54 protein-coding genes and 2 tRNA genes (1 of these 56 running past the window's edge) are annotated in these 55264 nt (G+C 60.9%); 33 read left to right on the forward strand and 23 right to left on the reverse strand.

From position 1 onward, the window contains the following. Positions 1-79 precede the first annotated feature (79 nt). Both I5L03_RS03775 and I5L03_RS03780 read left to right on the forward strand, forming a co-directional pair. A tRNA-Lys gene (locus I5L03_RS03775) sits at positions 80-155 on the forward strand. A gap of 77 nt (positions 156-232) precedes the next feature. Beyond that, positions 233-1765, forward strand: a complete 1533-nt coding sequence (locus I5L03_RS03780) for an acyl-CoA carboxylase subunit beta (protein WP_197920341.1) — start codon at positions 233-235, stop codon at positions 1763-1765. A gap of 185 nt (positions 1766-1950) precedes the next feature. Here the strand turns inward: I5L03_RS03780 and I5L03_RS13400 are convergent, their stop codons facing one another. Continuing rightward, a complete protein-coding gene (locus I5L03_RS13400; protein WP_234035008.1) occupies positions 1951-2328 on the reverse strand; it encodes a hypothetical protein in 378 nt (125 codons plus the stop codon). Positions 2329-2363: 35 nt separating this feature from the next. Between I5L03_RS13400 and mce the strand changes: the two genes are divergently transcribed. The 10 genes from mce (at position 2364) to I5L03_RS03835 (ending at position 11945) form a co-directional block, all read left to right on the forward strand. After that, the gene (gene mce / locus I5L03_RS03790; protein ID WP_197920345.1) at positions 2364-2813 is read left to right on the forward strand and encodes a methylmalonyl-CoA epimerase; all 450 of its coding nucleotides are present in this window, start codon (positions 2364-2366) and stop codon (positions 2811-2813) included. A 117-nt stretch (positions 2814-2930) separates the two neighbouring features. Continuing rightward, a complete protein-coding gene (gene scpA / locus I5L03_RS03795) occupies positions 2931-5081 on the forward strand; it encodes a methylmalonyl-CoA mutase (protein WP_197920347.1) in 2151 nt (716 codons plus the stop codon). Then, positions 5078-5296, forward strand: coding sequence for a hypothetical protein (locus tag I5L03_RS03800; protein ID WP_197920349.1), 219 nt, complete (start codon positions 5078-5080; stop codon positions 5294-5296). Before scpA ends, I5L03_RS03800 begins: the two co-directional genes overlap by 4 nt. Continuing rightward, a complete protein-coding gene (locus tag I5L03_RS13520; protein ID WP_197920351.1) occupies positions 5293-5715 on the forward strand; it encodes a lysozyme inhibitor LprI family protein in 423 nt (140 codons plus the stop codon). Before I5L03_RS03800 ends, I5L03_RS13520 begins: the two co-directional genes overlap by 4 nt. Continuing rightward, the gene (locus I5L03_RS03810) at positions 5716-7749 is read left to right on the forward strand and encodes an acetyl-CoA carboxylase biotin carboxylase subunit (RefSeq protein WP_197920353.1); all 2034 of its coding nucleotides are present in this window, start codon (positions 5716-5718) and stop codon (positions 7747-7749) included. It abuts the gene before it with no gap. A 57-nt stretch (positions 7750-7806) separates the two neighbouring features. Beyond that, positions 7807-8586: an enoyl-CoA hydratase-related protein gene (locus I5L03_RS03815; RefSeq protein ID WP_197920354.1), complete on the forward strand. Its 780-nt coding sequence runs from the start codon at positions 7807-7809 to the stop codon at positions 8584-8586. A gap of 88 nt (positions 8587-8674) precedes the next feature. Further along, positions 8675-10174 carry a CoA-acylating methylmalonate-semialdehyde dehydrogenase gene (locus I5L03_RS03820; RefSeq protein ID WP_197920356.1) on the forward strand — a complete coding sequence of 500 codons (1500 nt, stop codon included), beginning with the start codon at positions 8675-8677 and terminating at the stop codon, positions 10172-10174. 37 nt (positions 10175-10211) lie between these two features. Beyond that, complete coding sequence (locus I5L03_RS03825; RefSeq protein ID WP_197920357.1) at positions 10212-10679, forward strand: hypothetical protein; 468 nt, start codon at positions 10212-10214, stop codon at positions 10677-10679. 19 nt (positions 10680-10698) lie between these two features. Beyond that, positions 10699-11085, forward strand: a complete 387-nt coding sequence (locus I5L03_RS03830; RefSeq protein ID WP_197920358.1) for a RidA family protein — start codon at positions 10699-10701, stop codon at positions 11083-11085. 77 nt (positions 11086-11162) lie between these two features. After that, positions 11163-11945: a hypothetical protein gene (locus I5L03_RS03835; RefSeq protein WP_197920360.1), complete on the forward strand. Its 783-nt coding sequence runs from the start codon at positions 11163-11165 to the stop codon at positions 11943-11945. Between the two features lie 57 nt (positions 11946-12002). Here I5L03_RS03835 and I5L03_RS03840 read toward each other — a convergent pair whose 3' ends face one another. Genes I5L03_RS03840 through I5L03_RS03865 form a run of 6 tightly spaced genes read right to left on the reverse strand, consistent with a single transcriptional unit; the run spans position 12003 to position 18720 of the window. Then, positions 12003-12428, reverse strand: coding sequence for a TIGR01244 family sulfur transferase (locus I5L03_RS03840; RefSeq protein WP_197920362.1), 426 nt, complete (start codon positions 12426-12428; stop codon positions 12003-12005). Next, positions 12428-12847, reverse strand: coding sequence for a DUF6691 family protein (locus I5L03_RS03845; RefSeq protein ID WP_197920363.1), 420 nt, complete (start codon positions 12845-12847; stop codon positions 12428-12430). The genes I5L03_RS03840 and I5L03_RS03845 overlap by 1 nt, the downstream gene beginning before the upstream one ends. Further along, the gene (locus I5L03_RS03850) at positions 12844-13308 is read right to left on the reverse strand and encodes a YeeE/YedE family protein (RefSeq protein ID WP_197920366.1); all 465 of its coding nucleotides are present in this window, start codon (positions 13306-13308) and stop codon (positions 12844-12846) included. Before I5L03_RS03850 ends, I5L03_RS03845 begins: the two co-directional genes overlap by 4 nt. Next, complete coding sequence (locus I5L03_RS03855; protein WP_197920368.1) at positions 13305-14237, reverse strand: MBL fold metallo-hydrolase; 933 nt, start codon at positions 14235-14237, stop codon at positions 13305-13307. The genes I5L03_RS03850 and I5L03_RS03855 overlap by 4 nt, the downstream gene beginning before the upstream one ends. A gap of 2 nt (positions 14238-14239) precedes the next feature. Further along, on the reverse strand, positions 14240-15232 hold the full coding sequence (locus I5L03_RS03860; RefSeq protein WP_197920370.1) for a DUF2891 domain-containing protein: 993 nt from the start codon (positions 15230-15232) through the stop codon (positions 14240-14242). Continuing rightward, a complete protein-coding gene (locus tag I5L03_RS03865) occupies positions 15229-18720 on the reverse strand; it encodes a hydantoinase B/oxoprolinase family protein (protein WP_197920371.1) in 3492 nt (1163 codons plus the stop codon). Before I5L03_RS03865 ends, I5L03_RS03860 begins: the two co-directional genes overlap by 4 nt. Before the next feature lie 89 nt (positions 18721-18809). Between I5L03_RS03865 and I5L03_RS03870 the strand changes: the two genes are divergently transcribed. Both I5L03_RS03870 and I5L03_RS03875 read left to right on the forward strand, forming a co-directional pair. Beyond that, complete coding sequence (locus I5L03_RS03870) at positions 18810-19538, forward strand: TonB family protein (protein WP_197920373.1); 729 nt, start codon at positions 18810-18812, stop codon at positions 19536-19538. 46 nt (positions 19539-19584) lie between these two features. Next, a complete protein-coding gene (locus I5L03_RS03875) occupies positions 19585-20616 on the forward strand; it encodes a mannose-1-phosphate guanylyltransferase (protein WP_197920375.1) in 1032 nt (343 codons plus the stop codon). A 6-nt stretch (positions 20617-20622) separates the two neighbouring features. Here I5L03_RS03875 and I5L03_RS03880 read toward each other — a convergent pair whose 3' ends face one another. Both I5L03_RS03880 and I5L03_RS03885 read right to left on the reverse strand, forming a co-directional pair. Next, positions 20623-23184 (reverse strand): HWE histidine kinase domain-containing protein, encoded by a 2562-nt coding sequence (locus tag I5L03_RS03880; RefSeq protein WP_197920381.1) that lies wholly within the window; start codon positions 23182-23184, stop codon positions 20623-20625. After that, positions 23181-23816, reverse strand: a complete 636-nt coding sequence (locus tag I5L03_RS03885; protein WP_197920383.1) for a biliverdin-producing heme oxygenase — start codon at positions 23814-23816, stop codon at positions 23181-23183. The genes I5L03_RS03880 and I5L03_RS03885 overlap by 4 nt, the downstream gene beginning before the upstream one ends. A gap of 56 nt (positions 23817-23872) precedes the next feature. Here I5L03_RS03885 and I5L03_RS03890 point away from each other — a divergent pair, with 56 nt between their 5' ends. Next, positions 23873-24340 carry a DUF2721 domain-containing protein gene (locus tag I5L03_RS03890; protein ID WP_234035009.1) on the forward strand — a complete coding sequence of 156 codons (468 nt, stop codon included), beginning with the start codon at positions 23873-23875 and terminating at the stop codon, positions 24338-24340. A gap of 4 nt (positions 24341-24344) precedes the next feature. Here I5L03_RS03890 and I5L03_RS03895 read toward each other — a convergent pair whose 3' ends face one another. The 3 genes from I5L03_RS03895 to I5L03_RS03905 are packed head-to-tail and all read right to left on the reverse strand — an operon-like array spanning position 24345 to position 26732. Further along, positions 24345-24653: a polyhydroxyalkanoic acid system family protein gene (locus I5L03_RS03895; RefSeq protein WP_197920385.1), complete on the reverse strand. Its 309-nt coding sequence runs from the start codon at positions 24651-24653 to the stop codon at positions 24345-24347. Then, positions 24653-25513 (reverse strand): hypothetical protein, encoded by an 861-nt coding sequence (locus I5L03_RS03900; protein ID WP_197920387.1) that lies wholly within the window; start codon positions 25511-25513, stop codon positions 24653-24655. The genes I5L03_RS03895 and I5L03_RS03900 overlap by 1 nt, the downstream gene beginning before the upstream one ends. A gap of 10 nt (positions 25514-25523) precedes the next feature. Next, on the reverse strand, positions 25524-26732 hold the full coding sequence (locus I5L03_RS03905) for a toxic anion resistance protein (RefSeq protein WP_197920389.1): 1209 nt from the start codon (positions 26730-26732) through the stop codon (positions 25524-25526). Positions 26733-26832: 100 nt separating this feature from the next. On the opposite strand from I5L03_RS03905, the gene I5L03_RS03910 reads away from it, so the two are divergent. Both I5L03_RS03910 and I5L03_RS03915 read left to right on the forward strand, forming a co-directional pair. Continuing rightward, entirely contained in the window at positions 26833-28413 is a 1581-nt protein-coding gene (locus I5L03_RS03910; RefSeq protein ID WP_197920391.1) for a TIGR00341 family protein, read from the forward strand. A 2-nt stretch (positions 28414-28415) separates the two neighbouring features. Continuing rightward, positions 28416-28811, forward strand: a complete 396-nt coding sequence (locus I5L03_RS03915; RefSeq protein WP_197920392.1) for an MAPEG family protein — start codon at positions 28416-28418, stop codon at positions 28809-28811. On the opposite strand, the gene I5L03_RS03920 is transcribed toward I5L03_RS03915, so the two are convergent. After that, entirely contained in the window at positions 28808-30535 is a 1728-nt protein-coding gene (locus tag I5L03_RS03920; RefSeq protein ID WP_197920393.1) for a fatty acyl-AMP ligase, read from the reverse strand. The two genes, I5L03_RS03915 and I5L03_RS03920, sit on opposite strands and share 4 nt — an antisense overlap. 197 nt (positions 30536-30732) lie before the next feature. On the opposite strand from I5L03_RS03920, the gene I5L03_RS03925 reads away from it, so the two are divergent. From I5L03_RS03925 to I5L03_RS03940, 4 genes are read left to right on the forward strand one after another with little or no spacing between them, the layout of a single operon-like run. Then, positions 30733-31263, forward strand: a complete 531-nt coding sequence (locus I5L03_RS03925; protein WP_234035010.1) for a regulatory protein RecX — start codon at positions 30733-30735, stop codon at positions 31261-31263. After that, complete coding sequence (locus tag I5L03_RS03930) at positions 31238-31744, forward strand: DUF192 domain-containing protein (protein WP_197920395.1); 507 nt, start codon at positions 31238-31240, stop codon at positions 31742-31744. The genes I5L03_RS03925 and I5L03_RS03930 overlap by 26 nt, the downstream gene beginning before the upstream one ends. A gap of 43 nt (positions 31745-31787) precedes the next feature. After that, on the forward strand, positions 31788-32186 hold the full coding sequence (locus tag I5L03_RS03935) for an NADH:ubiquinone oxidoreductase subunit NDUFA12 (protein WP_197920396.1): 399 nt from the start codon (positions 31788-31790) through the stop codon (positions 32184-32186). After that, positions 32168-32710 (forward strand): DUF2155 domain-containing protein, encoded by a 543-nt coding sequence (locus tag I5L03_RS03940; protein ID WP_197920397.1) that lies wholly within the window; start codon positions 32168-32170, stop codon positions 32708-32710. Before I5L03_RS03935 ends, I5L03_RS03940 begins: the two co-directional genes overlap by 19 nt. Here the strand turns inward: I5L03_RS03940 and aat are convergent. Continuing rightward, a complete protein-coding gene (gene aat / locus I5L03_RS03945; RefSeq protein WP_197920721.1) occupies positions 32641-33354 on the reverse strand; it encodes a leucyl/phenylalanyl-tRNA--protein transferase in 714 nt (237 codons plus the stop codon). The two genes, I5L03_RS03940 and aat, sit on opposite strands and share 70 nt — an antisense overlap. 80 nt (positions 33355-33434) lie before the next feature. On the opposite strand from aat, the gene I5L03_RS03950 reads away from it, so the two are divergent. The 3 genes from I5L03_RS03950 to I5L03_RS03960 all read left to right on the forward strand — a co-directional run bounded on the left by I5L03_RS03950 (position 33435) and on the right by I5L03_RS03960 (position 35224). Further along, positions 33435-33510 (forward strand) — tRNA-Trp (locus tag I5L03_RS03950). A gap of 338 nt (positions 33511-33848) precedes the next feature. Continuing rightward, complete coding sequence (locus I5L03_RS03955; RefSeq protein ID WP_197920398.1) at positions 33849-35033, forward strand: glycosyltransferase family 87 protein; 1185 nt, start codon at positions 33849-33851, stop codon at positions 35031-35033. 44 nt (positions 35034-35077) lie between these two features. Next, the gene (locus I5L03_RS03960) at positions 35078-35224 is read left to right on the forward strand and encodes a hypothetical protein (protein WP_197920399.1); all 147 of its coding nucleotides are present in this window, start codon (positions 35078-35080) and stop codon (positions 35222-35224) included. Between the two features lie 99 nt (positions 35225-35323). Here the strand turns inward: I5L03_RS03960 and I5L03_RS03965 are convergent, their stop codons facing one another. Next, entirely contained in the window at positions 35324-36847 is a 1524-nt protein-coding gene (locus tag I5L03_RS03965) for an alanine/glycine:cation symporter family protein (RefSeq protein ID WP_197920400.1), read from the reverse strand. Positions 36848-37127: 280 nt separating this feature from the next. On the opposite strand from I5L03_RS03965, the gene secE reads away from it, so the two are divergent. Together secE and nusG are read left to right on the forward strand one after the other, a co-directional pair. Continuing rightward, positions 37128-37340: a preprotein translocase subunit SecE gene (secE, locus tag I5L03_RS03970; protein WP_197920401.1), complete on the forward strand. Its 213-nt coding sequence runs from the start codon at positions 37128-37130 to the stop codon at positions 37338-37340. A 45-nt stretch (positions 37341-37385) separates the two neighbouring features. After that, positions 37386-37925 carry a transcription termination/antitermination protein NusG gene (gene nusG / locus I5L03_RS03975; RefSeq protein ID WP_197920402.1) on the forward strand — a complete coding sequence of 180 codons (540 nt, stop codon included), beginning with the start codon at positions 37386-37388 and terminating at the stop codon, positions 37923-37925. A 24-nt stretch (positions 37926-37949) separates the two neighbouring features. Here the strand turns inward: nusG and I5L03_RS03980 are convergent, their stop codons facing one another. Further along, positions 37950-39317: a TrkH family potassium uptake protein gene (locus I5L03_RS03980; protein ID WP_197920403.1), complete on the reverse strand. Its 1368-nt coding sequence runs from the start codon at positions 39315-39317 to the stop codon at positions 37950-37952. Between the two features lie 208 nt (positions 39318-39525). On the opposite strand from I5L03_RS03980, the gene I5L03_RS03985 reads away from it, so the two are divergent. Then, positions 39526-40425, forward strand: coding sequence for a bacteriorhodopsin (locus tag I5L03_RS03985; RefSeq protein ID WP_197920404.1), 900 nt, complete (start codon positions 39526-39528; stop codon positions 40423-40425). Positions 40426-40467: 42 nt separating this feature from the next. Here the strand turns inward: I5L03_RS03985 and I5L03_RS03990 are convergent, their stop codons facing one another. Next, positions 40468-41292: a CPBP family intramembrane glutamic endopeptidase gene (locus I5L03_RS03990; protein ID WP_197920405.1), complete on the reverse strand. Its 825-nt coding sequence runs from the start codon at positions 41290-41292 to the stop codon at positions 40468-40470. A 425-nt stretch (positions 41293-41717) separates the two neighbouring features. Here I5L03_RS03990 and rplK point away from each other — a divergent pair, with 425 nt between their 5' ends. From rplK to I5L03_RS04005, 3 genes are all read left to right on the forward strand, one after another. Beyond that, complete coding sequence (gene rplK / locus I5L03_RS03995; protein WP_197920406.1) at positions 41718-42149, forward strand: 50S ribosomal protein L11; 432 nt, start codon at positions 41718-41720, stop codon at positions 42147-42149. Positions 42150-42153: 4 nt separating this feature from the next. After that, positions 42154-42843, forward strand: coding sequence for a 50S ribosomal protein L1 (rplA, locus tag I5L03_RS04000; RefSeq protein WP_197920407.1), 690 nt, complete (start codon positions 42154-42156; stop codon positions 42841-42843). A gap of 147 nt (positions 42844-42990) precedes the next feature. Further along, positions 42991-43194 carry a hypothetical protein gene (locus I5L03_RS04005; protein WP_197920751.1) on the forward strand — a complete coding sequence of 68 codons (204 nt, stop codon included), beginning with the start codon at positions 42991-42993 and terminating at the stop codon, positions 43192-43194. A 40-nt stretch (positions 43195-43234) separates the two neighbouring features. Here I5L03_RS04005 and I5L03_RS04010 read toward each other — a convergent pair whose 3' ends face one another. The 4 genes from I5L03_RS04010 to folD form a co-directional block, all read right to left on the reverse strand. Continuing rightward, positions 43235-46141 (reverse strand): DUF2339 domain-containing protein, encoded by a 2907-nt coding sequence (locus I5L03_RS04010; protein WP_197920408.1) that lies wholly within the window; start codon positions 46139-46141, stop codon positions 43235-43237. A 62-nt stretch (positions 46142-46203) separates the two neighbouring features. Beyond that, complete coding sequence (locus I5L03_RS04015) at positions 46204-46968, reverse strand: competence/damage-inducible protein A (protein WP_197920409.1); 765 nt, start codon at positions 46966-46968, stop codon at positions 46204-46206. 12 nt (positions 46969-46980) lie between these two features. Continuing rightward, positions 46981-48510 carry a flavin-containing monooxygenase gene (locus tag I5L03_RS04020; RefSeq protein WP_197920410.1) on the reverse strand — a complete coding sequence of 510 codons (1530 nt, stop codon included), beginning with the start codon at positions 48508-48510 and terminating at the stop codon, positions 46981-46983. Between the two features lie 39 nt (positions 48511-48549). After that, positions 48550-49488 (reverse strand): bifunctional methylenetetrahydrofolate dehydrogenase/methenyltetrahydrofolate cyclohydrolase FolD, encoded by a 939-nt coding sequence (folD, locus tag I5L03_RS04025; protein ID WP_197920411.1) that lies wholly within the window; start codon positions 49486-49488, stop codon positions 48550-48552. Positions 49489-49733: 245 nt separating this feature from the next. On the opposite strand from folD, the gene I5L03_RS04030 reads away from it, so the two are divergent. The 3 genes from I5L03_RS04030 (at position 49734) to I5L03_RS04040 (ending at position 53399) form a co-directional block, all read left to right on the forward strand. Continuing rightward, positions 49734-50342: an alpha/beta fold hydrolase gene (locus I5L03_RS04030; protein ID WP_197920412.1), complete on the forward strand. Its 609-nt coding sequence runs from the start codon at positions 49734-49736 to the stop codon at positions 50340-50342. A 56-nt stretch (positions 50343-50398) separates the two neighbouring features. Next, positions 50399-51217, forward strand: coding sequence for a hypothetical protein (locus I5L03_RS04035; RefSeq protein WP_197920413.1), 819 nt, complete (start codon positions 50399-50401; stop codon positions 51215-51217). Between the two features lie 100 nt (positions 51218-51317). Next, positions 51318-53399 (forward strand): TonB-dependent receptor plug domain-containing protein, encoded by a 2082-nt coding sequence (locus I5L03_RS04040; protein WP_234035011.1) that lies wholly within the window; start codon positions 51318-51320, stop codon positions 53397-53399. 6 nt (positions 53400-53405) lie between these two features. Here the strand turns inward: I5L03_RS04040 and I5L03_RS04045 are convergent, their stop codons facing one another. Beyond that, positions 53406-54902, reverse strand: a complete 1497-nt coding sequence (locus I5L03_RS04045) for a Ppx/GppA family phosphatase (RefSeq protein ID WP_197920414.1) — start codon at positions 54900-54902, stop codon at positions 53406-53408. After that, positions 54899-55264, reverse strand: the end of a protein-coding gene (locus I5L03_RS04050) for an RNA degradosome polyphosphate kinase (protein WP_407647599.1). It continues 1809 nt past the right edge of the window; only the last 366 of its 2175 coding nucleotides appear in the window; its start codon lies beyond the right edge, outside the window; its stop codon occupies positions 54899-54901. Before I5L03_RS04050 ends, I5L03_RS04045 begins: the two co-directional genes overlap by 4 nt.

Raw genomic sequence — 55264 nt, forward strand, 5'->3', positions numbered from 1 at the left:
TCTGAGCCGATTGCAGACATTTACAAACCAAGCCGCTTGACCCGCTCGCCACCTGCCCCTAGGTGCAGCGCCCGTGGTCGGGCCGTTAGCTCAGTCGGTAGAGCAACTGACTTTTAATCAGTAGGTCGCTGGTTCGAACCCAGCACGGCTCACCACCAAATTCCATCCATCGCTTGCGTTGACCTTAACCGGTTTCCCGTGCAACGGCTTTTGCACGAGGAGAGCCACAGATATGTCCGCGAATATCGCCGAAATGGAACGCCGCCGTGAAGCCGCCCGCATGGGTGGCGGACAGAAGCGGATTGATGCTCAACACGCCAAAGGCAAGCTGACTGCGAGAGAACGGCTCGATGTCCTGCTGGATGAGGATTCCTTCGAAGAGCTGGACACTTATGTCGAGCACGATTGCGTCGATTTCGGTATGGAAAGTCAAAAGATCCCGGGTGACGGCGTCGTCACCGGATCGGGCACGATCAATGGGCGGCTGGTTTACGTATTCAGCCAAGATTTCACCGTGTTCGGCGGCTCGCTGTCGAAGCGGCACGCGGAGAAGATCTGCAAGGTCATGGACATGGCGATGCGCGTCGGCGCGCCCGTCATCGGCCTAAACGATTCCGGCGGTGCGCGCATTCAGGAAGGCGTGGCATCTCTCGGCGGCTATGCCGAAGTATTCCAGGCGAATGTGCTCGCATCCGGCGTGGTGCCGCAGCTCTCGCTGATCATGGGGCCGTGCGCGGGCGGCGCGGTGTATTCGCCTGCCATGACCGACTTCATCTTCATGGTGAAGGACAGCTCCTACATGTTCGTCACCGGCCCCGAGGTGGTGAAGACGGTCACCAACGAAGAGGTCACGCAGGAAGAGCTCGGCGGCGCGGTGGTGCACACCACCAAGACTTCGGTCGCGGACCTCGCGCTCGAAAACGATATCGAGGCGCTGCTCGCCGCGCGCGATCTGATGGGCTTTCTGCCCGCCAGCAACCAGTCCGAATTGCCCGAACTGCCGACCACCGACCCGTGGGACCGGATGGAGGACAGCCTCGACACGATCATCCCCGCCAATGCCAACATGCCCTACGACATGCATGAGGTGATTGCGAAGGTGGTGGACGAAGGCACCTTCTTTGAAATCCAGCCTGAACACGGCGCAAACATCATCACCGGCTTTGGCCGCATCGAAGGCCGCCCGGTGGGCTTCGTTGCCAATCAGCCGATGGTGCTGGCGGGCGTGCTCGACATCAATGCCAGCCGCAAGGCCGCGCGCTTCGTGCGTTTCTGCGATGCCTTCAGCATCCCGATCGTGACTCTGGTGGACGTGCCCGGCTTCCTCCCCGGCACCGCGCAGGAGCACAACGGCATCATCAAGCACGGCGCGAAGCTGCTGTTCGCCTATGCCGAGGCGACCGTGCCCAAGATTACCGTCATCACCCGCAAGGCATATGGCGGCGCCTATGACGTGATGGCATCGAAGCACCTGCGCGGCGATTTGAACTACGCCTGGCCAACCGCCGAAATCGCCGTGATGGGCGCAAAAGGCGCGGTGGAAATCATCTTCCGTAAAGACCGCGACGATCCCGAAAAGATCGCCGAGAAAACGAAGGAATACGAAGACCGCTTCGCCAACCCCTTCGTGGCCGCCTCACGCGGTTATATCGACGAGGTGATCTACCCGCACTCGACGAGGAAGCGCATCGCGCTGGGACTGCGGAAGCTGGCAAACAAGCAGCTCGAGAACCCGTGGAAGAAGCATGATAATTTGCCGTTGTGAAGAGCTCCGTCCATCCGTTTGTGCGAGGCTGGCGCATTTTCTTCGCGGGCATCGGTATGCCAATCTTAGTTTTGGCAGCTTGGTATAAAGCTTGGTCTTTCGATCCTTACTCGGAAATTTTCTTCACTCGATTTTTCGTCCAGCCGACACCTGAGATGCCGGGTGAAATACGGATAGCCGGTTGGCTATTTCTCGGCCTTGGAATACTGCTTGCCGCCGAACCTGCGATTGCTGCTTTGGTCCGCCGCATGAATTGGAAACAAGCGGCGTTGATGGCTTGGCTCGGCGGATTGACCGCAGCATTTGGCGGAGCTTTCTTCGTTGCTGCGGATGCAGCGGAAAGCAAAATCGAGCAGCGCATCGCACACGGCGCGCACGCCGCTTAGGGCAGTTGAAGCAAGGAAGTGGAGGCTCAGCAAGGAATGAGCGGGAAATTTAGAATCTGCGGCTGTCTTGTCCTGATCCTGCTTGTAGTGCTGTTCGTTATGTCGCGCGAAGGACAAGGTCTTCTCGGCTTCTTCGGCGTTATTTTCGAGCTTCTGCTTGAGATTGTAGGTAGGCATCTAGGTTTGGAGTGATCTCTATTGGGAACCCATCAATGAAACTCGGCCGTCTGAACCATATTGGCGTTGCCACGCCCTCCATCGCGGACTCGATCGTACATTATCGCGAGACGATGGGCGCGACAAAGATCCATGAGTCATTCGATCTAGAGGCGCAGGGGGTGAAGGTCTGCTTTGTCGACACGCCCGGCCAGAATGGCACCGAGGGCACGCAGATCGAGTTGATCGAACCGCTCGGGCCGGGCAGTCCGCTCGCCAATTTTCTCGAGAAAAACCCGGCGGGTGGTCAGCACCACATTTGCTTCGAGGTCGAGGATATCGAGGACGCGCGCAAGTGGTTCGAGGAGCAGGGCAAGCGCATTCTCGGCACCACGCGGATCGGGGCGCATGGCACGCCGATCTTCTTCCTCCACCCCAAGGACATGATGGGCCAGCTGACCGAAATCATGGAAACGCCCAAGGAAGGCGCGCATTGGTCCAATTGAGGGCATCAACCCCACACCCGATTGTCCTGAGCTTGTCGAAGGACTGCTTTTTTTGAAGCGCGGGACTACAGAAGAAAGTGCAGCCCTTCGACAAGCTCAGGGCATCCGGATTGTTTTATGACTGACAAACCCACCAAGGCCGACTGGCACGAGAAAGCCGCGAAGGAAGTGAAGGGTCGCGACCTGACCTGGCACACGCCCGAAGGCATCGCCGTGCAGCCGCTCTACACGGCGGAGGATGCGCCGGAGGAAGGTCCCGGCCTGCCCGGTTTCGAGCCGTTCACCCGCGGGCCCTATGCCAGCATGTACACCGGCCGCCCGTGGACGATCCGGCAATATGCGGGCTTCTCCACCGCCGAGGAATCGAACGCCTTTTATCGCCGCAACTTGGCCGCCGGACAGAAGGGCCTCTCGGTCGCTTTCGACCTCGCCACCCACCGTGGCTATGACAGCGATCATCCGCGCGTCGTCGGCGATGTCGGCAAGGCAGGCGTTGCCATCGACACCGTGCGCGACATGGAGATCCTGTTCGATCAGATCCCGCTCCACGAGATGAGCGTCTCCATGACGATGAACGGCGCGGTGATCCCCGTGATGGCGTTCTATATCGCCGCGGCGGAGCGGGCGGGTGTCAGCCAGGAGAAGCTCAGCGGGACCATCCAGAACGACATCCTGAAGGAGTTCATGGTCCGCAACACCTACATCTATCCGCCCGAGCCATCGATGCGGATCGTGTCGGACATCATCGCCTACACCAGCGCAAACATGCCGCGCTTCAACTCCATTTCGATCTCCGGCTATCACATGCACGAAGCCGGCGCGACGGCGGTGCAGGAGCTCGCCTTCACCATTGCCGACGGCAAGGAATATGCGAAGCGCGCGATGGAAACCGGCCTCGATATCGATGCCTTCGCGCCGCGCCTCAGCTTCTTCTGGGGCATCGGCATGAACTTCTTCATGGAAATCGCCAAGATGCGCGCCGCGCGCACGCTGTGGCACGAAGTGATGACCGGGCTGGGCGCGCAGAACCCCAAGTCGAAAATGCTGCGCACCCACTGCCAGACTTCGGGTGTCAGCCTGCAGGAGCAGGACCCCTACAACAACGTCATCCGCACCACGCTGGAGGCGCTTTCGGCAGTGCTCGGCGGCACGCAGTCGCTGCACACCAATGCGCTCGATGAAGCCATCGCGCTCCCCACCGATTTCTCCGCGCGCATCGCCCGCAACACCCAGTTGGTGCTGCAGGAAGAGACCGGCATCACCAATGTCGCCGATCCGCTGGGAGGCTCATATTACATCGAAGCGCTGACTGCGGAGATTGCGGACAAGGCGCGAGATCTCTTGGCCGAAGTCGAGCAGGCAGGCGGGATGACCGCCTATGTCGCATCCGGCGCGCCCAAGGCAGCGATCGAAAGCGCTGCGGCGGAAAAGCAGGCGAGGGTCGACAAGGGCGAAACAGTGATCGTCGGCGTCAACAAATACCGCAAGGCCGAGGAAGACCCGATCGACACGCTCGATATCGACAATCACGCGGTGCGCCAAAGCCAGATTGCGCGGCTGGAGAAAGTGCGCGCCGGGCGCGATGAGGCGGCCTGCCAAGCCGCTTTGAAGGCACTGGAAGACGGTTCGCGCGGCGAGGGCAATCTCCTTGCGCTGGCCGTAGAGGCCGCACGCCACGATGCGACGCTGGGCGAAATCTCCACCGCGATGGAAAACGCCTTTGGCCGCTATGACACGCTGCCCAAGCCGGTGAAGGGCGTTTACGCCGCTGCCTATGAGGATGATGAGCGTTACGCGCAGGTTGTTGCGGGTGTCGAAGCCGTCGCGCGCCGCCTCGATCACAAGCCCCGCATCCTCGTCGCCAAAATGGGGCAGGATGGCCACGATCGCGGCGCGAATGTGATCGCCAGTGCTTTTGCCGACATGGGCTTCGATGTGCTGTCCGGCCCGTTGTTCCAGACCCCTGAAGAAACCGCCAAGATGGCGCTCGATAGCGATGTGGATGCGGTGGGCGCAAGCTCGCTCGCAGCAGGCCACAAGACCCTGATCCCCGAACTGATCCAGCACCTACGCGATGCAGGCCGCGCCGATATCAAGGTGGTGGCGGGCGGCGTGATCCCGCAGCCCGACTATGAGTTTCTCAAAAAGGCCGGTGTGCAGGGAATCTACGGTCCGGGCACCAATGTAGTCGAAGCCGCCGCAGATGTTCTCCGTCTGCTCGGGCACAATATGCCGCCTGCCGACGAAGCACTTGAGGGGGGCGAGTGAACAAGCGCCTCATCCTTCGCTCGGTCGTCATCACATTGGTCCTGCTGCCGACATCCTGCCTCGCGGGCAGATCGGCTTCGGAAAAGCAGGATGCGCGCATCTCCGGCTTTCCCGACGCGCCATACTGGTATGAAAATGTGCTGTGGCTGGTCGCCATCGCGCTGATGCTGGTATGGGCGTGGGCGATCAAGCGGCTGTGGGAGGGCGCGGAGTGAGAAGTACTCTTACCATTGCTTTGCCATTGTTGATCCTCAGTGGTTGTTCGGGAGAAAAACCCGATCCCGGTGAGGTCGTAGATAGCTCCGCCATTGAATGCGGCGACTTGGAGTTTTGTCAGCAAGCGGTAACGGAACTCGCTGCGGCTGAGGACGAAATGCTGGTCCAGTTTGAAGCAGCGATAGACCGTATCAGAAACTGCGCCCCAGAAAATTCCACGCGCTGCTACAATATGCCTCGGGCTGAGGAGCTAATTATTACCGAACAGGAAGCATGGGTCGCGTGGCGCAATGCTTATTGCGATACATTCTGGTTTGGGCAGGAAGGAGTGTCCAATCATGGCGAGATGTTAGCAGTTTGCCGAGCCGAATTGACCTCAGAACGCACGAATGAAATCAGACAAATCAGGGCGGAATAGATGTTCTCCAAAATCCTCATCGCCAATCGCGGCGAAATCGCGTGCCGGGTCATCAAGACTGCGCGGCGCATGGGTATTGCCACGGTCGCGGTCTATTCGGATGCCGATGCGCGCGCGCCGTTCGTGGCGATGGCGGACGAAGCCGTGCATATCGGCCCGCCGCCTGCTGCCGAAAGCTATCTGCTAGCGGACAAGATCATCGCGGCTTGCAAAGAGACCGGTGCAGAGGCGGTGCATCCCGGTTATGGCTTTTTGTCCGAGCGTGCCAGTTTCGTAGAAGCGCTGGAGAAGGAAGGCATCGCCTTTATCGGCCCGCCAGCGAGCGCGATTGCGGCGATGGGCGACAAGATCGAGTCCAAGAAGCTCGCCAAGGAAGCGGGCGTCAACACCGTTCCCGGCTCAGAAGATGCCATCGACACGACGGAAGAGGCGCTGAGCGTTTCCAACGACATCGGCTACCCGGTGATGATGAAGGCCAGTGCGGGCGGCGGCGGCAAGGGCATGCGGCTCGCGTGGGACGATCAGGATGTGAAAGACGGGTTCGAGGCGACCAAGCGCGAGGGTCTCAACTCGTTCGGCGACGACCGCGTCTTCATCGAGAAGTTCATCGAAGACCCGCGCCATATCGAGATACAGGTTCTGGGCGACAAGCACGGCACGGTGCTCTATCTGAACGAGCGCGAATGCAGCATCCAGCGCCGCCACCAGAAGGTGGTCGAGGAAGCGCCTTCGCCTTTCGTCACGCCCGAAATGCGCAAGAAGATGGGCGAGCAGGCAGTCGCACTGTCGCAGGCCGTTGGATACCACTCGGCGGGCACAGTCGAGCTGATCGTCAGCGGCGCGGACCCGACGGGCGAGAGCTTCTACTTCCTCGAAATGAATACCCGCCTGCAGGTGGAACATCCGGTCACCGAAGCGATCACCGGCATCGACCTAGTCGAGCAGATGATCCGCGTGGCGGCAGGCGAAAAGCTCGCAATGTCGCAGGACGATATCGGGATCGATGGCTGGGCAATCGAGAACCGCATCTACGCCGAAGACCCCTATCGCGGCTTCCTTCCCTCAACCGGTCGCTTGGTGCGCTATCGCACCCCCGTGGAGCCATGGGCAGGCGATTTGCGCGGGGTGGACGGCACGCGCTTCGACAGCGGCGTTCAGGAAGGCGGCGAAGTCTCGATCTTCTACGATCCGATGATCGCCAAGCTGGTGACATGGGCCCCGACGCGCGAGGAAGCGGCGGACTTGCAGATTGCGGCGCTGGATCGCATCGAGCTCGACGGGCTTGGTCACAATGTCGATTTTCTCTCCGCGCTGATGCAACATCCGCGCTTCCGCAGTGGCGAACTCACCACCGGCTTCATCGCTGAGGAATACCCTGACGGCTTCGAAGGCGCAGCTGTCAGCGACCAGGCAAGGCGCGTCTTGGCCGCCGTCGCAGGCGTCATAGCCACAGCCGATGCCGATCGCGCACGGCGGATTTCGGGCCAGCTCAACGGTCCGTTGCTTCCGCCCGGCGACTGGATCGTCCGCAATGGAGAGAGTGACAACGAGGTTAGGCTGGGCGAGGAAGGCCTTCTTGTCGACGGCGAGCAGGTCGTGCTCGAATTCACCTATACGCCGGGCGACAAGATGGTCGATGTCTCGGTATTCGACAGCACCGATGAGGATGCGGAAGCGGTGGCCAGCTACGGCATCGGTATTGAGCGCACACGCACCGGCTATGTCATGACCACGCACGGCGCGAGCCATGAGCTGCGCGTGCTGGAAGCGCGGCTGGCCGAACATGCCGGTCACATGATCGAGAAAGAACCGCCCGACACGTCCAAGATGCTGCTCTGCCCGATGCCCGGCTTGCTGGTAAAACTGCATGTCGAGGAAGGCGAGGAAGTCCAGCCCGGACAGCCGCTTGCCACGGTCGAGGCGATGAAGATGGAAAACATCCTTCGCGCCGAAAAGGCGGGCACGATCGCCACCATTAATGCCGAAGAAGGCGAGACGCTGGTTGTCGATGCGGTGATTCTGGAACTCGAATAGCCCCTCACGCGCTTTCACTGCAGAAGCGAAAAACACAGATTCTCAGGACCAAGAATTATGGCATACGAAACCATCACCACCGAACAGCGCGGTTCGGTTACGCTGATCACGATCAACCGCCCCGATGCGCTGAATGCTCTCAACACAACTGTAGAGCGTGAACTTGGCGAGGCCCTCGCCGCCTTTGACGCGGATGATAGCCAGGGCTGCGCTGTCCTGACCGGGAGTGGAGACAAGGCTTTTGCCGCCGGGGCGGATATCAAGGAAATGGTAGACAAGCCGTCCGCTGAATTCTTCCAGGAGGATTTCTTCTCCGGCTGGAATGAAATGACGGCGAAAACCCGCAAACCGTGGATCGCCGCGGTCAACGGGTTTGCGCTGGGCGGCGGGTGCGAGGTCGCCATGATGGCGGATTTCATCATCGCTTCCGAAAATGCGAAATTCGGCCAGCCCGAAATCAAACTGGGCGTTGCCCCCGGCATGGGCGGCAGCCAGCGCCTCACCCGCGCGGTTGGCAAGTCGAAAGCCATGGATCTGTGCTTGACGGGCCGGATGATGGATGCCGAAGAAGCCGAGCGCGCTGGCCTCGTCGCCCGCGTCGTGCCGCATGATCAGCTGATGGATGAGGCCATGAAAGCAGCCGAAGTCATCGCATCGATGGCGCCGATGGCGGTCAAGGTGAATAAGGAACTGGTCGATGCAGCCTATGAGACGACGCTCAGCCAAGGCATGGTGCACGAACGGCGCCTGTTCCAGATCCTCACCGCGACTGAGGACAAGAAAGAAGGCATGAAAGCCTTTGTCGAGAAGCGTCCGCCGGAATGGAAGGGCCGCTAAGCCAGATTTGCCGCGCCAGAGTTGGACTCGCGCGCGGCAAGGGCCTAGGGCTTTAGGCAACAAGTTTCATTTGTAACGGAATATACCCATGCGTCAGATCGATCACTTCATCCAGGGCTTCGAAGGCAGCGACGCCTCCGCTCGCAAACACCAGATCTGGAACCCTTCGACAGGCGAAGTGCAGGCCGAAGTGTCGCTGGGCGATGCGGCTTTGCTCGATCGCGCGATTGCCAATGCGAAGAAAGTCCAACCCGAATGGGCGGCGACCAATCCGCAGAAGCGTGCCCGCGTGATGTTCGAATTCAAGCGACTGGTCGAAGAGCACAAGCAGGAGCTCGCCGAGCTTCTCTCCAGCGAGCATGGCAAGGTCGTCGACGATGCGCATGGCGATGTGCAGCGCGGGCTCGAGGTGATCGAATATGCCTGCGGTATCCCGCAGGTGCAGAAAGGCGAATACACCAATGGCGCGGGGCCGGGCATCGACGTTTATTCGATGCGCCAGCCGCTCGGTATTGGCGCGGGTATCACGCCGTTCAACTTCCCTGCGATGATTCCGATGTGGATGTTCGGCATGGCCGTGGCGGCGGGTAACGCCTTCATCCTGAAGCCTTCGGAACGCGATCCCTCGGTGCCAGTGCGCCTCGCGGAACTGTTCGTCGAAGCGGGCGCGCCGGAAGGTCTGTTGCAGGTCGTCAATGGTGACAAGGAAATGGTCGATGCAATCCTCGACCATGAGGATATTGCCGCGGTCAGCTTCGTCGGTTCGTCCGACATTGCGCACTACGTTTACAAGCGCGGTGTTGCAGCGGGTAAGCGTGTGCAGGCCATGGGCGGCGCGAAGAACCACGGCATTGTGATGCCCGACGCCGATCTCGACCAGGTGGTGAATGACCTGTCCGGCGCGGCTTTCGGCTCTGCCGGAGAACGCTGCATGGCGCTGCCGGTGGTGGTCCCGGTGGGCGAGGACACGGCAGAGCGGCTCAAGGAAAAGTTGATCCCTGCCATCAACGCGCTACGCGTCGGCGTCTCGACCGACAAGGATGCGCATTACGGCCCGGTCGTCACGCCAGAGCACAAGCAGCGCGTTGAGGACTGGATCACCACGGCAGAGAACGAAGGCGGCGAAATCGTGATCGACGGTCGCGACTTCACGCTGCAAGGTCATGAGGATGGCTTCTTCGTCGGCCCGACACTGATCGACCATGTCACGCCCGATATGGAAAGCTACAAGGAAGAGATCTTCGGCCCCGTCCTCCAGATCGTGCGCGCCACGGATTTCGAACACGCGCTCAAGCTGCCGAGCGATCACCAATACGGTAATGGTGTCGCCATCTTCACCCGCAATGGCCAGGCCGCGCGCGAATTCGCGCACCGGGTGAATGTCGGCATGGTCGGCATCAACGTGCCGATCCCCGTGCCGGTCAGCTATCACAGCTTTGGCGGTTGGAAGCGTTCGGGCTTTGGCGATGCGGATCAATATGGCATGGAAGGCATGCGCTTTTGGACGAAGGCCAAGAAAGTCACACAGCGCTGGCCCGATGGCGGCGGCGATGGATCGAATGCCTTCGTCATTCCAACGATGGGTTAATTTTCAACTGGGGGGAAATATGCGAATTCAATTTTCTGTGACTGCTGTCGCTGCGGCGCTGGCGTTATCCGCGTGCTCCGGCGAGGCGGAGATTGATCCGGAGGCGAGCGAAGAGGCTGCGGGCGAAGCCGAAATGGCGACGCCGCAGGTTTATGAATCGCCAAAAATGGAAAGCGCGGAGCCGCCGCAGCTTGCGACGGCCGACACGCTCGATCCGACTTATCACGGCGTGTGGGACTATGTCGAAGGCATGTGTGATCCGATGTCCGACATGCGGCTGGAAATTTCCGGCGATCGTCTGGAATTCTACGAATCCGGCGGAGACATCGTGAATATCGAGCGCGAAAGCAATGGTGACAGGCTCGTCACCGTCGCGATGAGCGGCGAAGGTGAGACCTGGGACACGACTTTCCGGTTTGAGATGGATTCCAGCGGCCAATTCCTGATCGTATCGGGCACGGAGGAAGATGGCTTCGACGGAGTGCCGCGCAAACGCTGCTCTTGATAGCGAGGGGAAAGATAGCATGCGTCGCCACGCCACATCAGGATCACCTTACGAACAGCAATTCGGCTTCACCCGCGCGGTGAAGGACGGCAATCGGATCGTGGTCGCGGGCACAGGTCCGATCGAGGAGGATGGTTCAACCACTCCGGGTGATGCCGCCGCGCAGGCGGATCGCTGCTGCCGCCTCATCGTGAAAGCGATCGAAGACCTCGGCGGCAGCGCGGTCGATGTCGTGCGCACACGCATGTTCCTTGTGTCGCCAAGCGACCAGGCAGCTGTGGGCGAAGTCCACAAGCAGCATTTTGGCGATGCGCGGCCTGCTGCGACCATGGTGGGCGTGGCGTGGCTTTGCCGTGAAGATTGGCTGGTGGAGATCGAGGCCGAAGCGCTGATTTCGGATGACTAAGCGATGCATTTCGCGTCCACTGGACAAAACCCTCCTACCTATCTCAGAATATGCAAAGGGCAATCAGGGGGTGTTCCATGTGCAAAGTGAAATTCCTGCCACTCGGCATTGCAGCAGCACTGGCCGTGGCGGCCTGCGGTGAGGCCGATATCAGCGCGGCGGACGAAACAGCCGACGGCATGGCTGGCGCGATGGCCGCAGCGGAGCAGCAGGCTGCAACGGAGGCGCCCGCTGTTACCATCCCTGCAGAGTTTCACGGTTCCTGGGGTTTCTATGGCGATTGCTCTAGCCCACTTATCATTAACGCGACCGAAGTCGGCGTGGGCGATGACCAACCGCCATTGTCCAAAATGGAAGTGCTGGATGATGGCGTGGTCGAATTCGATCGTGTCAGCAATCCGCAAATGCCGGAGGCAGATTACCGCTTCGGCCTGAGCGTTGCCGGCCCGGACATGCTGGTTATGAGTTCGCCCGATGCGTCCAGCATGTGGATGGAACGCTGCGGCGCCGTACCGGCACAGCCAGCGACCGAAGTCGTGCAACAGGGCGGCGGCTTGCCTGCTGCTTTCCACGGCGAATGGGACGATACGATTGAGGGTGGCAACGAGTTTCCTTGCGAACCCGGAATGGGCGACATTTCGATAATTACGGCCAATACGCGTGAATTCAGCTATGGCATCACACGGTTCACCAATGTTCGCCGGATAGACGCGAATACCTACGAAATGACCGGCCAGCATACGCGCTCAAATGGCGAAGCTCTGCCAGCTGTTACGACTCGCTATGAGCTGAGCGCCGATGGGAACTTCATTACCGAAAGGATCGAGGGATACGACCCTTTCTATTACGAGCGCTGCTAACTCGGCGCCGCGCCGCCAAATGTCTGTTAAATTGCCACGCCTGTAAGGCGCTCCGACTTACGACGCATCGCCTTTGCTCAGATAGAAGCGCAGGGAGGACAGGTCATATCCCGCCTCCGCCGCGCGGGTCAGGCGCTCATCGACTGACAGGCCCATCGGGTTTGAAATCGTCTCCATCGTCATGCAGCGCGTTCCGCTCCGGCAATAGGCGAGGAGCGGGCCATCGGCTTCGCGGCGAATACGGGCGAATTCTTCGAGCGCCTCTTCGGGGAAATGGCCTCCTGATACGGGCACGTGGTGGAAGGTGAGGCCGGCTGCTTCGGCTGCGGCTTTCAGCTCGTCAAGCGGCGGCTGGCCGGGTTCTTCGCCATCGGGGCGATTGCACATCACGTCGGTGTAACCCGCATCGGCGAGCGCCTGCATGTCTTCTGCCTGCACCTGCGGCGCGACCGCGAAACGATCATCGACTTTGCGAATATCCATCAGCTTTTCCTTTCGGTGAAACGCACCAGCAGCATGCCTGCCATCATCGCGGCTACAAAGATTGCGGCATCGGCAGGGGCGATGGCGAGCGCGGCAAAGCCGGGACCAGGGCACAGGCCTGCAACGCCCCAGCCAATACCGAACAGCGCTGCGCCGCCAATCAGCTTTACGTCCAGGTCGCTGCGGGTGGGGACGTGGAAGCCGTCTTCGAACAGCGGCCGCGCCATGCCGGGAACGATACGCCACGCAATCGCCATGACGATCAGCGCGCCGCCCATGACGAAGGCAAGGGTCGGGTCCCAATCGCCGAAGAGATCGAGAAAACCGCGCACACGTGCCGGATCGGTCATTCCGCCAAGGGCAAGGCCAGCGCCGAACACCGTCCCACCGATCAATGCCGTGATGGCCCGCGCGCTCATGACAGCACCTCCAGCCCCGTGGTGTTCATTATCGCCACCGTGGCGATCCCCGTCGCCATGAAAGTAAGCGTTGCGACGATCGAGCGAACCGACAGGCGGCTCATCCCGCATACGCCGTGCCCGCTGGTGCAACCGCTGCCAATGCGCGTGCCCACGCCCACCAGCAATCCGGCGATGATCAGCGGGATGGGGCCGGCAAAGCTTGGCTCAAGCCCGCCGCTCGCCAGCGCGATGATGAGTGCGCCAAGCGGCAGGCCGATCACGAAGGCCCATGCGCTCATCCGGTCCATGCCGCTGCCGCCGAGCCCCGCAGCTTTCGCAGCGATGCCGGAGACACCGGCGATCCGGCCAAGGCCCAGCAGCATGATGGCCGCCGCAATGCCGATCAGCGCGCCACCAGCGAAACCCGCCAGCGGTGCTGCGTCGGGAAAGCCGGGCAGGGTGAAGGCGAGCAGCGTCATACCGCGTTCACGGGAATCTTGATGTAGCTCACCCCGTTCTCCTCCGGCTCGGGAAGGCGACCCCCGCGAATATTGACCTGCACGCTGGGCAGGATGAGCGTCGGCATATCGAGCGTCGCATCGCGCGCGGCGCGCATGGCGACAAACTCATCCTCGGTAGTGCCGTCCTTCACATGGACATTGTTCTCGCGCTGCAATTTGACCGTGCTTTCCCACGCATATTCATCGCGCCCGGGCGCCTTGTAATCATGGCAAAGGAACAGCCGCGTATCGTCTGGAAGCTTCAGCAGGCGGCGGATCGACCGGAACAGCTGGCGCGCATCGCCGCCGGGAAAATCCGCGCGCGCGGTGCCAAAGTCGGGCATGAACAGCGTGTCACCCACGAATGCCGCATCGCCGATGATGAAGGCCATGTCTGCTGGCGTGTGTCCGGGCACATGCAGGACTATGCCTTCGAGTTCGCCAATGCTGAAATGCTCGCCATCGGTGAACAGGTGATCGAATTGCGATCCGTCCCGCTCGAAATCTGTCCCGGCGTTGAAGAGCTTGCCGAAAACATCCTGCACGCGGATGATTTCCTTGCCGATGCCAAGCTTTCCGCCGAGCTTTTCCTGCAAATAGGGCGCGGCCGAAATGTGATCGGCATGGGCGTGCGTTTCGATATGCCAGATGACGGTGAGGCGGTTCGCCTCGACATATTCGATGATCCGGTCAGCCGAGCCGTAGGACGTGCGCCCCGATGCGGCCTGATAATCGAGCACGGAATCGATCACCGCCGCTTCTTTCGTGGCGGGATCGCTGACGACATAGCTGATGGTATTGGTCGCTTCGTCGAAGAAACCGGCGATGGTGGGGCGCTTTGCCGCATCGGCCGATGCTGCCTCTACCTGCGTCGTGGCTTGCTGGAGAGCGATGTCTGTATCGGTCATGATCAATGCCTTTCCTCATAAGCCAATATGGTGAGCAACGCGAAGCTCGCCAGCCAATGGGACGACATGTAATCCTGATCAATCTGATCGATGGAGGCATTATACAGCGCGATTTCAGGGGGGCCGTCGCGGGGCGGCAAATTGGCGGCCTTGCCGATTTCAATCCAGCTCCAAGCGCGCGAAATGTTGAACCCGTCGAGATGGGCCATCTTGCCATCGCTGCGGTCGCGCGGAACCACGGGATCGAACAGGCAGGCGGGGTGGCCCTGCGCGAGATCGGGCAGGTAGCCATCCAGCCATTCGGCGAACGGCACGCGGCCCACTTTGCGCATCAGCTGCGCCACGGTGAGCGTGCCGGACAGGAAATCATCACCCGAAGGTTCGATCGGGCGGACATCGCGCTGCCCCTCGAACCAGCTCATGGCGCTATCGCCGATCAGTCGGGCGAGCGCTGGATCGAACACCTCCGCCCAATCGAGTGACAGGCGCATGGCGAAAGCCGTGTTGAAATGCGCACCGGTGCGGATCGGATAGGCGAGGGCTTTCAGGTAATCGCGCCACCCGGTGGCGAATTGGCGTGCGAGCGGCTCCATATGCTGCGCCCACGGCTTCGCCTGATCCTGCGATGCTTCCAGATGCAGCTTGAGATACCATGCCCAGCCATAAGGCCGCTCGAACCCGCGCGATTCCGGGCGCTTGGCATAGGCGGTTTCGACAGCGAAATTTTTAGCCGTAAAAAGCTCGTCCGCAAGCGCGGTAATCTGCGGGACTTCGGGCAAATCGGGATAAATCCGCCGGATCGTCAGCAGCAGCCACCAGCTGTGAACGCAGCTGTGCCAGTCGAAGCTGCCGAAAAATACCGGGTGCAGCGCCCGCGGGCTTTGCGCATCGGCATCGCTCGCCATCACATGGTCAAGCTTGTTGGGATATTCCTGTGTGACATGGCCAAGCGCCGTGCGCGCGAAACGTCCGGCCATGGATGGATCGATGCTCATTGCGCTTTCCCATACCCGCCGCCGCCCGGCGTGCGGATAACCACCACATCGCCCGGTTCGACTCCGGCAGATCCCTGCGCGCCAAGCTGAGTCACGCGGCCATCGGCATGTTCCACAAAGGTCTCTCCCGGCTTTGCATCCTCGCCGCCTTTGATGCCGCGCGGAGCGATCTTCCGGCGATTGGCGAGCATTTGCACCTGCATGGCTTCGCGGAAGGCAAGCCGGCGTTCAACCCCCTCTCCCCCGCGCTGAGCCCCTTTTCCGCCCGAGCCGCTGCGAATGGCAAAGGCATCGACCCGCACCGGCAACCGCGCTTCGAGCACTTCGGGATCGGTGAGGCGCGAATTGGTCATATGCGTCTGCACGGCATCGGTGCCCGGATGATCCGGCCCCGCACCCGATCCGCCGCAGATCGTCTCGTAATACTGATGCTCGGCATTGCCGAAGGTGAGATTGTTCATCGTGCCCTGCGCCGGGGCAAGCGCGCCGCACGCCGCCAGCACCGCATCGGTGACGACCTGGCTCGTCTCGACATTCCCGGCGACGATGGCAGCGGGCGGATTGGGGGACAGCATGGAGCCTTCGGGAATGCGCAGGGTTACAGGCCGCAGGCACCCGTCATTGAGCGGCACATCGTCATCGACAAGGCAGCGCAGCGCATAGAGCACGGCGGCGCGGGTGATGGAGGCGGGGGCATTGAAATTGTCGCCTAGCTGCGCGCTGGTGCCGGCAAAGTCGAAGATTGCGGAGCGGTTTTCACGGTCGATGGAGACGCCCATGCGCACCTCAGCGCCATTGTCCATCGCGTATGCGAACTCGCCTTCGGGCAGGCTTTCCAGCAAAGTGCGCACCGCCGCTTCGCCATTATCCATGACATGGCCCATATAGGCGGTGATGACCTCGCCGCCGTGCTCGCTCGCGGCATTGCTCAGGAGATCGCTCCCCCGTGCGCAGGCGGCAAGCTGGGCTTTCAGGTCCGAGATATTGCGATCGGGATTGCGAGCCGGATGCTCGCCTGCCCCCAGCAATGCGCGCATCTCCGCTTCGCAGAACCGCCCTTCATCGACCAGCAGCACGTCGTCGAGGCGAATGCCTTCATCATCAATCGTCCGGCTGTTCGGCGGCATGGAGCCGGGCGCTATCCCGCCGATATCGGCATGATGCCCGCGCGCGGCGACGAAGGCCTGCGGATTGGGCGAGCTCTCGCTCCAGAACACCGGGACGATGACCGTTACATCGGGCAGATGGGTGCCCCCTTTGTAGGGATCATTCACCGCATAGGCGTCGCCGCGCCGAATGCCGCGCGGGCTGTTTGCGCGATTGGCGATGACCGTGCGGATGCTTGCCGACATGCTGCCCAGATGCACAGGTATATGCGGCGCATTGGCGATCAGCGATCCTTCCGCATCGAAAAGCGCGCAGGAAAAATCGAGCCGCTCCTTGATGTTTACCGAGCTGGCCGTGGCTTCCAGCACCACACCCATTTCTTCGGCAATCGCCATGAAGGCGTTGTTGAATATGGCGAGGCGGACGGGGTCCACCTGCGTTCCGGCAGCGGGAGCGCGCGTCTGCTCTGCGGTGCGGGTGAGGATGATCGAGCCGTCTTCGGCCAGCTTTGCGCTCCACCCTTCTTCGACGATTGTCGTGGCGCTGGGATCGGCGATCAGCGAGGGGCCTGACAGGGTCTCACCGCGCGCAAGCTGACCGCGGTTCTCGCATTCAGCACGTGCGGCGAGCCCGCCGCTGCTCCCTTGCGCCTCAACGCTCAGCGCTTCGAGGATGATCGGTGCGTCCTCGTCGGACCAGCCGAAGCGCTTGCGATGCTCTTCGCGGAAAGTGCTGTCCGCATCGTCACTCAGCGGCAGATCGAGCGTCGTATCGCTGCCATCGAAACGCAGCCGCAGACGGGTGATGAGCGCGATGTTCTCGTCTGCGATCCCCTGTGCCTGCAAGTCACCGCGTGCGACATCCTGCAAACCGGCGAGCGCGGCTGAGAAATCCTCCGCCAGCGGTTTCACCACGCCCGCTTCGCGCATGGCGATCACCGGGGCGAGGCCGATGCCGTAGGCGCTCAAAATGCCGGAGAAGGGGTGCACCAGCACCGTTTCCATCCCCAGCTCATCCGCCACGCGGCAGGCGAATTGCCCTCCCGCTCCACCGAAGCACGCGAGGGCGTGGGTGGTCACGTCATGCCCGCGGGCGGTTGAGATCTTGCGGATGGCATTCGCCATTTCATCGACGGCGAGGGTGAGGAAACCTTCTGCCAGTTCGCCCAGCGCCATCGGCTCCGGCAGCGTTTCCGCGACCTCCGCCAAGCGCGCGCGCGATGCTTCGGGATCGATCGGCTGGTCACCATCCGGCCCGAAGACGTGTGGGAATTCTTCGGGGTCGATCCGGCCGAGAACCAGATTGCAATCGGTCACCGTCAGCGGGCCGCCTTTGCGATAGCAGGCGGGGCCGGGGTCAGCGCCTGCGCTTTCCGGGCCGACGCGCAGGCGTTGACCGTCGAAGCGGCAGATGGAACCTCCACCCGCCGCCACAGTGTGCACCTGCATCATCGGCGCGGCGATGCGCACGCCTGCGACAACGCTGTCTCCGGTGCGCTCATATTCGCCCGAATAATGGCAGACATCGGTGCTCGTCCCGCCCATGTCGAAGCCGATCAACTTTGTGTAGCCGAGCGCCTCTGCCGTCCGGGCCATGCCCACAACGCCGCCTGCCGGGCCGGAGAGCACCGCATCCTTGCCGCGAAAGGCGTGGGCATCGGCGAGGCCGCCATTGGATTGCATGAAGCGCAAACTGCCGTGATCTGGTAAACGCTCTGCCAATTGTTCGACATAATCGCGGATCACGGGCGAGAGATAAGCGTCGGCAACGCTGGTATCGCCACGCGGGACGAGGCGGATCAGCGGGGACACCTCATGACTGGCGCTGACCTGCGTAAAGCCCAGCTCGCGCGCAATCGCTGCGACGCGTTTCTCATGATCGGTGTAGGTCCAGCCGTGCATCAGCACGATAGCAAGCGCATCGAAACCTTCATCGCGCAGTGCCTGCAAGTCGCGCCTTGCTGCCGCTTCATCGAGAGGCGTCAGCACTTCGCCGTCAGCGCCTAGGCGCTCGGTAATTTCGATCGTGCGCTGCTCCAGCCGCTCGGGCTTCACGATGTGCCGCGCGAAAATGTCCGGGCGCGACTGGTTGCCGATCCGCAGCGCATCGCGGTGGCCCTGCGTAATGGCGAGAGCAACGCGCGCACCCTGACGTTCCAGCAGGGCATTGGTGGCAATCGTTGTGCCGATGCGCAGCTCTGCAATCGGAGCCTCTCCATAGTCCTCCATCACGCGTCGCACCGCTTCGCTCGCGGCGTCGGGATATTGCTGCGGATTGCTGGACAGCAGCTTGGTTGTCACCAGCCGCCCATCGGGCAGCTGCGCCACCACATCGGTAAAGGTGCCGCCGCGATCTATGGCGAAGCGATAGGATGCCGTCATGCGCCGATGTCTAGGCAAAGCGGAACACAATTGCCACGCTTGCGTCAGGCAAGGGAGCGCGCGAAAAGGTGCGTGAGGAGACAAGGGCAATGGCGGAAACCGGATTTCTCGGCAAACGCAAGAAGCTGGACTGGAAGCTGGTGGTCGGCATCGTGCTGTTCCACCTGCTGGTGCTGTACGGTCTCGCCCGCGCGCTGGTGCCTGAATTCACCGCCAATGTGATCGAGCAGGCGACCTCTATCGTCACCGTCACCGTACGCACAGCGGAGCCCGAAGCCGAACCCAGCATTGCGCCGCCCCAGCCCGATGAAGGCGCTGCCGGAGAAGAAGGCCGCGAAGCGACGGCACGGGAAGTCACCGCGCCCGAGCAGCCCCTCCCGCGCCCCAGCCCGGCCCCTCGCGCATCCTCCACCGGCACCGCCAATGCCTCGGGCGCACGGCGCGAAGGCGAGGGCACCGGCGCTGGCGGCAATGGCGATGGCACGGGCAGCGGCAGGCGCGGATCGGGAAGCGGCGGTGCAGTCGCCGTGGGGCCGTCGGTGCGTTCCGGCGAGCTCAATGAAGCGCGCGATTTCCCCGTGCCCGAAGGTGGCAGGCAGGCGCGCTTCGGCGGATCGGTGACCGTGCATTTCACCGTCACCACCGATGGCCGCGCGCGCAATTGCTCAGTCGCGTCCAGCAGTGTCGATGCCGCGACCACTGCACAGGTCTGCCCGCTGGTGGTCGAGCGCATCCGCTTCAATCCGGCGACGACGGCAGAGGGCACTCCGGTTGAAGCGCGATACGGGTACCGCGTGGATTTCCGCGCACGATCCTAGAGTTCGCACTTGCAGTCTTGGCCGCGTTTCCACACAGGATAGCGGCATGAGCCTGATCCATCCCGTTATCATGTGCGGGGGCAGCGGAACGCGCCTCTGGCCGCGCAGTCGCAAGTCCAAGCCCAAGCCTTTCCTGCCGCTGGTAGGAGAGACGACTTTGTTCGAGCAGACGCTCGCCCGCGCGAGCGATCCTGCCCAATTCGCGCCGCCTGTGGTTGTTACCGGCAAAGCACATCTGCCGCACGTCGAGGCGCAGCTGTCTGCTGACGATGCGCAAATCATCGTCGAGCCGGAGGCTAAGAACACTGCCGCCGCGATTGCGCTCGCCGCGCTCCGACTGCCGGAAGATGCGGTGATGCTGGTGTGCCCCAGCGACCATCACATCGCCGATGTGCCCGCTTTCCAGGCCGCAGCGCAGGCCGCGGCAAAGCTGGCGCGAGACGATCACATGGTAGCTTTCGGCATCACGCCGACGCATCCTGAAACGGGCTATGGCTACATCCTTCAAGGTGATGCGCTGGAGGGCGGCTTCGCTGTCCGGCGATTCGTCGAAAAGCCCGATCTTGAACGCGCCACGCAGTTTCTCGCCGATGGCGGATATAGCTGGAACGGCGGGATTTTCGCCTTCCGAGCTGGCGCTTTCATCGCCGAGCTTGAAGCGCATCGTCCTGAGCTGGCGGCAGCGGTCAGGGCGTCCGTGTATGAGGGCAAGCAGGATGGCGCGCGATTCCATCCGGCGGCCGATGCCTTCGCCCAGATCCAGTCTGAATCGGTCGATTATGCAGTGATGGAAGAGACATCCCGCGCGGCCATGGTGCCTGTTTCCATGGGCTGGTCCGATATCGGCAGCTGGCATTCGCTGCGCGATGCGCGCGAGGCTGATGAACAGGGCAACCGGGTGCGCGGCAAGGCCGATCTGGTCGATTGCAGCAATGTGCTGGTCGATAGCGACGGGCCGCGCGTTTCCGTGATAGGCCTCAGCGATGTGGCCATCGTGGTCGATGGCGATGATGTGCTCGTCACCACCATGGCTGGCGCACAGAAAGTTGGCTCGCTTCCGGGCGCGAAAAACCAGTAATCGCGCCTAGCTTTTCAGGTCCGCGACGATTTTTTCGAGATCGGATTTGGCGTAAGGTTTCTGGATGACGCCGCGCGCTTCCGTGCGGGAAAGCTTCTCCATCGCTTCGCCATACCCGGTGACAAACCAGAACGGGATGCCGCGCTCGCTCAGAGCCTGCGCGACAGGCTCACTGGTTTCGTCTCCCAGATTGAAGTCGAGCATGGCAAAAGCGGGAGAGCTGCTTCCCAGCACATCGAGGGCCGAAGCGCAGCTGGCGGCGACATTGATATTGGCAAAGCCCATGTCGGACAGCATTTCTTCTGCGTCCATGGCGATGATCATGCTGTCTTCCACGACCAGCACGCCGTCTCGCCGATCCGATTTGCTCACCCGATAGGCTCCCTTATTATCATTGGCAGCATCGTCTGCATCTTCCTCTGCTTCATTTTCCGAAGGTTCAACCAGATTGGATGGGATGATGAAATCGGCCTCTACACCTGACAATTCGTAACGAACATCCGCGCTCCCTTTGAGCTCAAAGGGAATCGATTTCTGGATTATCGTAGTGCCAAAACCGCGCCGCTCTGGGGCCTTGACCGGAGGCCCGCCAATTTCGCGCCAGTGGATTTCCAAATCGGTATGGCGATTAAATTCCAGCCCGATTTCCAAATGCCCCTTGCGATCGCACAGGCAGCCATATTTGGCCGAATTGGTCATCATCTCGTGGATCACGAGGGCCATCACGGTGAAGGCTTCGGGCGAAATCAGCGCGTCCGGCCCGGTGATAATCACCCGGTCGACCTTTCCTGACAGATAGGCTTCGGCCTCCGCCAGAATAAGCTCTTTCAGCGAAGCGGGAGACCATTGCTTGCGGGTAATCTGATCGTGCGCCAGTGCCAACGCGCGAATGCGCCCGCCGACCATGTCTGCGAACTGGCCAATGTCGTTCGCTTCGCTCTTGCTTTGCCCAATCAGGCTGCGGATCAGCGTCAGAATATTGCGCACGCGGTGATTGAGCTCGGCGATCAGCAGTTCCTGTCGCTCCTGCGCGCGGGTGCGTTCCTGCATCTGCTCGTCAGTGATGCGCAGGATGACTTCGAGCAGCGTAACGCGCAGGTTTTCTGCAATCAGCAGTTCTTCTTCGGTCCAGGGTGAGGATTTTCCGCTGACTTCTTCCTTCCACGCCGCAAAGCTTTCGCGCGGGGTCAGCCGGTCGCCATCTGGGCCCGTTTGCACAGGCTTTTGCGGATTTCCGGCCCATGTCACTACCCGCGCCATTTCCCGCCGCCACAGCACGACATAATCGCGGGGCCGACGGGAGACAGGAATGATCAGCGCGCCCGTTGCCTTATCGGCAAAAGCTGCCGCGGCTGGAATGATCCCGGCAAGCGCATCATTGTGAACAAGACTGCCGGTAGAGGACGTGTTGAGCGAAGGAATGATGGCCGCAAATTCGCTCTCGCTCGGCGCATGGCCGCGCGAGGTATATTCGCCATCGACATAGGCGCTCATCCCGTCATGCGGAATGATCTTCTCGATCGAATCTTCGATCAAGCCGAGATTCTTCGACAGCGAACCACCGCCAACCAGCACGCTCATCAGCTTTTCGTGCAGGCTGTGGGCTTGATCGCGCACCTTGTGCCCTGCCGAAGCGATGGCGAGATCAAGCTGCATGGAGAACAGCTGTGAAAACAATTCGGCCATGGTGCGAACCGGGAAAGGCAGGACTTTCGCCGAGTAATTGTGACAGGCAAACAGGCCCCACAATTTGCCACGCACGACAATGGATACGCTCACGCTCGCTTTCACACCCATGTTGTGCAGATATTGGATGTGGATCGGTGACACCGAGCGCAGCGTGCTCATGGACAGATCGATCGGCGCGCCGTCTAGCGTTGTTGCGGGCTCGATCGGAACAGGCGTTGCATCGACATCGCTGATGATGCGGAACAGGTTGCGCAGATAGAGCTGGCGGGCCTGTTTGGGAATGTCGCTCGCCGGATAGCGCAGGCCGTGGAAGGCATCGAGTTCGCGTTCTTTCGCTTCGGCAATCACTTCACCGCTTTCATCGGGATGGAAGCGGTAGACCATGACGCGATCGAAGCCGAGCAGGGTCTTGAGCTCCTTCGCGGCGGCCTCGCACAGCTCTGGGATGGTCGACATGCGCTCAAGCCGGCTCATGACAGGACGCAGCGTGCTTGTTTGCTGGCTCGCGCCGTCACGTGTCGTCGGCTCCAGCTCGATCACGATATAGGTGCCGGTGACATGCACCGCGACATCGAAAATGCGATTATCGTGGAGCAGATCCACACCGAAGATGCGCTCGACCTCGTCCATTTCACGGGCGTGCGCAACGCGTTCACGAAGTGTGGCGAGCGCATCGGCGCTCAGATGGTCGGAGAGCCGATCTCCGATGGCGATGGAGCTGCGCGGACTCAGCAGTTCATCTAGATTGGCCGAACGAAAGGCGACATTCCAATCGGCGGTAACAGCGATCAGAGCACCGAAGTCCTGAATATGGCCGAGCTGGTGGATCGGCTCCCGATCGCAGCTGGTCAGATCGACTGGTTGCGAGTGAACATTCATGCGGCCGCTTTGCTTTCTGCCTGCTCGGCAAAGATGGTCAAAAAGTGAGCAAAAACCGATGAAGCAGCGGTGATCGCAGGTTGCGCATGGACTTTGGACATCGGGCGGTCAAGCTGCGGGCGTAGGCTGCGCCAGAATTGTCGCATTGTTTCATCCGCGAGGAAGCTGTCCGGCAGTCCTGATGACGCATCTTTGAGTGTTTTCAGCATCATGCGATTGCCCAGGTGCGACCCGGCGATGGCCCATGCCAAGCCGATCGGATCGCTGCTTTTCGGCAGCTCGAACCGCAGGGAGGGTGCCGGGACCGACCGACCCATGGCGCTGAGATCAGCAGCGATCAGAAGGGCGACCTGAGGAGGAGAAAAGTCGGACGGACAGTCCCGCGCGACCCACTCCTCTATCGGCAGGCGCGCACAATATTGACGCGTCAGAAAGCGGGCATAGCTCTCTGCATCGGTCAGTTCATCAGCGTCGGTCGTCGCATCAAGGGCGGCGTGGTGCTTTGCCGTTTCCTGTCGCAACAAAAGCCGCAAAGTGGTGGTATGGTCCGTGCCGGACAACTCTTCTCTCTCCTGCACGGCACACTTGCACTGGAAACCTGAATTAGCGACCTTATACGCAAATATGCCCAAGCATGGGACACAAGCTGACTGCACCGGAAAAGTCCAGCAAAATTCGGAACTTCCATATGATTCAGACAATCGAATCCGGCGGAATGATCGCCCAGACAATCCAGTTGGCGTTGGCGCCCGTCTTCGTGCTTGTCGCTATCGGAACGATCATCGCCACGTTGACCCAGCGGCTTGGCCGTGTCGTCGATCGCAGCCGCGAGCTGCAGGCGCTACATGCAAAGACCGAGGGCGCGGAGCATGACATGGTCGTGCGCGAAATTCGCCAGCTTGACCGCCGGATCGATCTCATCAGCAGCGCGCTGAGGGTCCTTGTGCAATCGGCGCTGGCTATCGGGGTCACCGTGGTGCTGCTATTTGCAGAGGAGTTCGCGCATATCGGGCTCAATCCGATAGCGGCAGGCACTTTCATTCTCGCGATCGGACTGCTGATGTGGGCGCTGGTACTGTTTTTGCGCGAAACACGCGAAGCGACCGAAGCCCTTCGCATTCCGGAAAGCTATCTGGAGAAAGAGCGCAAGCTCTGAGCGCTCAGTCTTTCGGCGGTTCAAGCAAGCGAGGACCCTGATCGGCAATCGCGCCTTCGACAATCGGCTTCAAAAAGCCGAGGGCTGGCGGCAGCGTCATTTCGAACAGCACCTGTTCGTCCTCAATATCGATGGTGCCGCTCAGCACTTGACCAATGGCGCTGACAGAGAGAGCGAGGCGGTCTTGCGTCGGCCAGCTGGTCGTCACCTCGGCCATGCCACCCGGTATATTGTCGGCAATCTTGTGGCTGTTGGCCTGCAAGCGGCGGCGCACTTCTTCCCGACCCAGATTATGCGGTATCGCAACGCGCATCAGCGCTTCGCCTTGGATCGGTCAAGCTCGGGAAGCGGAACGCCCGATCCTTCATTAAGCGGCACGCCATTTTCCAGCGGATTGCCATCGGCATCGCCATAGCGATAGTCGAGGTAGCGATCCTTGATGGCAAGTGCGTCGAGCGACCCTTCGGCAAGTTGGCGGGTAACGCTGTCGATTTCCTTGCTAATCTTTCCAAGGCTGCTGACGAGCTGCCTGTCCGGCGTCGATCCGGCGCGCTCCTCACCGCGCAAATGGGCCGGGATGCGGGTGTAGCTTTCGATCGTTTCGGGCAGGATCTCTCCCACCAGCTTACGCACTTCGCCCGCCGCCGGATGATCGGGATCGACATGTACCAGCTGTTTGCCGAGCGCATCCAATTGCTGTCCCATGGTCCCGACGATATTTTGCGCAGGGGCAGGCAAGTTTGCTCGCTGGCTTTCCAGCCAAATCTCTGTCTGGGCGACAAGACGCTTTGCGTCCTGCGTCCGGCGTAGATCGACGCGCTGCGGTGTCTTCATCCTTGGGAAAGCCAAAAACAGCGTAAAGAGCGTCATGGCGAGAAGACCGGCAATCATCACGCCGATGACATCAATCCCGCCCATCAGCAGGCCGACCACGACGGCGCCTACGATCACAACGCCCACGCTACCAAAAGCCCGGATCAATTTCTTGATCCAGTGCTTGGCTTTCATCCGCACGGAATGGCTGCCGATCGATTTTTTGAAGGCGTGCCCTGCCAGATCGATGGCCAGGTCCTTGCCATCGCGCCGGTGCCGACCACCCTTGCGATTGTCATCAAGCACACGGCGGGCATCGTCCATGATGCGTTCGCTGAACCGGATAAGGTCCTTGTCCATCGTCTTCTCTTTACGACTCCAGCGTCAGCAGGCCGCTATCCTGCACTTGCTGCGCAGCCTGCGCCTGCCCCTCGGCACGGGCGATATAGCCCTTGGATTTCTCGACTTCGGTCGAAAGCACATCCACGGTCTGCTTCATGCTGTCGAGCGCGCGGATCTTGAAGCTGTCGACTTCGTCCATCGTGTCGTAAATGTTCTGGAAGGCGCGTTGCAGCGTTTCCATCGGGATGGTGCTGCTGGCGGCCTGCTCGTGGATCTTGGCGGTGTTCTCGCGCAGCATTTCGCCGGTGGAATCGATGATGCCCGCCGTCGTCTGGTTGAGCGCGGTAATCTGGCCCAGCACCAGTTTCTGGTTCGTCATCGCCTGTGCCACCGTAACCGCCGTGCGCAGCGCACCGACAGTCGTCGTGCTGGCGCGGTCCACGCCCTTCACCAGTTCGACATTGTTCTTTTTGACGAGGTCGAGCGCGAGATAGCCCTGCACCGACACTGCCATCTGGGTGAGCAGATCCTGCGTGCGTTGGCGAACGTAGAACAGCGCGGTTTCACGGATAGCCTTGGCCTTTTCCGGATCGGTCGCGTCGAGTTCTGCGGCCTTTTCCTCAAGCTCTCCATCCAGCGTCTTGGCGATATGGATCATCTGCTCAAGCTTGCCCATGGCTTCCCAAAGCTTCTGGCGCTCCACATCGATGGCGGCATTGTCCATTATCAGCTCATCCTTGCCGCTGGAAAGCCGGGCGAGGATCGACTGGATATGGCCCTGCGCAGATGTGTAGCCGTCGAAATAGTTTTTCAGCTTGTTGCCGAACGGGATGATGCCGAAGAGCTTGCGACCGGTCATCTTGCCCTTGCGACCCGGATCGAGATCTTCGACCGTGCGGCGCAGTTCGGCAAGGTCTGCGCCAACGCCCGAATCCTGATCCATCGCGCGCACCGGGCGGTCGAGGAAGCGATTGGACATCTGGCTCGCCGCCATGATTTCCTTGCGCCCCATATTGGTGATCTGATCGACCTTCTTGCCGAAATCGGGAGAATTGGCATCGAGCGCGATCAGTTCGTCGACAAAGCCATCGACCTTTTGCTGCAGCTTGCTCTTCTGCTCTTCATCCACGGGGACGAGGCCGGCAGCCCGTTCGGGCGCGACATGCGGCACCGGATCGGGCGGCGTCAGGTCAAAATCGTTTTCGGTTTTGGTCGTCGTCTGGTTCGTCGTGGCCATCGCGGCAAAAATCCCTCTCTGCTCCTACTTCACTGTATTAATGATGCAAGACACGTGTTTCAACCTTTGTCACAGGGAGTTTCCGCGATAATAGGCTGCAATGCAAACACCAAACGCACCTGAGGCGGAGAAGGCGAACGCGGCCGAGCAGCCGCTGCAAAAAGCCAAGGCCAATCTCGCCGAGATATTGACCCATTTCAACAGCTGGTGGCGCAAGGATGTCAGCGGCTCGGTAGATCAGATTGCGGTGATCGAAAAGCGCCGCGCGGAATGTGCACTGTCGGCCCGCTATTTGCTGATGACCTGTATGAGCGCTGGCATCGCTGTGCTCGGCCTGTTGCAAGGCTCCACTGCCGTCGTGATCGGCGCGATGTTGCTGAGCCCCTTGATGGACCCCATCATGGGCGTTGGCTTTGCGCTTGCTATCGGCGATTTCCAATGGCTGCGGCAATCGGCCAAGTCCTTGGCGGTCGGGGTGCTGTTCGCCATCCTGTTCTGCGCGCTCATCGTGTTTTTCTCGCCAGTGCAGCAGATCACCTCGGAAATTGCCGCGCGCACCCGGCCGACTTTGCTGGATCTGGGCGTCGCAATTTTTTCCTCGGTCGCGGGTGCCTACGCGATGATCCGCGGGCGCGAAGGCACCATTGTGGGTGTGGCGATTGCCACCGCCTTGATGCCGCCGCTCGCCGTGGTCGGTTTCGGCCTTGCGGTGTGGAACGGCACGGTCTTCTGGGGCGCGCTCTTCCTGTTCATCACCAACCTTACCGCCATCGCGCTGACCGCCACGGCGATGGCGCGCGCATACGGTTTTTCGACGAGCCTATCGGACAAGCAGACGCAGTTGCAGGCTTTTCTGATTTTCAGCGCCTTCGTTGTGCTGGCAATCCCGCTGTTCCTCTCACTGCGCCAAATTGTCTGGGAATCGGCCGCCACGCGCACGATGAATACGGCGATAGTCGAGATTTTCGATGGCCGCGCCCGCGTCGACAGGATGGAGCCCAATTATGAGGGTGAGACGATCCAGATCGTCACCACCGTACTGACACCTGAAGTGATTGCGAATGCCGAAGGCCTTGCCGAGACCGCGATTACAGAGCGGCTGGGCCGCGCCGTCGATGTCTCGCTGACGCAGATACCTGTTGGCACAAGCGAGGGTGCAGCTGAGGAGGCTCAGCTCGCCGCTGCCCGTCAACGTGAAGCCGAAGCGGCAGAGCAGATGAAAGATATTGCGGACCGGTTGGCGCTACTTGCAGGAGTTTCAGAGGACGATGTGACGATTGATCGTCAGCGGCGCCGCGCTCTCGTTGTCGCGCGCCCGCTGACCGGGGCGACCATGGCGACCTATGCAGAGCTTGAGCGCCGCATCGATGCGACCGAGCCCGAATGGGACATCCGCTTTACGCCCCCTGTCCGCCCGTTGTCCGACATCCCGTTCGAGCGCGTGGCGGCTGATGGCGAGGGCGATGGTCCGGCGTGGCGACCCACCGCAGAGGGGCGCCGCGCGCTTCTGGTGGCGAGCTGGGCGCAGGACCGCACCAGTATTCCCGTCCGCCTAACAGGACCAGCCGACTCCGTCGCCATGCTGCGCACGATCCTCTCGGCTGAAGAGCGAACGATGATGGAAGAGGTCACCGGTCCCGGCTATGGCACCGTCAACGTCGAATGGGTGACAGGGGAATAATCATGCCAGCCGAACTTACCGTCCTTGCACTTTCCGGCGTGCTGCTAATCGTCCACATCTTCGCTGCGATCCATTACAAGACGAAGCAATATGGCGTCGACTGGAACATGGGCGCGCGCGATGAAGATACAGAGCCGCTCAACGATATCGCCGGACGGCTCCAGCGCGCGTCAGACAATTTCCGCGAAACCCTTCCGCTCGCAATCATCGCGCTGCTGGGCATAGTGCTGGCCGATAAGGCGAACGAATGGACAGTCATCGCCGCCTGGGTGTGGCTCGGCGCGCGGCTGGTGTATCTTCCGCTCTACTGGGCAGGTATTCCGAAGGTGCGCACCTACGTATGGACGGTAAGCCTCCTGGCGCTGCTGTATGTGCTGGGCGTTTTGCTGTTGGGTTAAGCCGCCAGCTCCAGCGGGGCGATTTCACCTGAGAGGTACAGCTTTTTCGCTTTCGCCCTGCTCAGCTTGCCACTGCTGGTGCGTGGCAGGGTGCGGGGCGGGATCAGCTCGACGACGCAGTTCATGCCGGTGACGGAGCGGACCTTGTCGGCGATTTCGTTGCGCAGTTTTACGCGCTCTTCCGGATCGCTCACGCGGCAATGGACGAGCACGGCGGGTGCTTCTTCGCCATTGTCGGTTTCGACCGAGAAGGCGGCGATGTCGCCATGGTTGAAGCCGGGCAATTGCTCCACCGCCCATTCGATATCCTGCGGCCAGTGGTTCTTGCCGTTGATGATGATCATGTCTTTCGCACGGCCGACGATGAACAGATAGCCATCGGCCATGTAGCCCATGTCACCAGTGTCCAGCCACCCGTCCACCAGGCAATCCTCGGTCGCGCCCGGATCGCGGAAATAGGAGTGCATGACGCTGGGGCCGCGGCACCAGACCTTGCCGATCTGGTGGTCGCCTTTTACCTCATCATTCTCTCCGCGGATTTCGACATCCATGTCGGGCAGCGGCTTGCCGCAATTGACGATGGCGCGGTAGCGCGCGGGGCGCGAGAGGTCGCGCTTTCCGCCTGACAGGCGCTCTTCCTCGACCAGTTCCACGCGAATGCCTTCGCCCGGCGGCATCACCGTGACGGCGAGCGTCGCTTCAGCGAGGCCATAAGACGGCGTAAAAGCAGAAGCTTTGAAGCCCGCATCGGCAAAGGCGTTGACGAATTGCTGCATCACATCGGGGCGGATCATGTCTGCGCCATTGCCTGCAAGCCTCCAGCGGGAGAGGTCGAACCGGTCCGCCACATGGCTTTGGCTGGAAATGCGGCGGGCGCAAATGTCATAGCCGAAAGTGGGCGAGTAGCTCATCGAATTGCCTTCGTTTCGGCTGATCAGATCGAGCCAGGCAAGCGGGCGGCGGGCGAAATGCTCTGTGCGCAGATAATCCGCGCTCACCTGATTGCCCACCATCGAGAGGAAGCAACCGACAAGACCCATATCGTGGTAGAAGGGCAGCCAGCTGACACCGCGATCGCCTTCGCCGATATTCATGCTGGCGGCATGGCCATAAAGATTGTGCAGCAGCGCGCGATGGGTGACCGCGACACCGGTGGGAAAGCGGGTCGAGCCGGAGCTGTATTGCAGATAGCAGATGTCGTCCGGGTCGGCTTCGGGCAGCTCGATATCGGACGCATCCAGCTCTGCAAATTGATCCCAGTTGAGGCCCTTGCAGCCCTGCTTGTCAGCAGCGGCGCGCGCCATCTCGTCGATTTCAGCGGGGAACAGCAGTACGGCGGGATCGCTCGAGGACAGCTGCACGCCCAGCTGATCGATATAGCTATCCTTGCCGCCAAAAGTGGTCGGCAGCGGCAACGGCACCGGCCATGCCCCGGCGAGCACGCAGGCGCAGAAGGCGGAGACGAATTCAGGGCTGGTTTCCGCGATCAGGGCGACACGGTCCCCCTTGCTGATTCCCATGCCCGCAAGGCGGCGCGCCTGCACCAGCGCGTCTTCACGCATCTGCGAATAGGGATAGACCCGCTCCAGCGTGGCGCGCGGATCGTAGAAGTTCAGACCCTTTTCGCTACGCGCAGCATAATCAATCGCCTCGTTGAACGTGGCGAAATCGGATCGGCGGCGCGGCAGCGGACAATCGTTGGGCGTCGGCGTGAGCTCGGTCATGTCTGTAATGGGGAACCCTCATATAAAGCGCGCCTTGTTGACGCTTCCCACATATAAATTCGGCGAGGAAGTATCACTTACCACGCCGTAAACTTTCCCATTTGAAGGGAAGTGTGGCACGAATAAGGCCAATGGACAGCAATCGACAAGGGGGAACGCGCAAGAGACGGGCGCCAAAACCGCTTTCAGCCGCCTCAATGGAGGAGCTGGCGCTGTCCTATGTCGCGCGGTTTTCCACCACCGCAGCCAAGCTGGAACGCTATCTTGCGCGCAAATTGCGCGAGCGCGGGTGGGAGGATGATCGGGAGGCCGATGTGCCCGCATTGGTCCGCCGCTTCGTCGATAAAGGCTATGTCGATGACGAGGTTTGGGCGCGGGCGAAAACGGGCGATCTTCTGCGGCGCGGCTATGGCGAGCGGCGGGTCAACCAAGCGCTCGGCCAGGCGGGTGTGGGCGAAGGCATTCGCGAATCGATGCGGCCCGGCGATGCGACGAAGCGGCAAGCGGCCATGCGGCTGGCCCAGCGGCGGCGCTTTGGTCCGTTCGCAGTCGAGCCGCCGGATAAGGATAAGCGCGAAAAACAGATTGCGGCCATGCTGCGCGCAGGCCATTCCTTCGATCACGCCCGCGCGGTGATCGATGCGCCGGATGAAGCAGCAGTGACAGATTGGGTGTCCGAAGCGGAGGATGCCGAAGAGGAGAATGATGGTGGGTTCGGTTTTTCCTAAGCGCGCTCTGGCGGCATTCGCGGCGCTGGCTCTTGCTGCTTGCGGAGGCGAGTCTTCGCAGGAAAATGCTTCGCCCGCGGTTGAGGAGCAGGCAGCGGACACGCATCCGGTTTCCGGCCTGCAGATAATCCCGGTCACGCTCAACACATCCGACGGCACGCATGTGGTGCAGGCTGAAGTCGCCAATACGCCTGAGGCGCAATCGCGCGGCCTCATGTTCCGCGACGAAATGGGCCCCGATGAAGGCATGATCTTCACCTATGATGCGCCGCAGCCGCAAAGTTTCTGGATGCGCAACACCTTCATCCCGCTCGACCTCATTTTCATCGATGAGAACAACCAGGTAATCAATATCGCTCAGGGTGAGCCTTATAATGAAGAGCCCGTGACATCGGACGGTGAGGCGATCGCCGTGCTCGAACTCAACGCCGGCCGCGCCGAGGAACTGGGGCTGGAGCCCGGCGACACGGTGGAGTGGTAATGTCTATTGGCCTCGCCAGCCGAATCCGCTAATCGCGCATCCCATGAACTTTCTGATGAAAATCTTCACCTGGTGGGAAGGCGCCACCATCGGCACGATCCTGTGGAGCGCCCGTAATGGCGAGCATGTCGGCACCGATGCGCAGGGCAATAAATATTATCGCTCCAAGAAAGTGAAGGAAGGCCAGCAGGAACGCCGCTGGGTCATCTATGACGGCGCGAATGATTCAAGCCGCGTGCCTGCCGAATGGCACGGCTGGCTGCACGGATCATACGATGCGCTGCCCGAAAGCCACCTGCCGCCGCCCAAGATTTGGGAAGTCGACTACACGCCCAATGCTACTGGTACCGATGCGCGTTACCTGCCCGCAGGCGCGCTGGAGCGCGGCGGGAAGCGTGCCCCGGCACGCGGTGACTATGAAGCATGGTCGCCAGACGCGTGATCGTCTTACGGCGCGCCCTTGGTCCGGCAATCCTGCTGGCAGGAGTAGCGCTGCTTTCGGCCTGCGGCGGCGATGCGCCTGAGCCCGACACGCAACAGACCGAAATCCCGGAAGAATTGCAGGCTGAGCCGGAGCCGCAGATCGGCAATCCCGAAGCCATCGGCACGCCCATGGAAGAACGGCTTGCCACCATCGGCCTCGTCAACAAACGCAATAATGAAACACGCGATATCGAAATGTATCCGGGCGAAACGCGCCGTTTCGATGATGTGATCGTGCGGCTCGCTGCGTGTGAGCGCACCGCGCCGTGGGAAGCCCCTGAAATGACTGGCGCATTCGTTCAGGTTTTCGTGAATGAGCGGCAAGAAGCGGGCGAGGACACGCAGTGGAACCGCATCTTCTCAGGCTGGCTGTTCAAGGAATCGCCAAGCCTGAATGTGGTCGAACACCCGGTCTATGATGTCTGGGTCAAGGATTGCGCGATGAGCTTCCCCGGCGAAGAGGAAGCTGTCGCGGCGTCCTGACGCAAGCGCTCCAGCGCTTCAGCCAAAGAATATTTCGGCACCCCTGAAGCAGCCGCTGCCAGTCTGTCCTGATACTCATCACGCGTGATCTCCACCGCGCCCAGCGAAGCGAGGTGATCGGTGATGAATTGGCAATCGAGCAATTGGTATTCCGCACGCCGCATCAGCACGACAAGCGCAGCGAGCGCCACCTTGCTGGCATTTGCGGTGCGCGCAAACATGCTTTCACCGCAAAACACCCGGTCGAACGCAACGCCGTAAAGACCGCCCACCAATTCTTCACCCTGCCAGCACTCGACCGAATGCGCATGGCCGAGCGCGTTGAGGTTGCAATAACTCGCCTCGATCACTTCGCTGATCCAGGTTTCCGGATGGTCGATGCGTGGCTGCGCGCAGGCGCGAATGACGCTGGCAAAATCGCCGTTCACCCGGATCGTGAAGCGATCCTGCTTGAGCAATTTGGCAAGCGATTTCGAGCAGCGAAAGCCATCAAAGGGCAGGATTGCCCGCTTGCGCGGTTCGACCCAGAAAATCTCCGTGTCGTCGCGCGAATCGGCCATCGGAAAGACGCCGCTGCGATAGGCCAGCAGCAGGATTTCCGGCGGAATGATCTTCGGCGCTGTCGGTATGGTAGGCGCGTGCATTGTGCGATTGTAGCATGCCGAATGCATGTCGTCGCTTGCCATCGCGCAATTCGCATATTAGAGGCGGCGCTCCTGAATGCAGGGGTGTAGCTCAGCTGGTAGAGCATCGGTCTCCAAAACCGAGGGCCACGGGTTCGAATCCTGTCACCCCTGCCATCTCTCTTTTCGAAACCGCATCCGCGCTTTCGTCCTCGGTGCTGATCGCTCCGGCGGGCTTCGTCCGCCTGCGCGGCACCTGCGGGCTTCGCGTTTGCTCGCTGTCACTAGCCTGCGGCCAGCGATTCTTGCGCTTCGGCCGATCGGTATCGCGGAGCACGGGCCGCAGGCCCGCAAGCGCGAGTGCGCGCCCGCAGCCGCCCCGCAGCGAAGCGGAGGGATTCAGGCGAGGATAGCTTAAGGGAGCGGATGCGACCGCCGGCGTCTGAGGCAAAAACAAAAACGTGATCCAGCTACTTTCTATCCCCCGTTAACCATATTGCGCTAATCCACCCCGAATGAGAGCGCCGTTTTTCCAACACATCCGCACAGCCGACTGGCTCACGCCTGAGCGCGTGCGCGGGTATGCGGTGATCCTTGGCATTGCTTCGCTGGCTCTGCTGGTGAACTCGTATCTCAAGGCCATGGGGCCTAGTGGGACCGATTTCCTCGCCTTTTGGGGAGCGGGGCGGCTCACTGCCGGTGGGGATCCGGCATTGGCATATCATTTGGTCGCGCAGGAACAGGTGCAGACGAGCACGGGCAGCGAAGGCTGGTTTGCCTTCGTCAATCCGCCGCCATTTCTTTTTGCTGCGACCCCTTTCGGAGCTCTACCATTCCCGCTCGCATGGATCGCCTGGGTGGCGATCACATTCGCGCTGTGGGCCTGGGCGAGTATCACAGCGTTTCCGCGTCTGTGGCCGGTAGTGCTGGTATTCCCCGGCGCACTGCTTGCAGCGGGTCATGCGCAGACCGGGCTGTTGACCGGCGCCCTGCTGGTGGGCGCTGTCGCCGCTTTGGGGCAACGCCCAATACTGGCGGGCGCGCTGATTGGCGCATTGGTGATCAAGCCGCATTTGGCGATCCTGATCCCCTTTTGGTTGGCCGGAGCACAACAGTGGCGCGCATTCTTCGCCGCCGGGGCGAGCGCGATTGGCCTTCTGCTGCTGAGCTGGATGGTCTTCGGCACGGCGACCATGGTGAGCTACGCCGATAGCTGGAATGCGAGCGCGGCGATCATGCGCGGCGATGATCCGGAATTCTATCTGCGGATGGCGACCTTTTACAGCCAGCTGCGCCTGTTCATGCCGATGCCCGTGGCGCTGGCGGTAAATGCAGCGGTGGCACTAGTGATGATCGCGCTGGCTTTCCTGTCATGGAAGCGTTTTGGCGGCGATCCGCTGGCGAGCGGCGCGTTGGTGTTGGCGGCGACCGCGCTCACCTCGCCATACCTTTTCAATTACGACCTGCCATTCCTGATACTGCCGATCCTCTGGCTGGTGCATGTGGGGCTGCGCGATGGATTTCGCGAATACGAAAAACTTGCGCTCGTGCTGCTGTTCTTTGCGCCCTATGCAACGCGGGCGGCAGCATTGCCGTTGGGCATCAATCTCATGCCGCTCGCATCGCTGGCTTTGGTGTGGCTGATCTGGTCGCGCGGAGGCAAAACATGGGCTTCGGTCCAGCACAGGAACCTTCTATAATCCTTGGGCATTGTTCTCGCGGATGGGCTTTTACGGAGGCTTAGATGCGCAGAATTTTCAGATCGGGCAGGCGTGATGCCTGGAACGAACCGATTTCGACCGAGAGACTGAACCAGCCGACGATTTCGCGCGGCAAGATCCTGCCGATGGAAGAACCCAGCTGGCTCGATCGCCTGCTCGGTCGTTACTGATTTTTTCTCAGGCAAAATAAAGGGCCGGAGCGAGGGTAAGCCGCTCCGGCCCTTTGTCTTGTTAAGGCGATGGCCGCGACCAGCGCGGCCCCATTCATATTAATACTCGTTCGGCTCTTCAGGCGTCTCCACCGTGTGCGTGTGTCCGGCATCCTTCTCGCCCTTCGCGAGCTTGAACACCACGCCCGAAAGCAGCAGCAGCGCGATCAGGTTTGGCACCACCATCGATCCGTTGGAGATGTCTCCGAGACGCCAGACGAAGTCCGACTTCTGGCTGGCGCCGACCACGATGATCAGGCACCAGAAAACGCGCCATGCAATATGCAGCTTTTTCTCGCCTGCGCGTGTCGAGCCCGGGATGCGATCATACAGGAAAGTGATAGCTCGTTCGCCGTAATAGCTCCACGTCAGCAGGGTCGTGAAAACAAACAGGATCAGCACAAGGCTGACGATGATCGTGCCGATCGGCGTCCCCGCAATTTCGAAAGGAAGCGCCGTGCCGAATGATGTCGCAGTCATGGAGAAAGGCTCCATCGCGGTCTGCCAGGTGTAGCTGACGATTTCGGTGCTTCCCGTTTCACCACCGACCTGGAAACTGCCCTGCACAGTCAGGATCACCAGCGCCGTCATGGTGCACACAACGATAGTGTCGATGAACGTGCCGAGCATCGCCATGCGGCCCTGCTGTTCCGGGTCATTGGTCTGCGCGACAGCGTGAGCGATCGGGGTCGAACCCTGGCCTGCCTCGTTGGAGAACAGGCCGCGAGCAACACCTGCGCGAATGGCCAGGATCATCAGCGCCCCTGCGAAGCCGCCCGTTGCCGCTGCCGGATTGAACGCGCTGTAGAAGATGAGGCCGAAAGTCTCAGGGATCAGCGGCGCATTCATCAGCAACACGATCAACGCGATGATGAGGTAAAGGCCAGCCATGAAGGGAATGACCTTTTCCGCCACGCTGCCGATCGATTTAATGCCGCCGATGATCACCGCGAACACCGCGATGGCGACGATGATGCCGCCGACAATCTCCGTGATCCCGAAAAGCTCTTTCAGGCCGTCGGCAACGGCATTGGCCTGAATGGCATTGCCGGTGACCATCGCCGAAAACAGCAGAAGGATACAGAAGATGATTGCCAGCCAGGCATACTTCGGACCGAGCCCCATCATGATGTAGGTCATCGGGCCCCCGCGATAGACACCGTCCGACGTCTTCTCACGAAAGCGAATGGCCAGCGAGCCCTCGGCAAAGGCAAGCGCCATGCCGACCAGCGCCGTGATCCACATCCAGAAGATCGCCCCCGGGCCGCCCAGCGCGATCGCCGAGGCGACGCCGGCGAGGTTACCCGTACCGACCTGGCCTGAAAGCGCTGTCGAAAGCGCGGCAAAGGGTGAGATCTCGCCTTCGCCTTCGCTTTTACGGCCTTTGAACAGGCCCTTGAAAGCGCTACCCAGTTTCAGGATCGGGTAAAAGCGCAGGCCGATCATGATGTAAAGCCCGCCACCCAGCAGCAGGAGCGCTAGCGGCGGAAAAGGCAGTATTGCCTCGCCGCCCCAGGAGCCGCCCCACAGGAAATCGGCAATATTCGTGACCAGCTCCAGCGCTGGATCGTTCGTGGCAGACATTAGCGAAATCCCCTCGCGTCCCTCAAGAATTATGCGCGCCTTGCTATCGGCGGCGAGCGGCCATGCATAGCCCCCATGTGAAAATTGCGCCGGATAGCTGGAAGATTCTCTGCGCTGAGCCCATTTCCCACTCTTGCCAAGGCGCAGGCACGCGCCTAGATAGCCAATCGTCTTTCCGACATTAGTGATCTTCAAGCCCCTCCCGGACCTAGCCCGGGGCGGCGAGAGACCCTACCCGGAAGGCGCGAAACAGTTTTTGAATAGCGGAAAGAGCGCCATCATGGCCGAACCAACACCGAAGAAGAAAACCAGCCCCGGCGAATTCGTGCGTCAGGTGCGCTCGGAAATGAGCAAGGTCGTCTGGCCGACGCGTGAGGAAACCATCCGCACCGCGATCTTCGTGTTCATCCTCGTGGTGATCCTCTCGCTGTTCTTCCTTGGCGTTGATTCGCTGTTCGGCTGGGTCGTGCAATCGCTGCTCGACCTGCTTTGATCGCGCACACGCGCCAACAGGATTATTGAGGGAAAAGGGACTATTATGGCAGCCCGCTGGTACATCATTCACGCCTATTCCGGTTTCGAGAACAAGGTGCGCGACGCGATCCTTTCCGAAGCGGAGCGCCTCGGCCTGTCGCAGGGCGTCGAGGAAGTGGAAGTCCCGACCGAAACCGTTACCGAGATCAAGCGCGGCAAGAAGGTTCAGGTCGAACGCAAGTTCATGCCGGGCTACGTGCTCGCAAAGCTCAACATGACGGACGATGTCTATCACCTTGTGAAGAACACACCGAAAGTCACCGGCTTCCTTGGCAGCGGCAACAAGCCGCAAGCCATTAGCGAGAAGGAAGCCGCGCGTTATTTCGGCGGTGTGGAAGAAGCCAAGTCCGCGCCCAAGAAGGACATCCACGTCGATTACGAAATCGGCGATCAGGTCAAAGTGCTCGAAGGCCCGTTTGCAAGCTTCAACGGCGAAGTCGAAGAACTCGATTTCGACAAGGCGAAGGTCAAGGTCAGCGTCTCGATCTTTGGCCGCGCAACGCCGGTGGAACTGGATTTCGACCAAGTCGAACTGGTCAAGTAAGTCAGCGGCGCCTCTTTGTTGGGGCTACCCGATATGGATATGCGCCGAGCCTTCGCAGTCGGGCGCATGCTTGGGGGCCATCAGGAAATAGGCGAGGAATAGCGGGCTGACGCGGCCTGCGAACATCAGCGCCATCACGATGGCCTGACCGACCCGGTCGAGCGCACCCGTTGCGCCTTGGCTGAGCCCGACGGTGCCAAAGGCGCTGACCGCTTCGAACATCAGCGCTTCGAACCCCGCATCCTGCGTCAGCATAAGCGCGAAGACGCCGGTCACCACGATCATGCCCGAAGCGCACAGCGCGGCGAGCGCGGCGAACAGTTTCTCGCGCGTGATCGTGTGGCCGAAAACGCTCGGCTCCCGGTGGTGGCGGAAGAAAGCGATGGTGGCGAGCAGCACGATGGCTGCCGTCGTCACTTTCACCCCGCCGCCCGTCGAGCCGACGCCTGCGCCGATGAACATGAGCACGGTGGATGCAAAACCGGTCTCCTGCCGCATCGCCCCGAAATCGAGCGTGGCAAAGCCGGCGGTGCGCGTCGTGGCGGATTGAAAAAGGGCGGCGACAAGCCTCTCCCCGTCATCGGCGAGGCCGCCCAGCGTCGCAGGATTGCTCCATTCGGTCGCGGCAAACATCAGCATGCCTGCTGCAAGCAGGACGAGCGTAGAGGCCAACATCAGACGCGAATGCACCGATAAGCCTTTACCGCTCCGAAGATTGCCCAGCTCCAGCAGCACCAGCCAGCCCAGCCCGCCCATGATGAAAAGCGCGGCGAGCGGAAGCGTGACTTGCGGCAAATCAGTGTAATCCTGGAAACTGTTCCCTTGCAGGTCGAAGCCCGCATTGTTGAACGCGGCAATTGAATGGAAGACGCTGCGCCAAACGCCATACCAGCCTTCTTGCGGGACCCAATGCAACGCAAGGATGGCAGCGCCCACTGTTTGCACAATCAATGCGACGAGGATCACTTTACGCGCGATTTTTCCGATCCCGCGAACATTGGGTCGCCCAAGCTCGGTTTGCAGCAGCGATACCTTTGCCCCGCCGTCATTCTCATTGAGGAACGCGATGAGCGGGTAAGCGAAAACGATGAGGCCGAGCCCGCCGACCTGCATCAGCACTGCGATCACCGCCTCGCCGAAAAGCGTATAGCTTTCCCCGGTCGCAACCACAGTAAGTCCGGTCACGGTCGTCGCGCTGACCGAGGTGAAAAACGCATCGCCCAGATCGACCGGCTGCGATTGGGCGAAAGGCATTGAAAGCAACAATGTGCCGATCGTGATGGCCGTAAGATAAAGCGCGCAAAGCGCCACGGGCGGCGACATATTTGCCAGTCCGGCCGCCTCTTCTTTCGAGACGTCCGACGCCTCTTTATCTGTGTCGCCTGTCGCCATGTGTCGGCTATTCAATTGAGCGTTCTCGTTATTGTTCCGGTGCCGGGCACCGACCATTTCCCGTAGTCAGGCCCCCAAATTTCTCGGCACTCTTTCCGCCCGCATGCGTTTGCAGACCGATAACCGACCGGAAATCCAGTCGTCCAAACGCATCGGGCGGGGGCATCTGGCAGCTTGATCGCAATGCGACTGAAAAGGGGAACGCGCTATGCCGACAATTGAGAATTTCGTGGAGATGGCCGTCTGGCAATATGACGTCGTCCGCCACGCTTTCGCCTTTACCGTCGCGGTGTTCGCGGCCGGTCTCGTCTATTTTGCGATGACTGCATACCAGACCGCGCCTGCCTATCGCGCGACTTCGATTATCTCCGCCGTCGTGATGGTCTCGGCCGCTCTCGAAATTGGCCAGCTGTGGATGCTGTGGAATGCGAGCTTCGACTTCAATCCGGAGACGCAGATGTTTGCGGTCGTCGATGGAGAGCGTTTCTCCAACGGCTACAGATACATGAACTGGATGATCGACGTGCCGATGTTGATGACGCAATTGGTCGTCGTTGCAGGCTTTGCGGGCGCTGCCCTGTTCCGCAAATGGGCGCTCCTGACCTTCACCGGTATCGCCATGATCCTGACCGGCTATGTCGGCCAGTATTACGAGCCTGCTGCTGCCGGCATCCCCGGCTATGAAGGCGGTGAGTGGCTGTGGATCTGGGGCGCGATCAGCACCGTCTTCATGATCTGGATGATTATGATCCTCTCGGGAGCGGTCCGCAATATTCAGGGTGAGCATAGCGATGCGGTGCGCAAGGGCCTCGTCCAGTGCTTCTGGTTCCTCGTCATCACATGGGCCATCTACCCGATCGCCTATATGTGGCCGGTGGTCGATTCCTCGGCCAATGGCGTGGTCGTTCGCCAGACGCTCTACACCATCGCCGATGTCACTTCGAAGCTGGTCTTCGGCGTGATGCTGAGCCAGGTGGCCCTGCGCCGCTCGGCAGAGCTGGGCTATCGCAATGCAGCCTTCTCGATGATGGACCGCACGCCCAGTTCGGATATGATCGCGGCTGAAGATCGCATCGCCGGACAGGTGACGGAAACCAAGACGCGCTGATTGCTCGGCCTGCGGAATAATTCTGCGGGCCAGTATTTCGCCTTAGACAGCAAACCATCCCATGGCGTCTGCGTAAAACAGGGCCATGGCGATGGTGTCTACGGCGGCATGGGCAATGATGCAGGCCCACAGATTGCCCTTTTGCTGCATGCGCAGCCAGCCGAGGAACAGGCCGACCGTGCCCGTTACCACCACTCCGCCCCAGCCTTGATAAGCGTGCGGCAGGCCGAACAGGACGGCCTGGATGACGATCACCAGCCATGGTTTGCCGCGCAGCCCAGATACGCGGGCGAGGCGATCCATCAGGAACCCGCGATAGAGCAATTCTTCGCCCGTGCCCGCCGCCAGCCATGCCACGCCCACGACCCATAGTGCGAACATCATCGGGCTTTCGATGACCATATTGAGCACCAGGCTGGCATCGGGCATGCCGAGGCCGATCGCCTCGACGGCCGCGCCGACAAGGCCGAAAATCAGGAAAATCACGGCGGTCGCCACCGCCGCCAAGGCCAGCGTTTTGCCCCAGCCGCTCGGCGGCGCGGTAAGCGTCCATGCCTCTAAGACGCGACCCTCGCGCCGCAGCCACAGGAATGCGACGATTAGCCCGAGCGTCATGCCCACGACCACGGTCGACCATGTGACGAAAGAGCTTAGCTCCGGTTCACCTTCGGCTCCGCTTGCAGCATATTCGAAAAGCGACGGAAGCGCGGGCAGGGCGCTGCCGAAGAAGTAGACAAAGCCGACCGTTATGATTTGGGCGAGAAGCAGGCCCCAGCCGATGGTTTCGAGCGAAGGTGGGGGGAACGTCCTCCGGCTGCGCGCTGTCACGTCTCTGCGATCGTCAAAAACATCTGCCGGATTTGTCATTTCGCGCCCTTTCCCCTGTGCTTCGCCGCATTTTGCGCGGGACGAGGCCTAAGGCAAGCTGCTCGGCGCGCTTTCCTACAGAAGTCAGATATGATCCGACGGGCGCATGACCTTGGTATTTTGCCTCGAACCATCATCCTCGCCGAAGGCTTTGCAATCCGCAGAAATGCGCCATTTCTGCCGCGCCGGATTTTCCGCTTTGGACACTGTCACACCTGTCACACCCCGCGCTTCGCCACCCGGCCAAGCCGAGGGCGAATCGCTTGCATTTGCCGCCAGAAGCGCTAAGTGCGCGCTCTCTCGTTCACAGTATCGGGAAACCCGTGCGGGAGGCTCGCCCCGGCAAGCCGTTCGACCGCTTAACATGATCCTTCGTTAGGCTCAGGACAGGGCCGCGAGGGAGACAGTGAGAAAAGGAGGCCATCATGGCCAAGAAGATCGAAGGTTACATCAACCTTCAGGTGCCCGCTGGCACCGCCAACCCGTCGCCGCCCATCGGCCCTGCGCTGGGCCAGCGCGGCGTGAACATCATGGAATTCTGCAAGGCCTTCAACGCCGCTACGCAGGACATGGAAAAAGGCGCGCCGATCCCCACGAAGATCACCGTCTATGCCGACCGCAGCTTCACCTTCGTCACGAAGACGCCGCCCGCTAGCTACATGATCAAGAAGGCGATGAAGATCAAATCGGGTTCAAAAGAGCCCGGCAAGGACATCATCGGCTCGATCAAGACCAGCCAGCTGGCCGAGATCGCCGAAGCCAAGATGGCTGATCTGAACGCCAACGACATCGATCAGGCAACCAAGATCATCGCCGGTTCCGCCCGCTCGATGGGCATCGAAGTGGTGGAGGGCTGATACCATGGCACAGACAAAGAAGCAGCAGAAGGTCGCAGAACTCGACCGTGAGAAGCTCTACACTGTAGACGAAGCCATCGCGACGCTGCGTGAGCACAAGGCCAATTTCGACGAGACCGTCGAAGTCGCCATGAACCTGGGCGTCGATCCGCGCCATGCAGACCAGATGGTCCGCGGCATGGTCTCGCTGCCGGGTGGCACGGGCAAGGACGTGAAAGTCGCCGTGTTCGCCCGCGGTGACAATGCCGAGAAGGCTACCGCCGCAGGTGCTGACAAGGTTGGCGCCGAAGACCTGATGGAGGACATGCAGAACGGCAATCTCGATTATGACCGCGTGATCGCCACGCCGGACATGATGGGCGTTGTCGGCCGCCTCGGTAAGGTGCTGGGCCCCAAGGGCCTGATGCCGAACCCGAAGCTGGGCACCGTCACCCCGAATGTGGAACAGGCCGTGAAGGACGCCAAGGGCGGCCAGGTCGAATTCCGCGTCGAGAAGATGGGCATCATCCACTCCGGCATCGGCAAGCTCTCCTTCAAGGATGAAGACCTGAAGAAGAACTTCACCGCTCTGACGCAGGCCATCGTGAAAGCGAAGCCATCGGGCGCGAAGGGCAAATATGTCAAGAAGGTCTCCCTGACCTCGACTATGGGCCCCGGCCTGAAGGTCGATCTGGCCGAGATCGAAGGCGCGTAAGCTTCAGGCGCTACACAAATCGCTTCCCTACAGGGTTGGGAAAGCCGACTGAAAGGGCCGTGGGAGCGATTCCACGGCCCTTTTGCCGTAGAACGCTCTCGGAAAGATCAGGCGCGCCATGCGTTGAGTGGTGTGAAAGGACGTATCATGAATAAGACCCTTATCACCATTATCGCGATTGCCGCGTTCGTCACCGGCCTCGCGTTGTGGACCGACACACGCATTGCAGCAGGCGCAGGCGCGCTGGCCCTGCTCGGCGTGATTATCTACGGCTATATCAGCAATAAGCGCGCAAGCGACGCAACCTATCGTAAAGCGGAGCGCAACGCGCGTGAAATGCGCAAATCATAAATACCGTTGATGCAGCGCGGGCGGATGAACGCTCGCGCTGCTAACTTTCCGCCGGATCAGCGTTCCGACCGGTCAATTGCTTGGAATAGAACCAGCCGATCCCGATCAGGCTGAAGCCAAGGGCGATAAAGCTGACGACCCGCAACAAGTCCTCCAGCCCTGCCGTATCGAGCAAAAACACCTTCAACACCGCAAGCACCATCAGCACGAGCGATCCAATGCGCCAGCGCCGCTGATCCTTGCGTGACCCCCACAACAAGAAGCCTATTGCCAGCACGATGCCTGTGAGTGATCGGAGCAAGTCCTCGGTCTGGCTCATCGACGTCGAGATTAGAACACTGCCCGAAAAGGCATGGCGAAGTTCGCTCAGCGCCCAAAGCAGAATAAGCCCCATGATCGCAGCATCGCCCAATTGCCGCACCCGCATCCGCATGGCTCCCTCGCTCTGACAAGACAGCCACCAAGTGCCGAAACCGGCGACCAGATAGGCGGGCGCAAGCCAATTCAAGATCGGCAGCACACCGACCGCCTGCTCACTCCACAGCGGATTGTGCAGGATCAAGGTGAACCAGGCGAAATGCGCGAGGCCGGCGATAAGCAAGCCGATGCCAAGCATGCGTGAGACTGCAGCAAATCGTAGCATCGCTATGCCAGAGCCAATCAGGAGGATCTGCCAAAGCGTCCGCTCTGCCAGTCCCAATTGGGTGAAGGTGTCCAAACCGTCGATGCTGAAAAGCTGCTTCCAAAGCGAATGCACCACCACCGTGGCGCTGAATGCCGCCAATATGGCGAACGCCCGTTCCAGCTTTGGCCGGCCGGCAATACGCCATGTGGCGAAAATGCAGGCTCCGGCAAAAGGCAGAACGTACAGCAGCGCTTCATCCGTCTCGAGCACGTCCGATGCAAAAATCGGCATGCCGCCCGCCGCGCTCAGAGCGTGCACAGCCCACTCGCCCATGCGGAACAGGCCCCACAGGAAAGCGAGGCCGAGTGACGTGGCCCAGAGTCCCGTTCGCATGGGCAAGAACCAGAGCGCGGCAGTCGCTGCTATTGCGCAGCTCCATGCGAGGAGCTCGGCAGGCACAAATTGCGAAAGCGCGACGTAAGCGATCGCGATGAATATGGCCTCGGCGATCCGCAGGGGAACACCCCGCCAATCGATAAAAGCGAGCGCCGCGAAGGGCAGGGCGGCGGCGCTCCACCGCGCGATTGCTTGCAGCAGATCGCGCTCACCATAGGGATCGCCAACTGCATAAGAGAGCTCGCGCCCGGTCGCGCCAGTCCCGATCAGCGTGAAGAGCGCAAGCGCCGCGAAGCCCCAAGCTGTCCCTGCGAGAGGAACGTCGTGCCGTCGTCTTAGCAGCTCGACAATCACCAGCGCTATCGCAGCAGCGCCGATGACTTCGGACCATTCGGGCAGCAGCGCATGTGTGGCGCCATAAGTTAGAATGGCAACGGCAGCGACGGGAAGCGCAATCAGCCGGGACAGCGTGCTGTCCTTCATCCAGAGACGCCCCGCGCCGAGCGCCACGACAGCGGCGAGCAGGATCAGCGTCGTCGCCAGCCAAGGCTGGAAAGCGTCGGTAAACGGAATCGCAAAGCGCGCGTGGTTCGCCCAGCCTAGGCCCACTGCGCCAAGGCTCAACTGCGCAAGCTCCAGAGGCGTCGCGTGGTTTCGCCAAACCAGCATCAGCGGCAGGCCAAGGCCGATCAGCGCCAGCACCTGCGTGACCCGGGCGAATTCGGCAGGCGGCGCATCGGGCCAGATGAAGAGCAGCACCACGCCGAGGCCGAGAGCCATCGCATTGGCAACGCGCAGGCGATTCTCGCCCCAACTGAGTATCGCGAGCGCTGCGGCCAGCAGCAGATAAAGGCCCCATGTCAGTATGGAAAACTCCGCCAACGCCACCAGCGCGGCGAGTTGCACGGTCGCAATTGTACCCGCCACGATCCGCATGAAGGGCAGCTCCGTCTCGCGCCCCAGGATCAGGGGCAACGCGGCGCCAAGGGCCAGCAGATACAGACCGATTGCCAATTGGTCGCTTGGCTCGGAGGATTGACCCAGCAGCATCAGCACGCCCCAGCCAAATCCGCCTGCCAGCGCAGATGCACCGAGCCAGCGATAGCCGAGCCGCCGCGCCGTCAACGCAAGGCCTGCGGTAAGCAGAGCGAGATAGAAAGCGAGGACAGGCAGATTGGCATCTTCGCTCGCCACCAGCATGGGTGTTGCAAACCCGCCGACCAGGCCAAGCACGGCTGTCGGCAAGCCAAAGCGGAACGACAGCGCCAATGCGCCCGCCGTCACAAGTGCAAGTCCGCCAAACGCCACGCCCGGACCAATCAAGCCATATTGCGCACCGGCAAGATAGAAGGCGGCGTAGAGTGTGGCGATTCCAGCGCCTGCCAACGCTTGCCGCACGCGCGAATCGTTTACTCGCTCCTCAAAACGATAAGCAGCCTCTGCTCCGGCAAGCAGCAGCAAACCGAACACGAAGCTCAGCGCAACGCGCACCTGCGGGCCGAGTAGACCCGCTTCGATTGAATAGCGAACGAGAAAAATGCCGCCGACAGCCAGCGCGATGCCGCCCGCCCAGATCGGCAGTTTTCGACCCAAAATGTCCTCGAAATCGATCTTGGGCAGGTTGAAATCGAAATTGCTCGGCTTCCGCCAGGAAGCGACAGGGTCGGGATCTGCCTCGCGCTCGACCGGTGGTGGCAGTTCTTCACTGATCGGTGCTTCAAGCGGCGCGCTGCGTGTAATCGTCCCGCGAGGTTCTTCGGGCGCAATCGTTCTCGGCTCCTCCAGCTTTTGCGGCTCGTCAATCAGTTCGGGAAGGTCGGAATAATCGAATCGCTCGATCCGCTGCATCCGCGCTTCGAGTGCTTGCAGACGCGTGAACATGATCGCGACGATCACGCTTAGCCCGATTATGATCAGCCATTCCATGATGCTGCGACCCCCGAGGCCGCGAGATTAGCGCCGCCTTACCGCTTCACAAGACAAAAGCGTCAGATGCCGCCGGGGGTGAAATCGAAGCCCTCTTCGCCGAGCGCTTCGCACAGAGTTTGAACTGCGCTTTCAAGCACTTCCTTGCTGGTGGAGCGGATTACGAAATTCGCCCCCACCCGGCCTTCGCGGAAGAAGGGATAGCTGCCGATCTGGCAATCATCGTGCCCGTCCTCGACCGCGCGCAGGATATCGGCGATTTCGCTTTCCTGCGCCCAGCAACCGATGGTTTCGGAAATGAGCGGCCTGCCGCCTTCAAGCTGCCCGGTAAGACCCTCCAGCATCTGCGCGGTAATATTGGGCACGCCGGCCATCAGGAAGATATTGCCATGGCGAATCCCGGGAGCGCCCGAGATGCGGTTCTTGATGAGCTGCGCGCCGTCAGGAACGCGCGCCATGCGCAATCGCGCTTCGTTCAACCCGCCGGGCTTGCTGGCATAGTAGGCTGCGAGCATGTCGCGCGCTTCGGGATGGATCACAACTTCGACGCCAAGCGCCCTCGCCACAGCATCCACCGTGATGTCATCATGCGTCGGGCCGATGCCGCCGGTGGTGAAAAGGTAGTCATGCGATTGGCGCAGAGCGTTGACCGCGCCGCCAATGGCATCGAGATCATCCGGCACCACGCGCACTTCATTCAGGCGAATGCCCTGCAGCTGTAGCCAGCTGGCGACCTGGGCAATGTTCCTGTCCTGCGTGCGCCCGGACAGGATTTCATCGCCGATAACGATCAGCGCCGCTGTCCAGATCTTGTCCGATGCCGTCATGAAAGCGCGCGGTTATTCGGCGGCGATGGCAGAGTGATCGGCCTCGCCCTGATTGGCCGCCTCCGGCTGAGTAGCGCTGCTTGCGGCCTCGACCTTGTAAAAGCGCAGCACGCCGTCACGCACCGGGCGCTGGCGGAAATCGCGCACATCGGCGAGATATTCGTGCTTTAGCGACCACGGTCGATCCTTGCCGACCTTTGGCATCAGATTGCGCGCGCGCTGCAAATAACCGGAAGAATAATCCCACGGCTCGACCGTTTCGGGCTCATCTTCGGGCGCAAGTTCAGGCACGGCCACATTGGCGCCTGCCGCCGCCATGTCATTCAGCACATCGCAGGCATATTGCGCGTTGCAATCGGCACGCAGCGTCCAGCTGGCATTGAGATAGCCGAAAACGAAGCTGAGGTTCGGCATGTTGGAGAACATCGTGCCGCGGTAGAAATAGTGGTCCGTGAAATCGACCGGCTCGCCATCTTTGCTGACCTGGACCTTGCCCGCCAGTGCAAGCTTCAGCCCGGTAGCGGTGATGACGATATCCGCAGGCAGGTAGTCGCCCGATTTCAGCTTGACGCCCGATGCATCGAAGCCTGCAATATGGTCGGTGACGATTTGCGCCTTTCCGCTGCGCATCGCCTTGTAAAGATCACCATCGGGGATCAGGCACAGGCGCTGCTCCCACGGATTATAGGGCGGCTCAAAATGCTTCGGATCATACAGTTCGCCCAGACTGTCCCGCTGCATGCCGCGCAGCTTGTCTGCCAGCTTTTGCGGGTTACGGCGCGAGAGGCTGAAGATGTAGGCGCGAAAGAGGATATTCTTGTGGCGCGTCATCCAATAGGCGACTTTTTCCGGGAACCAGCGGCGGAAACGGTGATCCCACTTGTCGCGGCGCGGCCCCTTGCCCATCCATGTGGGTGTGCGCTGAAGCATGGTGACGCTTTCGGCATCCTCGGCCATTGATGGCACCAGCGTGACGGCAGTTGCACCCGAGCCGATAACGACGACTTTCTTGCCGCTGTAATCGAGATCTTCGGGCCAAAATTGCGGGTGGATGACCTGCCCGCCAAACTTGTCCATCTCGGGGATCTGCGCATCATGCGGATTGTCGTAATCGTAATATCCGCTGCCGAAATAGAGCCAGCTCGCCGTGAGCGTGCTTTCCTTGCCATCCTTGTCGCGGCTGGTGATTGTCCAGCGCGCAGTGTCGCTGTCCCAATCGGCGCTCAGCACAGTCTCGCCGAAACGCATGTGCTCACGAATGCCGCGCTCATCCACGACGCGGTCGAGATATTCGAGGATCGCCGGGCCATCGGCAATCGCATCGTCATGTTTCCACGGCTCGAAACTGAAGCCAAGCGTGTGCATGTCCGAATCCGAGCGTACGCCGGGATAGCGGAACAAATCCCAAGTGCCGCCAAGCTGATCGCGGCGATCGAGGATGACGAAGTCGCGATCCGGGCAGTGCATCTTCATATGGCCAGCCATGGAAATGCCGGACAGGCCTGCTCCGATAATCAGGACGTCAGTGTCGGGCTTGCTCATGCGCTGTTCCAATTCTTGCGTGTCATTCCGGGCGGCCGCCTAGTTCGGCAGGCTGCCTGATGCTGTAAATGTATGATGCCCGCTATCCCGGTCAATGTCACTATTGACATCGGTGTTCACACCGTAGGCGGCACGTGCGGCCTTCACCGTGTTGGACAAAAGGCAGGCAATCGTCATCGGGCCGACGCCGCCGGGTACGGGCGTGACGGCTTTCGCGTGCTGCACTTCGTCGAAGGCGACATCGCCCACCAGCTTGGTCTTGCCATCCTCGCCCGGAACGCGGGTAATTCCGACATCGATGATGACAGCGCCTTCCTTCACCCAGAAGCCGCGCACCAGACGCGGCGCGCCCGCTGCCGCCACGATGATATCTGCCTTGCGCACGATGTCAGGCAAGCCGTGGGTGTGGATATGCGTGACCGTAACGGTCGCCTCTTCCTCCAGCAGCAGGTTCGCGACCGGCTTGCCGACGATATTGGACTTGCCGATCACCACCACATCCTTGCCCGTCAGATCATCGATCACCGTATGGATCAGTTTCATGATGCCGAGCGGCGTGCAGGGCACGATGCCGCCCGTGCCGGTCGAGAGGCGGCCGACATTCACCGGGTGGAAGCCGTCGACGTCTTTCTCAGGCACGATGGCCCCCAATACTTTGCCTGTGTCGATATGCTCAGGCAGCGGGACCTGGCACAGTATACCGTGCACTTCGGGATCGACATTGAGGCGCGCGATCAGGGTCAGCAGCGCTTCCTGCGTGATCGTATCGGGAAGGCGGTGCTCGCTTGAGCGGATGCCAACGCGCTCACACGCCTCGATCTTGCGGCGGACATACACTTCGCTTGCCGGATCATTTCCAACAAGGATCACGGTCAGGCCTGGCGCAGGGTGGCCGGCAGCGACCAGCGCATCCACGTCTGCCTTGGTCTGCTCGTCGAGTTGGCCGGCAATTGCGCGTCCGTCTATGATATCTGCCATCGGCGTAATCCTGCTTTTGCCATTCTCTGGCGAGCGCTGCGTACGCTCTTCTCTATAGGAGGTGTGGACGCGATTGGCACCCCTGCGGCGCACGATCACTGGCTTTCGTCCGCTTTTTCCGACACATTTTGGGGGAGGGCCCTGCCTCAAACGAAAAGGAATCTTCGATGCTCGTCTTCTGCCCAGGCCTCTTATGCGATTCGCGGGTTTTTGCGCCGCAAAAAGCGGCTTTTCCGGACGCGCTTTTGATCGATGGCTTTGGCATAGCAGATTCGCTGGGGCAGATGGCGCGGCATGTGCTGGCGCTGGCGGATGAGCGCGGTGAAACGCAATTGCAGCTCTTCGGCCATTCGATGGGCGGGCGGGTCGCTGCCGAGGTTCTGCGCATCGCGCCAGACCGGGTAACGCATTTGGCTCTCGTTTCGAGCGGTCTCAGCCCCGCGATGCCGGGTGAAGCTGAGAAACGCGAGTCGATGCAACGCTTCGGTTATGAGAAAGGATATGAGGCGCTTGTGGACCGGTGGATGGGAATCCTCTTGTCAGAAGATGAAACAGGCGCGCCCTATGCCGATAATTTTCGTGCCATGTGCATCGCGCAAGGCCAGGCCGTATTCGACGCGCATAACAGGGCGTTGCTCGCCCGCCCGCCATTCGCCGAACTGCTAAGCGCGTTCACTGGCCCCGTGCTGAGCATGACGGGCGAGCATGATCGCATGGCACCACCTGCCGAGCATGAAGCGATTGCAGAGCACGCGCCAGTTTCCGCATTGCTGGTGATCGAAGGCGCGGCACATCTGATTACCCTCCAGCGCGCGGAAGAGGTCAATACCGCCATCGCGCGCTGGCTGGCGTAAAGCGGCTCAGTTCTTTTGCTTGCAAGACAGCGTCTTGCTGCGGCACAAGCTTTGCCATGTTGAAGCGGATCGCCATTCTCATCGCCGCCTTGCTGGCATTCCCGGCGCAGGCTCTTGCCAATGATCTGGAAGGTGCCTGGGCGCTGAAGATTGACGACGCGATAATCTTCATTTTCGAGCTCGATCAGGCCGAAGACGGAGCATGGAGTGGTAGCTGGACAAGGCCTGCCGAATTCGGAACCAATGGCGCCGTCTTTGGGCGGATAAGCGGATCGACCACCCTTCAGGCCGTTGGCGGAGCCGAACGCGACGGCGCCGTCCGGTTGGTCTTCCGTGAGCGAGGACAATCAAACGTCTTCCAGTTCGAACAGACCGGCGAGCACCAGGTGCGCATGACCTATGTCGATACGCCGCTCGAGCCATTCCCGCTGATCCGCGTTGCCCCGGGCTCGGCGATCGGCCCTTTCGAAGAGGGCCGGATTTACGATCGCGACAATGCGGTGACCGAGGAGCCGTATGTCGACATCGTGCCAGATGCAGAAGAAGCGAGCGAACAGCCTGAAGAGATGACCGAACGCGATGGCCTGAGCGATGATTTTCTCACCGATCTCGATGAGGCACGAGCTTCGGAAGAAACGGATGCAGCCATTGAGAGCGCATCCTCCGAAGAAGTGGCCGAGGAGCGCGCTTGCGAAGACCTGCGGGGGGACACTCCGCCAACTGCCGCTGAACTCGACGCCTTGTGGGGCGATGATTACGAAGCGATTGGCAGCGGCCTCGATATCCGGGAATATACGCTCAGTAATGGCGACACCGCTCGCGTGACGATCTTGGGTGAACGCATTTACGTCAATCGTTGCGGCGCTGAGGATTGATCCGCCTTGAGTATGAAGCAGGAACGCCCGTAGCTGTCACGTTTTGGTTGTGCGGCGGCCCGCGCCCTGACAATTTCCCCACTCGTCTGGAAGATCCATCATGAAACGCCTGCTGCTCACCAGCTCCGCCGCCATGCTGACTGCCCTTCCGGCGTCGGCGCAGGACCATGCGCAAGAGCGCGATGATCCGTGTCGCTTTACTCCGGGAGAGAGAGCTAATCTCCAAAACTGCGAACCCGTCAGCGTTACGGACACGACAATCGTGGTCCTCGGCGAAGGCTTGCCGGAGACGCCAGCCGCACCTGCATATTCGACCATTACGATAGATCGCGACGCGCTCATCTCGACAGGCAGTGGGCGCCTTGAAGACGCGCTGTCCAATGTCGCGGGCTTCCAGCAATTCCGCCGGTCGGACAGCCGCGCCGCCAATCCCAGCGCACAGGGCGCGACGCTTCGCGCGCTTGGCGGTAATGCCACAAGCCGCGCGCTCATCCTGCTCGACGGCGTTCCGATTTCCGATCCCTTCTTCGGCTATATTCCATTCAGCTCGATCGGCCCTGAACAGCTCAGCTCAGTGCGTGTCACGCGCGGCGGCGGTTCCGGCCCGTTCGGCGCGGGTGCACTTGCAGGCACGATTCGCTTGCAGAGCGCGGGGGCAGATGCGCTTGGCCTGTTCAATGTAAGCGCGCTGGTCAATCATCGGGGCGACACTGAGTTATCTGCGAGCCTGGCGCCGGAAGTCGGCGATGGGTTTGCGGTGATCAACGGGCGCTGGGATCGCGGCGATGGCTTCTTCACTACGCCTGAAGACCAACGTGTTCCGGCATCGAGCAGGGCCAATTTCGATTCCTGGTCGCTTGGCGGGCGTATCGTGCAGCCACTGGGTGATAACCTCGAGGTGCAGGCCCGCGTGCTGGCATTCGAGGACAATCGCACGCTGCGCTTTGAAGGTGCGGACAATTCTTCGGAGGGGCAGGACATCGCCCTGCGGTTGGTCAGCCGGGGCGATTGGGAAGTCGATGTGCTTGGCTATGCGCAATGGCGCAATTTCACCAATGTCGTTATCTCGTCGACGCGTTTTGTGCGCGTGCTCGACCAGAAAGACACGCCCGCGACGGGCCTAGGCGGCAGGATTGAAATTCGACCCCCAGTGGGCGGCGGACACACGTTGCGCTTCGGAGCCGACTATCGCCGCAGCGATGGTGAACTCTTCGAAGATTCCTTCTCCGCGTTTACCGGTGCATTGCGCGAAAACCGCTTTGCTGGCGGCGTAAACACCGATCTGGGGTTGTTCGTCGAGGATGACTGGGAAATCGGCGATCTTCTCCTGACAGGCGGCGTGCGCGCAGATCGATACACAATCAATGATGGCTTCTACCGCGCGATTGCGGCGGACGGGACAGTGGTGCGCGATGATGTATTTGCCGATCGGGCGGACTGGGAAGTCACCTGGCGTGCCGGCGCGCTTTATCCGCTGAGCGATGCGGTTGAAGTGCGCGGGGCCGTTTATTCAGGTTTCCGCCTGCCCACTCTCAACGAACTCTATAGGCCTTTTGTTGTGTTTCCCGTGGTCACGCAGGCGAATGAGAATCTTGAGCCGGAGCGGCTCGAGGGCTGGGAGTTGGGCGTTGACATCTTCCCGGCTGCGGGCGCCGCACTATCGGCCACTTTCTTCGATAATCAGGTGGAAGGCGCAATTGCCAATGTCACGCTGGAGCCGAATTTGCGCCAGCGCCGCAATCTCGATGCGATAGACGCTCAAGGTCTGGAATTCGCGGCAAGTATCGAGCGCGGACCTTTCAGCTTAAACGGCACACTGGTCTACACCGATGCGGAAGTTGTCGGCACGGGCTCGGCAGCAAATCTCGACGGCAACCGCCCGCCGCAAACGCCCGAATTCTCAGCCAGCGTCACGGCGGCCTATGCCTTTATGGATGACGGCCGGATTTCCGCCACTCTGCGCCATGTCGGATCGCAATTCGAAGGCGATCAGGAAAACGATGTGCTGCCCGCCGCGACCCCGATCGACCTGTTTGCGCAGGTGCCTATCGTGGATCGGCTGTCCTTCACGGCCCGCGCAGAAAACTTGCTTGATGAGGGAATCGTCACCCGCAACCAAGGCGACAGCATCGATCTCGGCATTCCGCGCACAGTGTGGGTCGGGCTGCGCTGGGGCTTTTAGGCTGAGCTAGCTCAAGCCCACTGTCATGCGATGATCGAGTTCCAGCCACTCGGCCAGATTGGCGAGCTCCGATTCCACAGTATCGGCCATCAGATAGGCGCGGCTTTCATCGAAACGCAGAACGAGCGTATCGTCTTCCCGCCGCAATGCGCTGCCGGTGAGTGAAATGCGCGTGCCGGCACCGATCTTGCGACAGAGGCGATTGGCGAGGCCCCAAGCGGAGGCGCGATGGAGCTGCTTTTCGCTCGCCATCCGTGTGTACTCGTCCACGATCTTAGGCGAGCCGCAGCTTGCGCGCAGGCACTGGGCGATCATGGCACGGCCCGTATGGTCGAGCCCCAGCCAGCGTTTCTCAAGCGCCCAATCCACCGAATGGGCGAGGCGCAGGTTCGGCTCGATCCGCGCCGCGGCCTGTGTGAGCAAAGTCGCAGCCAAGCGGATCCGCTCGCTGCCGCGGTTGCGTCCGTCGACAGCTTCTGCGGTCCAGGCTGCAGTGAGGGTGGCATTGGTTATATCCGCTCCGCGCGGAGTGGTGAAATGCGTGACAGCCGACAGCAGCGGATCCTGCTTGCGGGCGACCGTGCTCAACTGTTCGAACAGCAAACCTTCGCGAATGCCCCAGGCGGAAATGACCAGTGCCTCCGGCTGCAGTTCTGCAATGATGACGCGCAGCATGGCGGCAGCATCGGGCAAACCGGAAGCGCGGCTGGACGAAATGCCGGAAATGGATGTGAGGTCATCGGGATTGGCTTCTGACAATTCGGCGGCAGTCGCATCCGCCTCTTGCGGAGACATGCAGAACGCCTGCGGATCGGTCAGCGGGTAATCCTGCTTGTGCATGGCGTAGCTCGCGAGCGCGCGCCACGTTCCTCCGACGAGGTAGAGATTGCCGTCCTGCTCTTTCGCCCACTTGGCATCGGCAAGATGCGCTGTGATTGCTTCATCGAAGCTGGCACCGCCGTCGGCCCTCAGCGCGGGCAGACGCAAAGTGCCGAGCGGTAGGCTGATGCCATCGTGACAGGCAGCGTCTTCAACCGCGACAAGTTCAAGACTGCCGCCGCCCATGTCGGCCACAATTCCGCGAGCGCCCGGGAACGCGCCAATAACACCAAAGGCAGAGGTCGTCGCTTCTTCCACGCCGGACAGGACGCGGGGATGAATGCCGAGCGCGCGGACTTTCGCGATAAACTCCGGGCCATTCTCGGCTTCGCGCGCGGCGGCAGTTGCCACAGCCGCCACATCCGTGACGCCCAGATCGTCGATTATGGCGGCGAAGCGTTCGAGACCAGATAGCGCCAGATCCTCCGCTTCTTGCGGTATTAGACCAGTGGCGGTCAGATCACGGCCAAGCCGCGCGGTGACTTTTTCATTAAGCCAGACATTGGAGGCACGCGGCGGGCCGGAATAGATGACAAGCCGTACGGTATTGGAACCGATGTCGATCACGGCCCGGTCTGGCCGCTCAATCATCACTTTGCCCCGCTTCGCCGCTACGCCGTTCATTGTGTCTCTTTGCGCAGAGTGAGCTTGGGTACGCCGCCCTGTTTCAGGGCTTCGCCGCGCCCGCTTAAGGATGGGTTGGTCATGAAGTATTCGTGGCAGTTGAAGCCCTCTGTATCGTGCTCCACCCGCTCGTAATCCCCCGTCTCACCATCGAGGAGCCAGCTTTGCTGGGTATCGAGCAAATTGGCGAGCAGCACCTGGTCGAGGACCTGATCGTGTACGGTGGGATTGATGATTGGCACAAGGGCTTCAACCCGTCGATGCAGATTGCGTTCCATCAGGTCCGCGCTGGAAATGAACACCTTGGCCTTGTCACCCGGCATCGGCTCGCCATTGCCGAAGGCGTATATACGGCTGTGTTC

It is taken from the genome of Aurantiacibacter sediminis, assembly GCF_016019885.1.
Classification (GTDB): Bacteria; Pseudomonadota; Alphaproteobacteria; order Sphingomonadales; family Sphingomonadaceae; genus Alteraurantiacibacter; species Alteraurantiacibacter sediminis.

What these genes read in the sequence shown, in the direction of transcription:
- I5L03_RS03875 (WP_197920375.1), top strand. Translation starts at nt 19,585, where the DNA reads ATGAGCCTGATCCATCCCGTTATCATGTGCGGGGGCAGCGGAACGCGC.
- mce (WP_197920345.1), top strand. Translation starts at nt 2,364, where the DNA reads ATGAAACTCGGCCGTCTGAACCATATTGGCGTTGCCACGCCCTCCATC.
- I5L03_RS03865 (WP_197920371.1), bottom strand. Translation starts at nt 18,720, where the DNA reads ATGACGGCATCCTATCGCTTCGCCATAGATCGCGGCGGCACCTTTACC.
- I5L03_RS03955 (WP_197920398.1), top strand. Translation starts at nt 33,849, where the DNA reads ATGAGAGCGCCGTTTTTCCAACACATCCGCACAGCCGACTGGCTCACG.
- I5L03_RS03820 (WP_197920356.1), top strand. Translation starts at nt 8,675, where the DNA reads ATGCGTCAGATCGATCACTTCATCCAGGGCTTCGAAGGCAGCGACGCC.
- I5L03_RS04020 (WP_197920410.1), bottom strand. Translation starts at nt 48,510, where the DNA reads ATGAGCAAGCCCGACACTGACGTCCTGATTATCGGAGCAGGCCTGTCC.
- secE (WP_197920401.1), top strand. Translation starts at nt 37,128, where the DNA reads ATGGCCGAACCAACACCGAAGAAGAAAACCAGCCCCGGCGAATTCGTG.
- I5L03_RS03990 (WP_197920405.1), bottom strand. Translation starts at nt 41,292, where the DNA reads ATGACAAATCCGGCAGATGTTTTTGACGATCGCAGAGACGTGACAGCG.
- folD (WP_197920411.1), bottom strand. Translation starts at nt 49,488, where the DNA reads ATGGCAGATATCATAGACGGACGCGCAATTGCCGGCCAACTCGACGAG.
- aat (WP_197920721.1), bottom strand. Translation starts at nt 33,354, where the DNA reads ATGCACGCGCCTACCATACCGACAGCGCCGAAGATCATTCCGCCGGAA.
- I5L03_RS03980 (WP_197920403.1), bottom strand. Translation starts at nt 39,317, where the DNA reads ATGGCGACAGGCGACACAGATAAAGAGGCGTCGGACGTCTCGAAAGAA.
- I5L03_RS03815 (WP_197920354.1), top strand. Translation starts at nt 7,807, where the DNA reads ATGGCATACGAAACCATCACCACCGAACAGCGCGGTTCGGTTACGCTG.
- I5L03_RS03870 (WP_197920373.1), top strand. Translation starts at nt 18,810, where the DNA reads ATGGCGGAAACCGGATTTCTCGGCAAACGCAAGAAGCTGGACTGGAAG.
- I5L03_RS03925 (WP_234035010.1), top strand. Translation starts at nt 30,733, where the DNA reads ATGGAGGAGCTGGCGCTGTCCTATGTCGCGCGGTTTTCCACCACCGCA.
- I5L03_RS03905 (WP_197920389.1), bottom strand. Translation starts at nt 26,732, where the DNA reads ATGGCCACGACGAACCAGACGACGACCAAAACCGAAAACGATTTTGAC.
- rplA (WP_197920407.1), top strand. Translation starts at nt 42,154, where the DNA reads ATGGCACAGACAAAGAAGCAGCAGAAGGTCGCAGAACTCGACCGTGAG.
- I5L03_RS04005 (WP_197920751.1), top strand. Translation starts at nt 42,991, where the DNA reads ATGAATAAGACCCTTATCACCATTATCGCGATTGCCGCGTTCGTCACC.
- I5L03_RS03985 (WP_197920404.1), top strand. Translation starts at nt 39,526, where the DNA reads ATGCCGACAATTGAGAATTTCGTGGAGATGGCCGTCTGGCAATATGAC.
- I5L03_RS03855 (WP_197920368.1), bottom strand. Translation starts at nt 14,237, where the DNA reads ATGACCGATACAGACATCGCTCTCCAGCAAGCCACGACGCAGGTAGAG.
- nusG (WP_197920402.1), top strand. Translation starts at nt 37,386, where the DNA reads ATGGCAGCCCGCTGGTACATCATTCACGCCTATTCCGGTTTCGAGAAC.
- I5L03_RS13400 (WP_234035008.1), bottom strand. Translation starts at nt 2,328, where the DNA reads ATGCCTACCTACAATCTCAAGCAGAAGCTCGAAAATAACGCCGAAGAA.
- I5L03_RS03890 (WP_234035009.1), top strand. Translation starts at nt 23,873, where the DNA reads ATGATTCAGACAATCGAATCCGGCGGAATGATCGCCCAGACAATCCAG.
- I5L03_RS03880 (WP_197920381.1), bottom strand. Translation starts at nt 23,184, where the DNA reads ATGAATGTTCACTCGCAACCAGTCGATCTGACCAGCTGCGATCGGGAG.
- I5L03_RS04040 (WP_234035011.1), top strand. Translation starts at nt 51,318, where the DNA reads ATGAAACGCCTGCTGCTCACCAGCTCCGCCGCCATGCTGACTGCCCTT.
- I5L03_RS03835 (WP_197920360.1), top strand. Translation starts at nt 11,163, where the DNA reads ATGTGCAAAGTGAAATTCCTGCCACTCGGCATTGCAGCAGCACTGGCC.
- I5L03_RS03840 (WP_197920362.1), bottom strand. Translation starts at nt 12,428, where the DNA reads ATGGATATTCGCAAAGTCGATGATCGTTTCGCGGTCGCGCCGCAGGTG.
- I5L03_RS03960 (WP_197920399.1), top strand. Translation starts at nt 35,078, where the DNA reads ATGCGCAGAATTTTCAGATCGGGCAGGCGTGATGCCTGGAACGAACCG.
- I5L03_RS03920 (WP_197920393.1), bottom strand. Translation starts at nt 30,535, where the DNA reads ATGACCGAGCTCACGCCGACGCCCAACGATTGTCCGCTGCCGCGCCGC.
- I5L03_RS03895 (WP_197920385.1), bottom strand. Translation starts at nt 24,653, where the DNA reads ATGCGCGTTGCGATACCGCATAATCTGGGTCGGGAAGAAGTGCGCCGC.
- I5L03_RS03810 (WP_197920353.1), top strand. Translation starts at nt 5,716, where the DNA reads ATGTTCTCCAAAATCCTCATCGCCAATCGCGGCGAAATCGCGTGCCGG.
- I5L03_RS03940 (WP_197920397.1), top strand. Translation starts at nt 32,168, where the DNA reads ATGGTCGCCAGACGCGTGATCGTCTTACGGCGCGCCCTTGGTCCGGCA.
- I5L03_RS04015 (WP_197920409.1), bottom strand. Translation starts at nt 46,968, where the DNA reads ATGACGGCATCGGACAAGATCTGGACAGCGGCGCTGATCGTTATCGGC.
- I5L03_RS03915 (WP_197920392.1), top strand. Translation starts at nt 28,416, where the DNA reads ATGCCAGCCGAACTTACCGTCCTTGCACTTTCCGGCGTGCTGCTAATC.
- I5L03_RS04035 (WP_197920413.1), top strand. Translation starts at nt 50,399, where the DNA reads ATGTTGAAGCGGATCGCCATTCTCATCGCCGCCTTGCTGGCATTCCCG.
- I5L03_RS03830 (WP_197920358.1), top strand. Translation starts at nt 10,699, where the DNA reads ATGCGTCGCCACGCCACATCAGGATCACCTTACGAACAGCAATTCGGC.
- I5L03_RS03850 (WP_197920366.1), bottom strand. Translation starts at nt 13,308, where the DNA reads ATGACGCTGCTCGCCTTCACCCTGCCCGGCTTTCCCGACGCAGCACCG.
- scpA (WP_197920347.1), top strand. Translation starts at nt 2,931, where the DNA reads ATGACTGACAAACCCACCAAGGCCGACTGGCACGAGAAAGCCGCGAAG.
- I5L03_RS04010 (WP_197920408.1), bottom strand. Translation starts at nt 46,141, where the DNA reads ATGGAATGGCTGATCATAATCGGGCTAAGCGTGATCGTCGCGATCATG.
- I5L03_RS03930 (WP_197920395.1), top strand. Translation starts at nt 31,238, where the DNA reads ATGATGGTGGGTTCGGTTTTTCCTAAGCGCGCTCTGGCGGCATTCGCG.
- rplK (WP_197920406.1), top strand. Translation starts at nt 41,718, where the DNA reads ATGGCCAAGAAGATCGAAGGTTACATCAACCTTCAGGTGCCCGCTGGC.
- I5L03_RS04045 (WP_197920414.1), bottom strand. Translation starts at nt 54,902, where the DNA reads ATGAACGGCGTAGCGGCGAAGCGGGGCAAAGTGATGATTGAGCGGCCA.
- I5L03_RS03780 (WP_197920341.1), top strand. Translation starts at nt 233, where the DNA reads ATGTCCGCGAATATCGCCGAAATGGAACGCCGCCGTGAAGCCGCCCGC.
- I5L03_RS03900 (WP_197920387.1), bottom strand. Translation starts at nt 25,513, where the DNA reads ATGGACAAGGACCTTATCCGGTTCAGCGAACGCATCATGGACGATGCC.
- I5L03_RS03935 (WP_197920396.1), top strand. Translation starts at nt 31,788, where the DNA reads ATGAACTTTCTGATGAAAATCTTCACCTGGTGGGAAGGCGCCACCATC.
- I5L03_RS03910 (WP_197920391.1), top strand. Translation starts at nt 26,833, where the DNA reads ATGCAAACACCAAACGCACCTGAGGCGGAGAAGGCGAACGCGGCCGAG.
- I5L03_RS03845 (WP_197920363.1), bottom strand. Translation starts at nt 12,847, where the DNA reads ATGAGCGCGCGGGCCATCACGGCATTGATCGGTGGGACGGTGTTCGGC.
- I5L03_RS03860 (WP_197920370.1), bottom strand. Translation starts at nt 15,232, where the DNA reads ATGAGCATCGATCCATCCATGGCCGGACGTTTCGCGCGCACGGCGCTT.
- I5L03_RS03965 (WP_197920400.1), bottom strand. Translation starts at nt 36,847, where the DNA reads ATGTCTGCCACGAACGATCCAGCGCTGGAGCTGGTCACGAATATTGCC.